The 53218-nt window shown below is 61.6% G+C and carries 40 protein-coding genes and 3 pseudogenes; 28 read left to right on the top strand and 15 right to left on the bottom strand.

Annotated elements, in window-relative coordinates; genetic code table 11:
- Positions 1-181 precede the first annotated feature (181 nt).
- The 6 genes from AC3VI7_RS02625 to AC3VI7_RS02600 all read left to right on the top strand — a co-directional run bounded on the left by AC3VI7_RS02625 (position 182) and on the right by AC3VI7_RS02600 (position 10730).
- Positions 182-2011: an N-6 DNA methylase gene (locus AC3VI7_RS02625; protein WP_489671382.1), complete on the top strand. Its 1830-nt coding sequence runs from the start codon at positions 182-184 to the stop codon at positions 2009-2011.
- Between the two features lies 1 nt (position 2012).
- Entirely contained in the window at positions 2013-3251 is a 1239-nt protein-coding gene (locus tag AC3VI7_RS02620) for a restriction endonuclease subunit S (protein ID WP_489669708.1), read from the top strand.
- Positions 3252-3267: 16 nt separating this feature from the next.
- Positions 3268-6378 carry a type I restriction endonuclease subunit R gene (locus AC3VI7_RS02615; RefSeq protein WP_489671285.1) on the top strand — a complete coding sequence of 1037 codons (3111 nt, stop codon included), beginning with the start codon at positions 3268-3270 and terminating at the stop codon, positions 6376-6378.
- A 220-nt stretch (positions 6379-6598) separates the two neighbouring features.
- Positions 6599-7246 (top strand): fibronectin type III domain-containing protein, encoded by a 648-nt coding sequence (locus tag AC3VI7_RS02610; protein ID WP_489669834.1) that lies wholly within the window; start codon positions 6599-6601, stop codon positions 7244-7246.
- 172 nt (positions 7247-7418) lie between these two features.
- Positions 7419-9689 carry a YgiQ family radical SAM protein gene (locus tag AC3VI7_RS02605; protein WP_489671349.1) on the top strand — a complete coding sequence of 757 codons (2271 nt, stop codon included), beginning with the start codon at positions 7419-7421 and terminating at the stop codon, positions 9687-9689.
- 12 nt (positions 9690-9701) lie between these two features.
- Positions 9702-10730 carry an RNA methyltransferase gene (locus AC3VI7_RS02600; protein WP_489669836.1) on the top strand — a complete coding sequence of 343 codons (1029 nt, stop codon included), beginning with the start codon at positions 9702-9704 and terminating at the stop codon, positions 10728-10730.
- A 1-nt stretch (position 10731) separates the two neighbouring features.
- Here AC3VI7_RS02600 and AC3VI7_RS02595 read toward each other — a convergent pair whose 3' ends face one another.
- Complete coding sequence (locus tag AC3VI7_RS02595) at positions 10732-11334, bottom strand: cyclic nucleotide-binding domain-containing protein (protein ID WP_489671350.1); 603 nt, start codon at positions 11332-11334, stop codon at positions 10732-10734.
- 62 nt (positions 11335-11396) lie between these two features.
- Between AC3VI7_RS02595 and lgt the strand changes: the two genes are divergently transcribed.
- The gene (lgt, locus tag AC3VI7_RS02590; protein WP_489669838.1) at positions 11397-12248 is read left to right on the top strand and encodes a prolipoprotein diacylglyceryl transferase; all 852 of its coding nucleotides are present in this window, start codon (positions 11397-11399) and stop codon (positions 12246-12248) included.
- A gap of 60 nt (positions 12249-12308) precedes the next feature.
- On the opposite strand, the gene AC3VI7_RS02585 is transcribed toward lgt, so the two are convergent.
- Positions 12309-13517: an ice-binding family protein gene (locus tag AC3VI7_RS02585; RefSeq protein WP_489669839.1), complete on the bottom strand. Its 1209-nt coding sequence runs from the start codon at positions 13515-13517 to the stop codon at positions 12309-12311.
- Between the two features lie 163 nt (positions 13518-13680).
- Positions 13681-14409, bottom strand: coding sequence for a Crp/Fnr family transcriptional regulator (locus tag AC3VI7_RS02580; protein ID WP_489669840.1), 729 nt, complete (start codon positions 14407-14409; stop codon positions 13681-13683).
- Between the two features lie 193 nt (positions 14410-14602).
- On the opposite strand from AC3VI7_RS02580, the gene AC3VI7_RS02575 reads away from it, so the two are divergent.
- Together AC3VI7_RS02575 and AC3VI7_RS02570 are read left to right on the top strand one after the other, a co-directional pair.
- Positions 14603-15070, top strand: a complete 468-nt coding sequence (locus AC3VI7_RS02575) for a hypothetical protein (RefSeq protein WP_489669841.1) — start codon at positions 14603-14605, stop codon at positions 15068-15070.
- Positions 15067-15960: a slipin family protein gene (locus AC3VI7_RS02570; protein WP_489669842.1), complete on the top strand. Its 894-nt coding sequence runs from the start codon at positions 15067-15069 to the stop codon at positions 15958-15960. The genes AC3VI7_RS02575 and AC3VI7_RS02570 overlap by 4 nt, the downstream gene beginning before the upstream one ends.
- On the opposite strand, the gene fumC is transcribed toward AC3VI7_RS02570, so the two are convergent.
- Positions 15912-17276 carry a class II fumarate hydratase gene (gene fumC / locus AC3VI7_RS02565; RefSeq protein WP_489671347.1) on the bottom strand — a complete coding sequence of 455 codons (1365 nt, stop codon included), beginning with the start codon at positions 17274-17276 and terminating at the stop codon, positions 15912-15914. The genes AC3VI7_RS02570 and fumC overlap by 49 nt on opposite strands.
- Positions 17273-19990: an aconitate hydratase AcnA gene (acnA, locus tag AC3VI7_RS02560; protein WP_489669857.1), complete on the bottom strand. Its 2718-nt coding sequence runs from the start codon at positions 19988-19990 to the stop codon at positions 17273-17275. Before acnA ends, fumC begins: the two co-directional genes overlap by 4 nt.
- A gap of 98 nt (positions 19991-20088) precedes the next feature.
- Here acnA and rraA point away from each other — a divergent pair, with 98 nt between their 5' ends.
- The 8 genes and pseudogenes from rraA to AC3VI7_RS02520 all read left to right on the top strand — a co-directional run bounded on the left by rraA (position 20089) and on the right by AC3VI7_RS02520 (position 28706).
- On the top strand, positions 20089-20586 hold the full coding sequence (gene rraA / locus AC3VI7_RS02555) for a ribonuclease E activity regulator RraA (RefSeq protein ID WP_489669856.1): 498 nt from the start codon (positions 20089-20091) through the stop codon (positions 20584-20586).
- Between the two features lie 9 nt (positions 20587-20595).
- Positions 20596-21144: pseudogene (locus AC3VI7_RS02550) on the top strand (DUF1186 domain-containing protein); the annotation flags it as partial.
- A gap of 387 nt (positions 21145-21531) precedes the next feature.
- Positions 21532-21606: pseudogene (locus AC3VI7_RS02545) on the top strand (SEC-C metal-binding domain-containing protein); the annotation flags it as partial.
- Positions 21607-21619: 13 nt separating this feature from the next.
- Positions 21620-23929: a DNA topoisomerase IV subunit A gene (gene parC, locus AC3VI7_RS02540; RefSeq protein ID WP_489671383.1), complete on the top strand. Its 2310-nt coding sequence runs from the start codon at positions 21620-21622 to the stop codon at positions 23927-23929.
- A 193-nt stretch (positions 23930-24122) separates the two neighbouring features.
- A complete protein-coding gene (bioA, locus tag AC3VI7_RS02535) occupies positions 24123-25487 on the top strand; it encodes an adenosylmethionine--8-amino-7-oxononanoate transaminase (protein WP_489669436.1) in 1365 nt (454 codons plus the stop codon).
- Positions 25484-26728, top strand: coding sequence for an 8-amino-7-oxononanoate synthase (locus AC3VI7_RS02530; protein ID WP_489669435.1), 1245 nt, complete (start codon positions 25484-25486; stop codon positions 26726-26728). Before bioA ends, AC3VI7_RS02530 begins: the two co-directional genes overlap by 4 nt.
- Positions 26725-27486: a dethiobiotin synthase gene (gene bioD / locus AC3VI7_RS02525; RefSeq protein WP_489671381.1), complete on the top strand. Its 762-nt coding sequence runs from the start codon at positions 26725-26727 to the stop codon at positions 27484-27486. The genes AC3VI7_RS02530 and bioD overlap by 4 nt, the downstream gene beginning before the upstream one ends.
- On the top strand, positions 27483-28706 hold the full coding sequence (locus AC3VI7_RS02520; protein ID WP_489669433.1) for a cytochrome P450: 1224 nt from the start codon (positions 27483-27485) through the stop codon (positions 28704-28706). The genes bioD and AC3VI7_RS02520 overlap by 4 nt, the downstream gene beginning before the upstream one ends.
- Here AC3VI7_RS02520 and AC3VI7_RS02515 read toward each other — a convergent pair.
- Positions 28670-28903, bottom strand: a complete 234-nt coding sequence (locus tag AC3VI7_RS02515; protein ID WP_489669432.1) for a hypothetical protein — start codon at positions 28901-28903, stop codon at positions 28670-28672. The genes AC3VI7_RS02520 and AC3VI7_RS02515 overlap by 37 nt on opposite strands.
- 128 nt (positions 28904-29031) lie before the next feature.
- Here AC3VI7_RS02515 and AC3VI7_RS02510 point away from each other — a divergent pair, with 128 nt between their 5' ends.
- Together AC3VI7_RS02510 and AC3VI7_RS02505 are read left to right on the top strand one after the other, a co-directional pair.
- Positions 29032-29763, top strand: coding sequence for a winged helix-turn-helix domain-containing protein (locus tag AC3VI7_RS02510; RefSeq protein ID WP_489669431.1), 732 nt, complete (start codon positions 29032-29034; stop codon positions 29761-29763).
- Positions 29763-31133 (top strand): ATP-binding protein, encoded by a 1371-nt coding sequence (locus AC3VI7_RS02505; RefSeq protein ID WP_489669430.1) that lies wholly within the window; start codon positions 29763-29765, stop codon positions 31131-31133. Before AC3VI7_RS02510 ends, AC3VI7_RS02505 begins: the two co-directional genes overlap by 1 nt.
- Here AC3VI7_RS02505 and AC3VI7_RS02500 read toward each other — a convergent pair.
- Complete coding sequence (locus AC3VI7_RS02500; protein WP_489669429.1) at positions 31130-31897, bottom strand: hypothetical protein; 768 nt, start codon at positions 31895-31897, stop codon at positions 31130-31132. The genes AC3VI7_RS02505 and AC3VI7_RS02500 overlap by 4 nt on opposite strands.
- Before the next feature lie 24 nt (positions 31898-31921).
- Positions 31922-32629 (bottom strand): lytic transglycosylase domain-containing protein, encoded by a 708-nt coding sequence (locus tag AC3VI7_RS02495; RefSeq protein ID WP_489669428.1) that lies wholly within the window; start codon positions 32627-32629, stop codon positions 31922-31924.
- A gap of 291 nt (positions 32630-32920) precedes the next feature.
- Here AC3VI7_RS02495 and AC3VI7_RS02490 point away from each other — a divergent pair, with 291 nt between their 5' ends.
- Together AC3VI7_RS02490 and AC3VI7_RS02485 are read left to right on the top strand one after the other, a co-directional pair.
- Positions 32921-33616, top strand: a complete 696-nt coding sequence (locus AC3VI7_RS02490; RefSeq protein WP_489669427.1) for a response regulator transcription factor — start codon at positions 32921-32923, stop codon at positions 33614-33616.
- A gap of 47 nt (positions 33617-33663) precedes the next feature.
- Positions 33664-35067, top strand: a complete 1404-nt coding sequence (locus tag AC3VI7_RS02485; protein WP_489669426.1) for a sensor histidine kinase — start codon at positions 33664-33666, stop codon at positions 35065-35067.
- Here the strand turns inward: AC3VI7_RS02485 and AC3VI7_RS02480 are convergent.
- Together AC3VI7_RS02480 and AC3VI7_RS02475 are read right to left on the bottom strand one after the other, a co-directional pair.
- A complete protein-coding gene (locus AC3VI7_RS02480; protein ID WP_489669425.1) occupies positions 34989-35519 on the bottom strand; it encodes a disulfide bond formation protein B in 531 nt (176 codons plus the stop codon). The genes AC3VI7_RS02485 and AC3VI7_RS02480 overlap by 79 nt on opposite strands.
- A complete protein-coding gene (locus tag AC3VI7_RS02475) occupies positions 35519-36007 on the bottom strand; it encodes a RidA family protein (RefSeq protein ID WP_489669424.1) in 489 nt (162 codons plus the stop codon). Before AC3VI7_RS02475 ends, AC3VI7_RS02480 begins: the two co-directional genes overlap by 1 nt.
- 70 nt (positions 36008-36077) lie before the next feature.
- Between AC3VI7_RS02475 and AC3VI7_RS02470 the strand changes: the two genes are divergently transcribed.
- The 7 genes from AC3VI7_RS02470 (at position 36078) to AC3VI7_RS02440 (ending at position 48239) form a co-directional block, all read left to right on the top strand.
- Positions 36078-38501 carry a DNA internalization-related competence protein ComEC/Rec2 gene (locus tag AC3VI7_RS02470; protein ID WP_489669423.1) on the top strand — a complete coding sequence of 808 codons (2424 nt, stop codon included), beginning with the start codon at positions 36078-36080 and terminating at the stop codon, positions 38499-38501.
- A 60-nt stretch (positions 38502-38561) separates the two neighbouring features.
- Positions 38562-40013, top strand: coding sequence for a circularly permuted type 2 ATP-grasp protein (locus tag AC3VI7_RS02465; protein WP_489669422.1), 1452 nt, complete (start codon positions 38562-38564; stop codon positions 40011-40013).
- 2 nt (positions 40014-40015) lie between these two features.
- Positions 40016-40972, top strand: a complete 957-nt coding sequence (locus AC3VI7_RS02460) for an alpha-E domain-containing protein (protein ID WP_489669421.1) — start codon at positions 40016-40018, stop codon at positions 40970-40972.
- Between the two features lie 17 nt (positions 40973-40989).
- Positions 40990-44442 (top strand): transglutaminase family protein, encoded by a 3453-nt coding sequence (locus tag AC3VI7_RS02455; RefSeq protein WP_489669420.1) that lies wholly within the window; start codon positions 40990-40992, stop codon positions 44440-44442.
- A 47-nt stretch (positions 44443-44489) separates the two neighbouring features.
- Positions 44490-47033: a circularly permuted type 2 ATP-grasp protein gene (locus AC3VI7_RS02450; RefSeq protein WP_489671026.1), complete on the top strand. Its 2544-nt coding sequence runs from the start codon at positions 44490-44492 to the stop codon at positions 47031-47033.
- Positions 47030-47947: a transglutaminase family protein gene (locus AC3VI7_RS02445; RefSeq protein WP_489669418.1), complete on the top strand. Its 918-nt coding sequence runs from the start codon at positions 47030-47032 to the stop codon at positions 47945-47947. The genes AC3VI7_RS02450 and AC3VI7_RS02445 overlap by 4 nt, the downstream gene beginning before the upstream one ends.
- A 100-nt stretch (positions 47948-48047) precedes the next feature.
- A complete protein-coding gene (locus AC3VI7_RS02440; RefSeq protein ID WP_489669417.1) occupies positions 48048-48239 on the top strand; it encodes a hypothetical protein in 192 nt (63 codons plus the stop codon).
- Positions 48240-48260: 21 nt separating this feature from the next.
- Here the strand turns inward: AC3VI7_RS02440 and AC3VI7_RS02435 are convergent, their stop codons facing one another.
- The 5 genes and pseudogenes from AC3VI7_RS02435 to AC3VI7_RS02415 form a co-directional block, all read right to left on the bottom strand.
- Positions 48261-49571 (bottom strand): class I SAM-dependent methyltransferase, encoded by a 1311-nt coding sequence (locus AC3VI7_RS02435; RefSeq protein ID WP_489671027.1) that lies wholly within the window; start codon positions 49569-49571, stop codon positions 48261-48263.
- A 32-nt stretch (positions 49572-49603) separates the two neighbouring features.
- Positions 49604-50182 carry a DUF4276 family protein gene (locus AC3VI7_RS02430; RefSeq protein ID WP_489671380.1) on the bottom strand — a complete coding sequence of 193 codons (579 nt, stop codon included), beginning with the start codon at positions 50180-50182 and terminating at the stop codon, positions 49604-49606.
- Entirely contained in the window at positions 50182-51366 is a 1185-nt protein-coding gene (locus AC3VI7_RS02425) for an AAA family ATPase (protein ID WP_489669414.1), read from the bottom strand. Before AC3VI7_RS02425 ends, AC3VI7_RS02430 begins: the two co-directional genes overlap by 1 nt.
- A 112-nt stretch (positions 51367-51478) precedes the next feature.
- Positions 51479-53047, bottom strand: coding sequence for a KAP family P-loop NTPase fold protein (locus tag AC3VI7_RS02420; RefSeq protein ID WP_489669413.1), 1569 nt, complete (start codon positions 53045-53047; stop codon positions 51479-51481).
- A gap of 40 nt (positions 53048-53087) precedes the next feature.
- A pseudogene (locus AC3VI7_RS02415) lies at positions 53088-53218 on the bottom strand (acyl-CoA dehydrogenase); the annotation flags it as partial.

The following is a 53218-nucleotide window of genomic DNA, read 5'->3' as shown; positions in this document are numbered from 1 at the left end:
TGTCGGAAATCATCGCGCACCACCTGAAGGACCGCGCAACCATCCAAATTTACGACTCCACCAGCGGCTCCGGCTCGCTGCTGCTCAACATCGGCCAATCCATCGCCAAGCACATGGTGGATAAAACAAAATCAAATACTTCGCCCAAGAGCTGAAGGAGAACACCTACAACCTCACGCGCATGAACCTCGTCATGCGCGGCATCCTGCCCGGCAACATCGTCACCCGCAACGCCGACACGCTGGAAGACGATTGGCCGTACTTCGACGATCAAGACCCGGTCAACAGCTACAACCCTCTGTACTTGGACACGGTGGTTTCCAACCCGCCGTACTCCCAAACATGGGAGCCGCAGCACAAGGAGGCTGACCCGCGCTACGCCCGCTTCGGTTTGGCACCCAAGTCCAAAGCGGACTATGCGTTTTTGCTGCATGACCTGTATCACCTGAAGCCGGGCGGCATCATGGCCATCGTCTTGCCGCATGGCGTGCTGTTCCGGGGCGGTGAAGAGGGTGTGATTCGCAAGGCGTTGATCGAGAACGATCACCTGGAAACCGTCATCGGTCTGCCGCCCAACATCTTTTTCGGCACGGGCATTCCCACGGTCATCTTGGTACTCCGGCAAAAGCGCGAAAGCAGCGATGTGCAGTTTGTCGATGCCTCCAAGGGCTTTGCCAAAGAGGGCAAGAACAACAAGCTGCGCGCCTGCGACATCAAGAAAATCACCGACGCGGTGATCGGCCGCACCAGCGTGCCGGGCTTCAGCCGCCTTGTGTCCAAAACCGAGCTGCAAAGCCCGGCCAATGCGTACAACCTGAACATTCCGCGCTATGTGGATTCGTCAGAGCCAGCCGAGAGCTGGGATCTGTATGCCTCGATGTTTGGTGGCACGCCTTTGAGCGAGTTGGACGCTCTGTCGAATTTTTGGCAGGCTTTTCCGAGCCTGCGCGCAGCCTTGTTCACCGAGGATGGCACGCCCTACGCCCAGCCCAAAACCGAAGACTTGGGGCAGGCCATCCGCCAGCACCCGGAAGTGACGCAGTTCAGCCAAGCCGTCACCGCTGCTTTTGCGGGTTTTAAGCCTTGGCTGCAAGAGGCGCTGATTGGCCAGATGCTCACGCTGCAAGTGCTCCGGCAAGAGGCGCTGATTTGCGGTGAATTGTTTGCGCGGCTGGCCCAAGTCGGCACGGTGCCGCTGATTGACAAATACCAGGCTTACCAAGTCCTTGATGACCACTGGCAGGCCATCGCGGTCGATCTGGAAATGCTTCAGACCGAGAAGGGCATAGCCACGGCGCGTGGGGTCGATCCTCACTATGTCACCAAGAAAAAGGGCGGCAAGGACGTGGAGGAGCAGGAGGGCTGGAAGGGCCACATCCTGCCCTTCGAGTTGGTGCAGGAAGTCCACCACACGAAGGAGCTGGCGGCGCTGCGCGAGAAGGAGGCTCGCCTAGCGGATGTGGGGGCGACGCTGGACGAGTTGCTGGAGAGTTTCAGCGAAGAGGACAAGGGCAACGACACGTTCAACGACGACGGGGACAAGTTCGTGCCTGCGGCGGTGGCGCGGGAGGCGAAGCGCTTGCTGGCGGAGGGGAAAACGGCGGGCGCTTTCGATCCTGAATCCTATGAAGCCAAGATCATCCGGGCGGCTGAGGCGCTGGCGGATGAGAAAGCGTTGAAGGCGGCGATCAAGAAGGACGCGGCGGCGTTGCATCTGAAGACCAAGGCGACGATTGAGGGCTTGAGTGACGAGCAGGTGCGGGCGCTGTTAGAAGCGAAGTGGATTGCGCCGTTGGTGGAGGCGTTGCACCGTTTGCCGGGTTTGGTGGTGGATGGGCTGACGGCCAAGCTCGAAGCGCTGGTGGAGAAATACCGCATTACCTACGCCGACAACGCCCGCAACATCCGGCAGGCCGAGCACGCTTTGGCGGGCATGTTGGAGGAATTGGACGGCAGCGAGTTTGATCTCAAGGGGCTGGCTGAGTTGAAAACCTTGCTGGGGGGAGGTTGAAATGGCAGATCAAACCGCCCGCAACGTGCCGCTGATTCGTTTTAAGCAGTTTGAAGATCAATGGCAGGAAGACCAATTAGGGCAACAGGTCGAATTCTTTAGCGGGCTAACTTATTCACCACGAAATGTTCAGAAAGGAGTCGGCACTCTCGTATTGCGCTCATCCAATGTCAAAAATGGTGAAATTGTGAGTGCCGATAATGTTTATGTTGACCCAAGCGTTGTAAATTCAAAATATATTGAAGTGGGTGACATTGCAGTCGTGGTCAGAAATGGGTCGCGTTCACTCATTGGTAAGCACGCGCAGATAAAAAACAAAATGGATGCCGCAGTCATTGGCGCATTCATGACTGGAATTCAGTCAAAAACCCCTAATTTTATCAATGCATTACTTGATACATCAAATTTTAACAAAGAGATTGGGAAAAACTTAGGCGCAACGATTAATCAAATTACAACCGGAGCGTTCAAGCAAATGATGTTTCGGTTTCCAGGTAACCCTGAAAGGGTAAAAGTTGGTGCCTATTTCTGTGAAATAGATCAGCTCATCGCACTGCATCAGCGCAAGCATGACAAGCTGGCCGCACTGAAGAAGGCGATGCTTCAGAAGATGTTCCCGAAGCCGGGGGCTGCTGCGCCGGAAATTCGATTTAAAGGTTTCGTAGGGGATTGGGCGGAGATGAAACTGGGGGATTGTGTGTTAATTCAACGCGGCGGCTCTCCGCGCCCGATAGAAAGCTTTATTACGCGAGAGGCTGATGGAATCAATTGGGTGAAAATCGGCGACGTTAAGATTGGATCAAGATACATCACAAAAACCGATGAGAAAATCAAGCCAGAGGGTGTATCTAAATCTCGGGAGGTTTTCAAGGGTGATCTAATACTTTCCAATTCGATGAGTTTCGGGAGACCATACCTTATGGCTATTGATGGATGTATCCATGATGGCTGGCTCCTGATTAGGAACAACAAGAACTTATTTGATATGGATTACCTGCTGCAACTTCTATCTTCAGAAGCCATGACGCATCAGTATCGTTCGTTGGCTGCCGGTGGAGTGGTAAACAATTTGAATAGTGCATTAGTTCAATCCACCGATGTTTCTTTTCCAGATAAAGCGGAACAACAAAAAATCGGCACCTACTTCCGCACGCTTGACGAACTGATCGCCCAACACGCCACCCAACTCCAAAAGCTCCAGCAAATCAAATCCGCCTGCCTCGAAAAAATGTTTGTTTGAGCCTGCGCCCAGCCCCATGAATACCTTCGCCAAAGAATCCGACTTTGAAGCGGCCGTCATCCACGAACTGCGCCAGCGCGGCTGGGGTGAGCTGGAAGTCATCAAAAACCCCACCGAGGTGGACTTGCTGGCGAACTGGAAGCAGATCCTCTTCGAGAACAACCGCAGCAAAGATCGCCTCAACGAAGTGCCGCTGACTGACAGCGAAATGCAGCAGGTGATGGAGCAAATCACAGGGTTGCGCACACCGCTCAAGCTTAATGGCTTCATCAACGGCAAAACGGTGGCCATCCAGCGCGACAACCCGGCCGACACGCTGCACTTCGGCAAAGAAGTCAGCCTGAAGGTCTACGACCGGCACGAAATTGCCGCCGGGCAAAGCCGCTACCAGATCGCCCAACAACCCCGCTACGCCCGCGCCTCCGCCCTGGCCCATGATCGGCGCGGCGACCTGCTGCTGCTCATCAACGGCATGCCGGTGATCCACATCGAGCTCAAGAAGAGCGGTGTGCCGGTGAGTCAGGCCTACAACCAAATCCAGAAGTACACACGCGAGGGTGTTTTCAGCGGCCTGTTTTCACTCGTTCAGATTTTTGTGGCGATGGAACCCGGCGAGGCACTCTACTTTGCCAACCCAGGGCCAGACGGCAAATTCAACAAGGATTACGCCTTCCACTGGGCCGACTTCAACAACGAGCCGATCAACGACTGGAAGAGTTTCACCGCCAGCTTGCTGTCCATCCCCATGGCGCACCAGTTGATCGGTTTCTACACCGTGGCCGACGAATCCGATGGCGTGCTGAAGGTGATGCGCAGCTACCAGTACTACGCCGCGCACGCCATCTCCGACAAAGTCGCCAAGACCGACTGGAAGAACCCGAACCGCCTGGGCGGCTACATCTGGCACACCACGGGCTCGGGCAAGACCATGACGAGCTTCAAGTCGGCCCAGCTCATCGCCAACTCCAAGGACGCGGACAAGGTGGTGTTCCTGCTGGACCGCATCGAGCTGGGCACGCAAACGCTACTTGCCTACCAAAACTTTGCTGGTGACGCCACCTCGGTGCAGGCGACGGAAAACACCGGCGTGCTCGTCAAGAAATTGAAGAGCACCAACCCGGCGGACACCCTGATCGTTTCGTCCATCCAGAAGATGAGTCGGCTCACGGATGACGCTGACGGACTGAAGGCGCACGACCTGGAGACCATGCGCGCCAAACGCATCGTGTTCATCGTGGACGAGTGCCACCGCACCACCTTCGGTGACATGCTGGCAGACATCAAGGCAAGCGTCCCGGGTGCCGTGTTCTTCGGCTTCAGCGGCACCCCGATCCACAAGGAAAACGTTCGCAAGGACAACACCACCACGGATGTTTTTGGGGACGAGCTGCACCGCTACAGCATTGCCGACGGCATCCGAGACAAGAACGTGCTGGGCTTTGACCCCTACCAGGTTCTCACCTACCGCGACCGCGACCTGCGGCAAGCGGTGGCGCTGGATAGGGCCAAGGCTTCGACCGTCGCTGAAGCACTGGCCGACGCCGCGAAGAAGAAAGTTTTCAACCGCTACATGCAGGATGTGCCGATGGCGGGGCACCGTGATGCAGCCGGCGAGTACCAACGTGGCATTGAAGACTACCTGCCGAACACCCAGTACGAACGCGACGAACACCGCAACGCGGTGCTGAAGGACATCGCCGACAACTGGGAGGTACTGAGCCAGAGCGGGAAGTTCCACGCCATCTTTGCCACCAGCAGCATCACGGAGGCGATCACCTACTACCACCTCATGAAGGTGCAGTGCCCGACGCTGAAGACCACCGCGCTGTTCGATCCGCACATCAGCGACGACGACGGTGGCAGCACCGATCCAGCCTTCAAGGCGGCCGGTCTTGAAGAGATCATCAAGGACTACAACGCCACCTATGGGCAGAAGTTCGACTTGGGCACCCATGCGAACTTCAAGAAAGACTTGGCTGCACGCCTAGCCCACAAGGCCCCCTACATCCGCATTGAAGCTGAACCGGACAAGCGTCTGGATCTGCTGATCGTGGTGAACCAGATGCTGACCGGCTTCGACTCGAAGTGGGTCAACACGCTCTACGTGGACAAGCTGCTGGAGTACGAGAACATCATCCAGGCCTTCTCACGCACCAACCGCCTGTTTGGTCCAGACAAGCCGTTTGGCACCATCCGCTACTACCGCAAGCCGCACACGATGAAGCGCAATGTGGCCGCTGCGGTGAAGCTGTATTCCGGCGACAAGCCGATTGGCCTTTTTGCCGACCCATTGCCCCGGAACCTAGAGCGTTTGAACGACTGCTTTGTCGAGATCAGCGCTATCTTCAGTGCAGCCGGTATCACCGACTTTGCGAAGTTGCCCGACGACTTGGCTGCGCGAGCAGCGTTTGCCAAGCAGTTCAACCGATTCAGCGCGATCTTGGAGGCTGCCAAGATTCAGGGCTTCACCTGGGAGCGGTCAGTCTACGAGTTCGACACCGAACCCAAGCAGGTGATTGAGCTGGTGATCACGCAGCAGCAGTATCTGACGCTGTTGCAGCGCTACAAAGAGCTGGGGGCAGGCGGTGGCGGTGGCGGCGAGAGCATCCCGTTCGACATCGACAGCCACATCACCGAGATTGATACCGGCAAGATTGACGCCGACTACATGAATTCGCGCTTCGAGAAATACCTCAAAGAGCTGCAAAGCGGCGACGCGCCGGCCAAAGAAGCGACCCTGGCCGAGTTGCATCGCTCGTTCACCTCGCTCTCACAGGAAGATCAAAAATTCGCCGAAATCTTTCTGCATGACATTCAGCGCGGCGATGTGCAGATCGATCCCACCCGAACCTTCCGTGACTACTTGGTGGACTACAAGGTTCGGGCGAAGAACAAGAACTTTGAAGCCCTCGTCGCCACGCTGGGCGTTGATGCCGGAAAGCTTTCTGCCCTGCTTGACGCGCATGTGACTGAGGCAAACTTCAACGAGTTTGGCCGCTTTGACGACCTTCGAGGTACCGTAGACTTGGCCCGGGCCAAAGCCTACTTCGAGCGCATCAAGGGCGGTTTGCTGCCGCTATTCAAGGTCAAGATCAAGGCAGACAACGTGCTCAAGGACACAGAGTAAGACGAGTTGATGGCTTGTTGGCTGGGCTATCTCCTCAGTCCCTCAAAAGGGGTTGAATCCCTCACCAGCCTCGTCATCCGAGGCGGCATCCCCCTTTAGGGGGTATCCAGCCGCCACTATTTCACGCTTTGTCCCCCCTCGGGAGGAGTGCATGTGAGCAAGTTGCTTCCGAGAATGAAGTCACCTTCAACCACTTCTCAACCCTCTCTCGGAGGTTCATATGCATCCCAGACTGATCACTCGTTTTGCCCAAACGGGCGAATCGGAGTTCCTCGCGCAAGCAGGTCGGATCGTTTCGGCGATGGCCGACAACCCGCAGTTCCCTGAGCCTTGGCCGGCTCCAGCACCGGCCATCGGGGTTTTGACGGCGACCTTTGAACGATATCGGCAGGCGTTGGATGCCAGCGCTACGCGCGATCAGATCCGCATCGCTGAGCGCGATGCCATCCGCACTGAGCTGACCACGCTGCTCCAGCGGCTGGCAAGTTATCTGGAGTTCATCACCCACGACGATGGCATACCGTTGCGCTCCACCGGCTTCGAGCTGCGGCGCAGCAATGCGCGACACGGCGGCCACAGCGGCCCGTTGGATGCTCCTAGCGGGCTCAAACTGAGTCATGGTCTGGCTACCGGGCAGGTCGAGCTCAAGCTTGACCGGCTCGAAGGCGCGGGCAGCTACGAGGTACACACCGCCCAAGGCGACCCTTTGATCGAGAGCAACTGGCATTACGCACTGGTGTCGATGTCGGTGCGGCGCATCCTGCTCGATCACCTTGCGTCCATGCAATGGGCTTGGGTGCGGGTGCGCGGTGTGGGCGGGCAGGGCGCCGGACGCTGGAGCGAGCCGGCCAGCATCGTTGTGCTGTAGATTGATCCGTGGGTCGATCTGTAGGTCGATCTGTAGGTGTATCTGGGCGGTGGCTGCGTGCGGATAGGGTGAACTGGGACAATGGCGGCCTTGCATTGATTTTGGTGCGCCGTTTGGCGCTTTGACCTTGGCCTCTACTGTTTCTGCTGGGCTTGCGAGCCCGCCTAAAGCCTTGACCAGCTACCGCCCGTATTGGGCCAAGCGCTTGGGTACGGCACCGTTTTTCCCCATGAACCGCGCCGAGATGGACAAGCTCGGGTGGGACTCGTGCGACATCATCATCGTGACGGGTGACGCCTACGTCGATCACCCCAGTTTTGGCATGGCGGTGATCGGCCGGATGCTGGAGTCGCAGGGTTTTCGGGTCGGGATCATTGCGCAGCCCGATTGGCAAAGCGCCGAGCCCTTCAAGGTGTTGGGCAAGCCGAATTTGTTCTTTGGCGTCACCGCCGGGAACATGGATTCGATGATCAACCGCTACACCGCTGATCGCAAGATTCGCTCGGACGACGCTTACACGCCCGGCAATGTCGGTGGCAAGCGGCCAGATCGGGCCTCGCTGGTCTATGCGCAGCGCTGCAAAGAAGCTTGGAGCGATGTGCCCATCATCATGGGCGGCATCGAGGCCAGCTTGCGCCGCATTGCGCATTACGACTATTGGCAAGACAAGGTGCGTCGCTCGATGGTGGTGGACGCCAAGTGCGATTTGCTGCTCTACGGCAACGCCGAGCGCGCCATCGTCGAGATTGCGCATCGCCTGAGCCGGCGCGAGCCGGTACAAAACATCACCGATGTGCGCGGCACGGCCTTTGTGCGGCGCAGCGATGATCCGACCGCCCAAGGCTGGTTTGAGATCGACTCGACCCAAGTCGATATGCCGGGCCGCATCGACGAACACATCAACCCCTACCAAACCACCGCTGAACAAGCGGCGGCCCAAGGCAGCAGTTGTGCCAAGGAAGAAGGGCAGGGGGCAGCAACGACGCCACCCAGCGACGCGCTCTACAAAACCATCACCTTTGTGCCCGCGCCGCAGCTCAGCGGCCGCATCAAGCTGCCGCCGCGTGACCAAACGGTGATCCGTTTGCCCTCCTATGAGCAAGTCAAGAGCGATCCGGTGCTCTATGCCCACGCCAGCCGCGTGCTGCACCTAGAAACCAACCCCGGCAACGCCCGCGCACTGGTGCAGCGCCACGGTGAGGGTGCCAGTGCGCGTGATGTCTGGATCACTCCGCCACCGATCCCGCTCAGCACCGCTGAGATGGATCACGTCTTCGATCTGCCCTACGCCCGCGCGCCGCATCCGGCTTACGCCGATGAGCTGGGCGGCCATGACGGCGTGACCAAAATCCCGGCGTGGGAAATGATCCGCTTCAGCGTCAACATCATGCGGGGCTGCTTTGGCGGCTGCACCTTCTGCTCGATCACTGAGCACGAGGGCCGCATCATCCAAAGCCGCTCCGAAGACTCGGTGATCCAAGAGATTGAGGCCATTCGCGACAAGGTCAAGGGCTTCACCGGCGTAATCTCGGACTTGGGCGGCCCCACGGCCAACATGTATCGCATCGGCTGCAAATCGCCGGCGATTGAGGCCGCTTGCCGCAAGCCGTCGTGCGTTTGGCCGGATGTCTGCCAAAACCTCAACACCGACCACGGCCCACTGATCAAGATGTACCGCCGCGCCCGGGCCTTGAAGGGCGTGAAGAAGATTTTGATCGGCTCGGGCCTGCGCTACGACTTGGCGATCAAATCGCCCGAGTACATCCGCGAGCTGGTGACGCACCACGTTGGCGGCTACTTGAAGATCGCCCCGGAGCACACCGAAGAAGGGCCGCTGTCCAAGATGATGAAGCCGGGCATCGGCACCTACGACCGCTTCAAGCAGCTGTTTGACAAGTTCAGCCTAGAGGCGGGCAAGAAGCAATTCTTGGTGCCGTACTTCATCGCCGCGCACCCCGGCACCAGCGACGAAGACATGATGAATTTGGCCATCTGGCTGAAGAAAAATGGCTTCCGCGCCGATCAAGTCCAGACCTTCTACCCCAGCCCGATGGCCACCGCCACCGCGATGTACCACTCGGGGCGCAACACCCTGCGCAAGGTCACGCGCAGCGGCGCGGATGCGGTGGACATCGTGCGCGGCGACAAGCGTCGCCGCTTGCACAAAGCGTTCTTGCGCTATCACGACGCCAACAACTGGCCCTTGCTGCGCGAAGCGCTCCAGGCGATGGGCCGCGCCGACTTGATCGGCAACGGCAAGCAGCACCTGATCCCAACGTGGCAGCCGGCCACCGACGGCTCGTATGAAAGTGCGCGGCGCAAAAATTCCACCCCCGCACCCCGCCCAAGCCCCGGCCGTGTTCTGACCCAACACACCGGCTTGCCGCCGCGTGCAGGCACGGGAACCGCCACCGCCACCGCCACCGCCAAGAAACGGCGCTGAAGGTTATTGGCCATGCGTATCGAAGACATCCGCCAACGGCTGCGGGCTTTGGGGGCCAAGACCTGCCACGAAGAGCGGGTCTTGCGGCGCTGGGCCCAAGCCCAGCCCCAAGAGGGCGGTCGGCGGCGGGCGGAAGACTTTTTGCCGCTGGAGCTGCGCGACGCTTGGCCCGCGCTGGCCGCTGAGCTGGCGGCTTTGGCGCGGGTGCATTCGGTGCATCCGGGCGAAGACGGCTCGGCGCGGCTGCTGATCGAGCTGGGTGACGGGCAAAGGGTTGAAAGCGTGCTCTTGCCGCGCGACGGCTTGTGCGTCTCAACCCAAGTGGGCTGTGCGGTCGGCTGTGTCTTTTGCATGACCGGCCGCAGTGGCTTGTTGCGTCAACTGGGCAGCGCCGAGATCGTGGCCCAAGTGGTGCTGGCGCGGGCGCTGCGCCCGGTCAAAAAAGTGGTTTTCATGGGCATGGGCGAGCCGGCCCACAACCTCGACAACGTGCTGGAAGCCATCGAGCTGCTTGGCACCTTGGGCGGTATCGGCCACAAGAACTTGGTGTTCTCCACTGTGGGCGACGCGCGCGTTTTTGAGCGACTGCCCCAAGGCGTGGTCAAGCCCGCGCTGGCGCTGTCCTTGCACACCACCCGGCCGGAGCTGCGCGTACAGCTGCTGCCGCGCGCGCCGCGTATGGACCCGGTCGATCTGATCGAACAAGGCGAGCGCTACGCCCGCGCCACCGGCTACCCCATCCAAGTGCAGTGGACCTTGATCGAAGGTGTCAACGACAGCGAGGCTGAACTTGATGCCTTGGTGGCGCTGCTGCGTGGCAAGTACGCCATGCTGAACTTGATCCCCTTCAACACGGTCGAGGCCGACGGCCTGGACTTCAAGCGCCCGAGTTGGGAGCGCGCGGCTGAGCTGGCGCGCAGCCTGCATCGGCGCGGGGTGCTGACCAAGCTGCGCCAGTCAGCGGGGCAGGATGTGGATGCGGGTTGCGGGCAATTGCGCGCCCGTGAGGCGGTTCAGCCGGTGGTTTTTCAGCGGCCTTGATTTATCGGCCCGGTTTTCTGAGCGGGATCTGGCGCATCATTTTTTCATCGGCTTCACGGACGCGCCGGCACAGGCTGAGCGAGATGTTCGACAGGATCAAGATGAACTGATCGACGTCGTATTCGCGGATGCTGCGCAGGCTGGTGGCGGCGATCTCGATGGCCACGCAGCTGGTTTTGGCGCAGATCGTGGCGCTGCGCGGTGCGCGCTCAATCAGGGCCAGCTCCCCGAAGGAATGCCCAGCCTCCAGCAGACCGAGATCGAAACGATCGCTTGGCCCCAAGGCATCACGCTCCAAGCCGTGGTCTTCCCAGACCTTGGTGACACTGGCCAAGCCCGATTCGAGCACGTACATATGCGCGGCTTCATCGCCTTGGCGGCAGAACAACTCACCCGCACGCAAGCTGACGATGCGTGCTTCGCTCAGCAGCTTTTGCACCGTGTCCGCCCGCAGCCCCTGAAAAAGGGCCATCTGTTGCAGCAAGCCGATCCTTGGGTCCAAGGCTGCCGCCTGTGCGGCCTGCGCTGCGGTTTGCGGTGCGGTTCGACCGCCACCCAAACTGGCCAAAACGCGCTGCAAAGGGTTGAGCTGTGCGTTGGTCATGTGATGAAACTCCGCTGTGGACATGGGTACAGATCAATTTTACGTGGGTATCATCCGCGACCATGCTGATTCATCCCCAATTCGACCCTGTGGCCCTTCATCTGGGGGTCTTCCAGATCCACTGGTATGGCCTGACCTACATGGCGGCCTTCGGGTTGTTTTACTGGCTCGGTCTGCGCCGTTTGTCGCATCCGGCGTTCGCCACCCAAGGTTCGGCGTGGACAGCGCGAGACATCGAAGACCTGCTCTTCTACGGCGTGCTCGGCGTGGTGCTGGGCGGTCGGCTGGGCTACGTGCTGTTTTATAAGTTCGACCACTACCTCGCGCACCCGCTCGATATCTTTGCCATCTGGAAGGGCGGCATGGCCTTTCATGGCGGTTTGCTGGGGGTGATTGTCGCGATGGCACTTTTTGCCCGCCAGCGCCAGCGCAGCTTTCTAGAGGTGACCGATCTGATCGCCCCGTGCGTGCCCACGGGCTTGGCGTGTGGGCGCATCGGCAACTTCATCAACGGTGAACTCTGGGGCCGGGCTGCCGACCCGGCGCTGCCGTGGGCGATGGTCTTTCCGCAGTCCGGCGTAGCGTGGCCGCGCCACCCCTCGCAGCTCTACCAGTTCGCCTTGGAAGGCATGCTGCTCTTTGTGCTGCTGTGGTTCTATGCCCGCCGCACCTTGCCGGCGCAACACACGCAGGCGAATGGTTCAAGCCGCGTCGTTTGGGGCCGAGTCTCCGCCGCCTTCTTGGTCGGCTACGGCAGTTTCCGCTTCATCGCTGAATACTTCCGCGAACCCGACGACTTCCTCGGTTTGCTGGCCTTGAGCCTCAGCATGGGTCAGTGGCTGTGCCTGCCGATGATCGCCCTGGGTTTGGGGATGTTCTGGTTCACGAGGACGACCCGCCGAGTGGGTGGTTAAGGCCTAGGCATGAAAAAGGCCGTCTTGCGACGGCCTTGGCTTGTGGACGGCGTGAGGTGTTTACGGTGCCGGTTGGGTGATGGTGTTCATCTGGAGCGCCACTTGGGTGTTGGCCAAGATGCGGCCGTTGAGGACGGCACCGGTTTGAAGGATGCCTTGCGTGTTGCTCAGGATGATGCCGTTGAAGGTCGAGTAGGTGCCCAGGGTTGCGCCGGTACCGCCGCCGACTTGCCAGAACACGTTCGAGGCCTTGGCCCCGCCAGCCAGAACCACCTTGACACCCGCAGGCAGGCTGCCTGCCGAGGCGATGCTGAGGTCACCTGTGATCTGGAAGATCCAAACGGCATTCGGGTTGCCCAGAGCATCAAGGGTGACGTCGGTATTGATGGTGACAGCGGTGCTCCACTTGTAGAGGCCCGGGGCGATGGTCAGGCCGCCGATGGCCCCGCCTGCCAGTTCGGTGGCGGTGGGCAGGGTTCTGCCAGCGGCATCAAGGTAGGCCACGCCCATATCAAGGATGGCGTTATCCACAATCGTCTTGTTGGCCCCTGGGCCGGCCTTGACGCAAGTGGTGTTGCCGTTGCCGACGTAATTGGCGTCCACCGTGTAGATGAAGCCAGTCACTTCAGGGCAGGACACCAACACCGTCGTCCCCGCAGCCGGACTCACACCGATGTTGCCGGTGATGATGGAGGCGGGCACATCCGTGATGGTGGTCTTGGCCAGAATCACGAAATTACCGGCGGTGCCGAGATTCACGGGCAGCAGACCTTGAACGACGACGCTGGCGGTGGTGAAACTCCAGACCACCGGAGAAAGCATGGCGATACCACTCAGGCTCTTGGCGGCAGTTGATACCGTGGCGGTGTAATTCATGCCGGGCGTCAGGCTGGCCACGGTGGGCTTGAACGTGGCTATCTTGTGGGTGGCATCCAAGCTCACAGTACCCGGCACATTGATATTGCCGACGGTTTCCTTGAGACTAAAAGTCAGCAGCGGGGAAAGGATGCTGGCTGGATCAATGGCTATATTGAAAGTGGCCGTTGGACTATAAACATCGACCACATTCAAGCTGTTTCTTATCGAGACAGGAATATTGGTGGCGAGATTGTTGGGGCTGGTTGAAAGTACCGATGGGATGGTGGTATCGACGGGAACAATGGGTGTGGCCACCGCGTTATTACCCCCGCCGCAGCCGCCAATGACGAGCGATGAAATAAAAGCCATCAACCACAGAATTATTCTGGAAGAGCTTGTCAATCTGGACATACATTTCTCCTTTTCATGGGGTATTGAAAGGTATCTATACCCCAGCGAGCGCCACCGATGATTGGGTGCCGTGAGCGTGAGGCCCACCATAAGCCTGCTTGGGCAGAAACTCGGTGTGTTGGCCCACACAAGGGAAAAATGTCTAAAAATGGCGATCGACGGTTCAAGACGCTGGCAGCAAGCGGTCGTATTCCTTTTTGACCACGGCGTAGCACTCGCAAGTGCGCTGCTCTAGGCCCGGGCGGTCGAGCACGGTGATCAAGCCGCGTCGGTAATGGATCAGCCCAGCGGCTTGCAGATGCCCCGCAGCTTCGGTGACGCCTTCGCGGCGCACCCCCAGCATGTTGGCGATCAACTCTTGCGTCATGGCCAGCTCGTTCGAGGGCAGTCGATCCAGACTCAGCAGCAGCCAGCGGCACAGTTGCTGATCCAGCGAGTGGTGGCGGTTGCAGACGGCGGTCTGTGCCATCTGGGTGATCAGGGCTTGGGTGTAGCGCAGCAGCAAGTGCATCGCGGGGCCGGCCCGGTTGAACTCCTGCAACATCAGGCTCGACTTGAGCCTGAAGCCTTGGCCCGCGCTTTGCACCACGGCTCGGCTCGGGGTGGATGCGCCGCCCATGAAGAGCGAGATGCCCACCAAGCCCTCGTGGCCGACCACCGCGATCTCGGCCGAGGCGCCGTCTTCCATCACATACAGCAGCGAGACGATGGCGGTGGTGGGGAAGTAGACGTGGCTCAAGGTGCTGCCGGATTCGTAGAGCACTTGGCCCAGCGGCATCTCGACCGCCTCAAGTTGGCCTTGCCAGCGCGCCCATTCGGCCTCGGGCAGGGCGGCCAGAAGTTGATTCTGGCGCGCGTTGCGGGGGTCGTTCGGGTTCGATAAATCGGTCATACGCGGCTCCAACGCTTAGGCCTTGCAGAAGTCACCCACCGCAGACCTAGCGCCTGCGGTGGATGTGGTGGACTCATCGGCCGCGAGTATAGGAGGGCGGCTTGGTCCCTGACGGTGCGCTGACGTACAGACAAAAAGCGTCGGAGCTGCGCAGACTTGGCCCGCCTACAAGACCAAATCGAGGAGCATCGACATGACCAAAATCCGCAAACTCACCAGCCAAAACCTCTATCAAATGGCGGAGGATGCTTTTACCGCTGAAGGGGGGGCGATCTTTCAGGGCGCTGTTCGGTCGGCCACAGCAGTGGCTGTTCAGTGGGAGTTGGATCGGGTGATGAGTGAGTTCTCGATTCGCCGCATCGGCCCTGGCTTTGAATGCCACGGCGAACACCATGAGTGCCTTCATGACGCAGTGAGGTATGCATGGTCGTTGCGCACCGCCGCCCCGATCAGTCCGCCCGCTCACAGCCCGGAAAAAAACATCCCGAGCGCCGCCGACCGGCAAGTCATGACTTCTATGGGGATCGAATTTGCGGCCGGGCGCTATCGCGTGGTCATGCACTGCGACCATTTGAATGAGGCCGTGGATTACGCCAGCTTGGTCATGAGGAAGGCCCCTCACGATATCGTTCAATCAACAGCCGTGAGGGTGGCCTCATGAACCCCATCACCTTATTTATCACGGCCATCTTGGCCGCACTGAGTGCGGCGATGGCCTCCATGGGGTATCCGTCCACAGCGGTGTTGCTGGGTATTGCGGCGCTGCTGGTCGCGTCGTCCTTGAAGATGGCCAACACGTGGCAGAAGTTCGTCGTGCTGCGCGCCGGCAAACTGCACAGCATCCAAGGGCCGGGGCTGTTCATGATCATTCCGGTTGTGGATAGCGTGGTGGCGGTGATTGACGAGCGCATCCAGACCACCGCGTTCAACGCCGAGCAGGCCCTGACGCGTGACACGGTGCCGGTCAATGTGGACGCGATCATCTTCTGGCATGTCTATGACGCCCAAAAAGCGGCTTTGGCGATCACCGATTACCACCAAGCCATCGACCGTGTGGCGCAGACCTCGCTGCGCGAAATGATCGGTGCGTCGATGCTGGCGGCGCTGTTGTCGGATCGCAAGGAAACCGACCGGCAGTTGTGTGAGGACATTGGCCGCAAGACCATGGCTTGGGGCGTGACGGTCAGCTCGGTCGAGATCCGTGATGTGGCGATCCCTGAAGCCTTGTACGACGCGATGTCACGCCAAGCTCAGGCTGAGCGCGAAAAGCAAGCCCGCATCATCTTGGGGGCGGCCGAGGCTGAGATCGCTGGCAAGTTTGTCGAAGCGGCCAAGATCTACGCGGGCTACCCCGCTGCCCTGCAATTGCGCGCGATGAACATCATCTATGAGACCACCAAGGAGCGCGGGGCGACGATTCTGATGCCCACCAGCATGGTCGATAGCATGAGCCCGCTCACGGTGGTGGCCGCTGCACTTGGGGTGCAAAGCGGGCTGACGCATCAGTCCTTGCCCACCATCGCGCCAGCATCCACCCAAGCGTCGAACTGAGCAGCGCTTAGCCCCCCCACGCGCAAGGCGGCTTCGCGCAGGCTCAAGCCCTCTTGATGGGCGACCTTGGCCATCTGGGCGGCGCGGTCGTAGCCGATATGCGGCGTCAGCGCCGTCACCAGCATGAGCGATTGATCCAGCAAGGCTTGGGTGCGGGCGCGGTTCACCAAGAGGCCTTCGACGCAGTGCGCAGCAAAACTGCGCATCGCATCGCTCAGCAGCCGCAGGCTGTCGAGCACGTCGTAGGCGATCAAGGGCTTGTAGACATTCAGCTCGAAGTGGCCTTGGCTGGCCGCAATGCCAATGGCCACGTCGTGGCCCATCACTTGCGCGCAGACCATCGTCAGTGCCTCGATTTGGGTCGGATTGATCTTGCCCGGCATGATCGAGCTGCCCGGCTCGTTCTCGGGCAAGTGCAATTCGCCCAAGCCCGCACGTGGGCCGCTGCCCATGAGCCGGATGTCGTTGGCGATTTTGGTCAGCGCCACCGCCAACATCCTGAGCCCGCCGTGCAGGGCCACCAAGGCTTCGTGCCCAGCCAAGGCGGCAAAGCGGTTCTCGGCCACCGTCAAGGGGGCGTTGAAGCGCGCCGCCAGCGTGGCCGCCACCCGTGTACCAAAGTCGGGGTGGGTGTTTAGGCCCGTGCCCACCGCTGTGCCGCCGATGGCCAGTTGATGCACCGCTGGCAGCGCGTGGTGCAAGGTGGCTTCGGCCAGCGCCAGTTGCGCCGCATAGCCGCCGAACTCTTGCCCCAAGGTGATCGGGGTGGCGTCTTGCAAGTGGGTGCGGCCGATCTTGAGCGTGGCGCTCCACGCTTGTGCTTTGGCTTCGAGCGCGCTGCGTAGCGTTGTTAACGCAGCCAGCAGCGGTTGCATCTGGCTGATCGCCGCGATGTGCATGGCGCTGGGAAAGACATCGTTCGACGACTGGCCCCGGTTCACATCGTCGTTCGGATGCACCGCCACGCCGTGTTGCTCGGCGCAGAGCCGGGCGATCACTTCGTTGACATTCATGTGGCTTTGGGTGCCCGAGCCGGTCTGCCAGACCGAGAGCGGAAAGGCGCTGTCCCACGTTCCTGCGGCGACTTGGGCCGCAGCGGCGGCGATGGCTTCGGCTTTGCGCGCCTCCAGCAGGCCAAGATCGCGGTTGACCTCGGCCGCAGCCCGTTTGATCTCGGCCATGGCGTGGATCAGGCCCAAGGGCATGCGCTGCTCGCCGATGGCAAAGAAGTGCCGGCTGCGTTCGGTCTGCGCGCCCCACAGCGCTTCAGCAGGCACCTCGATGGGGCCAAAGCTGTCGGTTTCGATGCGGTTCATGGCGCAGCGTTGAGCAGTTGGCGCAGCACGTAAGGCAAGATGCCGCCGTGCCGGTAGTAGCGCATCTCGACGCTCGTGTCGATGCGCAGCAGCACGCTGACGCTGCTGATGTAGCCGTCGGCGTGCTGGATACGCAACGTCAAAGACTGTCTGGGCTCAAGGAGCGCTTCGACCCCGAGCAGATCAAAGCGTTCGTCGCCGCGCAGCCCCAGACTTGCGGCGCTGTCCTCGCCCTTGAACTGCAAGGGCAGCACGCCCATGCCGACCAAGTTGGCGCGGTGGATACGCTCGAAACTGCGCGCCACGACGGCCCGGATTCCCAGCAAGCGCGTGCCCTTGGCGGCCCAGTCGCGGCTGGAGCCGGTGCCGTATTCCTCGCCCGCAAAGAGGATCGTCGGTGTGCCGGCTTGTTGGTAGGCCATGGCTGCGTCGTAGATGAAACGCTGCCGCCGTTCGGGCTGTGAGAGCGTCAAACCGCCCTCGATGGGTTGCTTATCTGGCCCCAACGGCAGCATCAGGTTGCGCAAACGCGGGTTGGCAAAGGTGCCGCGCAGCATCACTTCATGGTGACCCCGGCGCGAACCATAGCTGTTGAAATCCTTGGCCGGGATGCCCAAGCTGCGCAGATAAGCCCCTGCGGGTGAATGCTCATCAATGGCACCTGCTGGGCTGATGTGGTCGGTGGTGACCGAGTCGCCCAAGATCGCCAAGGCCCGCGCCCCGTGGAGGCTCGCCACGGGTGCCGGGGTGAGGGTGAAGTCGTCAAAGAAAGGCGGGCGGGCGATGTAGCTGGAAGGCTCCCAGTTGAAAACCCCGCCACTGGGGGCGGCAATGCGCGCCCACAAGGGGTTGGGCTGCTCATCTTGGTAGAGCCGCTGGTAGGTTGCAGGGTCGGTGGCTTGGCGCAGCGCCGTGCTGAGGTCTTTCGGGCTGGGCCAGATGTCGCGCAAGTACACCGGGCGGCCGTGGGGATCTTGTCCAAGCGGCTCACTGGTCAGATCAATCCCCACCCGTCCGGCCAAGGCGAAGGCCACCACCAGCGGCGGGCTCATGAGGAAATTGGCCTTGATGGCGGGATGGATGCGCGCTTCGAAGTTGCGGTTGCCCGAGAGCACCGCGCTACAGATCACATCCTCGCGTTGAATCAGCGCTTCGAGGTGGGCCTCCAGCGGCCCAGCATTGCCGATGCAGGTGGTGCAGCCGTAGGCCACGACCCGAAAACCCAGCGTCGCCAAGGGGGCGAGCAGACCGGCCTTGTCGAGGTAGTCCGGGACCACGCGTGAGCCCGGAGCCAGCGAGGTCTTGATGTGTCCCCCCACCCGCAGGCCGCGTGCCACCGCGTTGCGGGCCAGCAGGCCGGCGGCCAGCATCACACTGGGGTTGGAGGTGTTGGTGCAGGAGGTGATCGCCGCGATCAGCACATCGCCATCGCTCAGGAGCGTGGTCTTTGACGGCTTTTCCCCGGTTCTTGTCAGGGCTATTTTGCCGTAGCCGCCATCGCTGGCCGGTGAGGCCAAAAGCGCTGCAAAGCGCTGTTTGAGCTCGGGCAGCGGGATGCGGTCTTGGGGGCGTTTGGGGCCAGCGACGCAGGCCGAGACTTGGCCCAAGGGGATGTCGATCACGCTGCTGTAGTCGATCTCGCCCGCGCGCGGCATGCCAAAGAGCTGCTGGGCTTGGAAGTAGCTGCGAAAAGCATCCACCTCTTGGGCGCTGCGGCCGGTGGCGGCGAGGTAATGGGCGGTTTCTTCATCGGGCGGAAAAAACCCCAGCGTGGCACCGTATTCCGGGGCCATGTTGGCGATGGTCGCGCGGTCGGGCAGGCTGAGGGCTGCTGCGCCGTCGCCAAAGAATTCAACAAACTTTCCCACCACCCGTGCCTTGCGCAGCCGCTCCGTGATCAGCAACACCAAGTCGGTGGCGGTGACACCAGGGCCCAGCCGGCCTATCAAATGCACGCCCACCACGTCGGGGGTGAGAAAGGACACCGGCTGGCCCAGCATGCCGGCTTCGGCCTCGATGCCGCCCACGCCCCAGCCGACGACGCCCAAGGCGTTGATCATGGTGGTGTGCGAGTCGGTGCCCACCAAAGTGTCGGGGAAGTAGAGCGCGCCGTGTCGGTTCACGCCACGCGCCAGAGATTCCAAATTGACCTGATGGACGATGCCCACGCCCGGTGGCACGACGCGGAAGGTCTCGAAGGCCTGCATGCCCCATTTGATAAAACGGTAGCGCTCGGCGTTGCGCTGGAACTCCAGCCGCATGTTCAGATCAAGCGCGTCTCGCTCCCGGAAGTGATCGACCTGCACCGAATGGTCCACCACCAAGTCCACCGGCACACAGGGTTCGATGCGCTGGGCGTCATGGCCCATGCGCAGCGCCACGTCGCGCATGGCCGCCAAGTCGCACAGCAGCGGCACGCCCGTGAAGTCCTGCAACAAGATGCGCGCCACCACAAAGGGGATCTCTTCGGTGCGATGTCCGGTGGGCTGCCAGTGGGCCAGTTGCTGGACATGGGCGGCGGTGATGCGCTCGCCATCGACATGGCGCAGCAGCGATTCGAGCACGATGCGCAACGACACCGGCAACCGGCCGACCGCAGCGATGCCCAGCGCTTCCAGCGCCACCAGCGAGTGCATCTGTCCCACCTCTCCCGAGGCCAGCGTAAAGGGTCGCAGCGTATCTTTGGGACGCAAGGGTGTGGCGGGCAAAGACATGACGAACTCCTAGTTGTGCCGCATGCTATCCCTGCGGATCCCGCCGACCTGCAACCGGCGCTGGCAGACTGCTGCTTTTTGACCACACGATGGCCACCATGACGTCAACTTCCAACCTTTCGACTTGCGACCTCTGCGATACCCACAAGGGCGACAGCAGCGGGGTTTTTCGGGTGCTACCGCCGGTGTTCCGCTCCTTCGGCGGCTTGCGCCGCTTTGCCGGCCCGGTGGTGACGGTCAAGTGCTTTGAGGACAACACCTCCGTCAAAGCCTTGCTCGAAAGCCCCGGCTTGGGTCGGGTGCTGGTGGTCGATGGCGCGGCCTCGCTGCGCCGGGCCTTGATCGGCGGCAACATCGCCGCCGCTGCGGCCAAAAACGGCTGGGCCGGGGTGGTGGTGGATGGCTGCGTGCGGGATGTGGCCGAGCTGGCCCAAGCGCACGTCGGCATCGTGGCTTTGGCCGCCATGCCGCTGCCGACCGAGCGCCGCCAAGCCGGTCAGGTCGATGTGGCGGTGCAAATTCAAGGCGTCTGGGTGCGTCCCGGCGACCACTTGGTGGCCGACGACGATGGCATCGTCGTCATGGCTGCGGTTTAATCGCTCCCTTTGAGAAAGAGTGCTGCCTTGAATACGTCCCTTCTGAATCCCGCTGTTGCTGCGACCCCTTTGGCCGACTGGCCAGCCTTGCGGGCGCAGATCGAGACGATCACCGAGCTTTATCCCGAAGCGGCCATGGCGCAGCTCGACGCCCAGCGCGCCACCCTGGCCGAGCCCATGGTGCAAGTGCTGGTCGATGTGGCGGCCGACCCTGAGCCAGCGTGCATGCCGGACTACGCCTTGCACATGCTGGCCATGCACTGGCTGGCCGTGGGCCGCGACACCCGTGCCTATGCGCCGCTGATCGCCATCGGTCGGCTCGACGCGCACTTGGTGATGGATGAGCTGCTGGGGGACGTGGTGCATCAAAGCTACGGCCGCTGCTTGGCGGCGGTTTGCGACGGCCATCTGGAGCCGTTCAAAACGCTGATCGAAGACGATAAGGCCTCGCTTTGGGTGCGCATGGCCGCGCTCGACGGCTGGGCGGTGCGCGTGCTCGAAGGCGACGCCGAGCGCGCTGAGCTGATCGCGTATTTGCAAGATTTGGGCACGCGCGAAGCCGAGCGCCAAACCGCGCTGCGCGCTGCCGGTCAAGGCCCAGCCCCCGCCACGGATGAAGATCTGGGTGATCTAACCTTGCTCGACGCCGTGGCGACGGTGGCGGCGGACATCAGCGCCCAAGAGCTGGGCCCGCAACTCAAGGCGTGGATCGACAGTGGCGTGTTGCACGAGGAATTCGCCGACTGGGCTTACCTTGAAAAGAACCTGAACACGCCCTTTGAAGAGCATGTGCGCGAAATGCGTGACAACGGTCGGGGCTACCCCGTCGATGTGCAAACCGAAGTGGCGTGGTGGTATCACGCCACCGAAGTTGAGGACGAAGGCGTCGGTGCGGCCTATGCCCGCGAAGCCTTGAGCGCGCTGCCGCGACCCTTTGTGCGCGAAATCCCCAAGGTCGGCCGCAACGACCCATGCCCCTGCGGCAGCGGCAAAAAGTACAAAAAGTGCCATGGGGCTTGAGGGCATGAGCGTGATGGAAGACACCCCAAGCACCGACGCCCTGACCTTGGCGCATTACGCCGAGCGGGCTTACCTGGAGTACGCCTTGAGCGTGGTCAAGGGGCGGGCGTTGCCGGATGTGTGCGACGGCCAAAAGCCGGTGCAGCGGCGCATTCTTTACGCCATGCATCGCATGGGTTTGGCCACTTCACGCGGCATGGCTGGGGCTAGCGGTGCTAGGCCTGTCAAGAGTGCGCGGGTGGTGGGCGATGTGCTGGGGCGTTTTCATCCGCACGGCGACCAAGCGGCCTATGACGCCATGGTGCGCATGGCGCAGGACTTTTCGCTGCGCTATCCGCTGATTGACGGCCAAGGCAACTTTGGCAGCCGCGACGGCGACGGTGCGGCGGCGATGCGCTACACCGAGGTGCGCTTGTCCCCGATGGCGCGCTTGTTGATGGACGAGATCGACGCCGGAACGGTCGATTTCATGCCCAACTACGACGGCTCGACCGAAGAGCCGCGCCAGCTGCCAGCGCGGCTGCCTTTTGTGCTGCTCAACGGTGCCAGCGGCGTGGCGGTCGGTTTGGCGACTGAGATCCCGAGCCACAACCTGCGCGAAGTGGCCGCCTTGGCGGTGGCGTTGCTGCGTGATGCGAGCTTGTCGGATGAAGCGATGTATGCGCTCGTACCGGCCCCGGATTTTCCTGGCGGCGCGCAGATCATCGCCAGCAGCGAAGAAGTGCAAGCGGCATACCGCAGCGGGCGCGGCTCGATCAAGGTGCGGGCGCGCTGGATCATCGAAGAGCTGGCGCGCGGGCAGTGGCAATGGGTGGTGACGGAGTTGCCGCCGGGCACCAGCTCGCAAAAAATTCTGGAAGAAATCGAGGCCCTGACCAACCCCAAGATCAAGCTGGGCAAGAAAGCGCTCACGCCCGATCAGGTGCAGCTCAAGGCCTTGGTGCTGAACGTGCTCGACGCCGTGCGCGATGAGTCGGGCAAAACGGCAGCGGTGCGCTTGGTGCTGGAGCCACGCAGCCGCACCACCGACGTCCAAGAGCTGATCGCGTTGCTGTTGGCCCACACCAGCTTGGAAACCTCGGTGCCGATCAACATGACCATGATCGGTCTGGACGGTCGGCCGGTGCAAAAGGGCTTGCGCACCATCGTGCAAGAGTGGCTCGACTTCCGCCAAGTCACGCTGCGGCGGCGCAGCCAGCACCGTTTGGATCGGCTGCTGGAGCGCATCCATGTGCTTGAAGGTCGGCAGATCGTTTGGCTGAATCTGGACGCTGTGATCCGCGTGATCCGCGACAGCGACGAGCCCAAAGCCGCTTTGATGGCGCAGTTCGCCCTGAGCGAGCGCCAAGCCGACGACATCCTTGAAATCCGTCTGCGTCAACTCGCCCGCTTGGAGCATTTGAAGATCGAGCAGGAGCTGGCCCAGCTGCGCAGCGAGCAGCAGCAGTTGGAAAACCTGCTGGCGCACCCTGAGGTTTTGCAGCGTCACATGATTCGGGAGATCGAGGCCGACGCCAAGCAGTACGGTGACGAGCGCCGCACCTTGATTCAGGCCGAGAAAAAGACCGTGACTGAACTGAAAGTGCTCGACGAGCCGGTGACGGTGGTGATCAGCCAAAAGGGCTGGGTGCGCAGCCGCCAAGGCCATGGGCACGAGGCCAGCGCCTTTGCGTTCAAGGCGGGCGATGGCTTGTACGCCACCTTCGAGTGCCGCAGCGTCGATCCGCTTTTGGTGCTGGGCAGCCACGGCCGGGTCTACACCGTGGCCGTCAGCAGTTTGCCGGGCGCGCGCGGCGACGGCCAGCCGATCACCAGCTTGATCGACCTTGAGCCCGGCACCCAGCCGCTGCACTACGTGGCCGCCGCGCCCGAGACGCGCTTTTGGTTGGCCCAGAGCGGTGGCACCGGCCTGATCGCCAGCGTGGCCGACATGGTGAGCCGTCAAAAGGGCGGCAAGAGCTTCCTGAGTCTTGAGCCCGGCGAGCAGCCGCTGCGCCCCATGCGCCTCAGCGCCAGCCACACCCAAGCGGCGTGCCTGAGCCGCAGCGGTCGCTTGTTGGTCTATCCGCTGACGGAGCTGAAGCACCAACCCGGCGGCGGCCGAGGCCTGACCCTGATCGGGGCCACCGACCCGCTCACTGACCCGCTGATCGCCGTCCAACCCTTCCACCTGAGCCTGCGCCTCACCGGCCAAGGCCGAGGTGCCAAAGCGCGCGACGACGAGCTCAAAGGCGCCCGCCTCGCCACCCACACCGCCAAACGCGCCCGCCCTGGCGTGGTGGTGGCCGGGTTTGTGAAGGTGGAGGCGATGGCCGAAATCTGACCCCCCATCCAAATCCAGCCCTCACCCCTGGACCCTCTCCCGCGTTTGCGGGCGAGGGGAGTGTTTTTTACCGTTCGCCCTGAGCTCGGTCGAAGGGACCGTGTCAAGCGGGCAGGGCTTCGACAAGCTCAGCCCAAAAGGTTGGGGTGAGGGTTCCACCATAATTACGGGTTGACCCTCATGGTTTGGACCGATGGATGCTTCTTTGATTTCTGCGCCGCAAGGGCTTGTGGCGAGCGACTTGGTGGCGCGCAGTTTGCGTCATGTGTGGCATCCGTGTACCCAGATGAAGCGGGCGTCGGAGCACAGTCCGCCGTTGCCGATCGTGCGCGGCACGGGGCCGTGGTTGATGGATGCTGATGGGCGGCGCTACTTTGATGCCATCAGTTCGTGGTGGGTCAATTTGTTTGGGCACGCCGATGCGCGGCTGAACGCGGCGTTGAAGGATCAGCTCGATACGCTCTCGCACGTCATGCTGGCCGGGTGTACCCACGCGCCGGCGGTGGATCTGGCCGAGGCGTTGTCGAACCGCACCGGCGGGGTGTTGGGCCATGCTTTTTATGGCAGCGACGGGGCCTCAGCCATCGAGATCGCGCTCAAGATGAGTTTTCACGCTTGGCGCAATCTGGGCCAAGGCGCGCGGCGCGAGTTTGTGTGCTTGCGCCAGAGCTATCACGGCGAAACCTTGGGCGCGTTGGCGGTGACGGATGTGGCGATTTTTCGCGATGCTTATGACCCGTTGCTCATGCGCGCGCATCTGGTCGATAGCCCCGATGCGCGCCAGGTCGAGCCGGGCGAGCGCCCTGAGGACGTGGAAGCCCGGGCGTTGGCCGATCTGGAGCGCTTGCTGCAAGCACGCGGGCCGCACATTGCGGCCGTGATCATCGAGCCCTTGGTGCAGTGCGCCGCAGGTATGGCGATGCATGCGCCGAGCTATGTGCGCGGCGTGCGGGCACTGTGCGATGCCTTTGGGGTGCATTTGATCGCCGATGAAATCGCGGTGGGTTGTGGGCGCAGCGGCACCTTTTTTGCCTGCGAGCAAGCGGGCATCTGGCCGGACTTCATCACCTTGTCCAAAGGCATCACCGGCGGCTATTTGCCGTTGTCGGTGGTGCTGACGCGCGACGCTGTGTACCAAGCGTTTTGGGACGACAGCATGGCGCGGGGGTTTTTGCATTCGCATTCCTACACCGGCAACCCGCTGGCGTGCCGGGCCGCGACCACCGTGCTGCAACGCTTTGCCGACGACGACGTGCTGGCACGCAACGCGCTGCTCAGCCAAGGGGTGATGCCCACGTGGTCGGCCGCTTTGGCCGGGGACGAGCGCGTTACGGCCTTGCGTCAGCGCGGCATGATCTGGGCCTTTGATGTCAGCCCTGAGCGCGCCGGCGTGGATTTTTCGGAGCGTTTCCACCAAGCGGGTCGGCGTCATGAACTGATGATCCGGCCCATCGGTCGCACGGTGTACGTCATGCCGCCGTATCTGCAAGCGGCTGAGGTCTACGTTGATATGGCCGAGCGCGTGCTGGCGACCCTTGACGAGGTGGTGCCGCGATGAGTGTTTTGAGGGGTGGCTTGCTCGGCACGCTGGCCGAGCAGCTCCAAGCCCGGCGCGATCAGCATGCCTACCGCAGCCTGCGCGTGGCCGAGAGCCCGTGCGGGCCGCATCAGCGCTTGCGCGCCGAGAACGGCTTGGTGGTTGAACGCTTGGCTTTTTGCAGCAACGACTATCTGGGCTTGGCCCATCACCCGGCGCTTATCGACGCTTTGGCTGAAGGTGCTCGGCGCTTTGGTGCGGGCAGCGGGGCGTCGCACCTGATCAACGGTCACAGCCGTGCCCATGCGGATCTGGAGGATCAGCTGGCGCAGCTGATGTCGCCGTGGGTGCCCGGCGCGCGCGCGCTGTTTTTCTGCACCGGCTACATGGCCAACTTGGCGCTGCTGACGGGCCTGGCCAGCGCCGGGGATCGCAGCACGACGCTGTTTTGCGAAAAGCTCAATCACGCTTCGCTGATCGACGGGGCCAAGCTTTCGGGCGCGCAGGTGCAGCGTTATCCGCACGCTGACACAGTGCGGCTGGGCGCTTTGCTGGCGCAGAGCACGGCGGGGTTGAAGATCATCGTCACCGACGCGGTCTTCAGCATGGACGGCTGCCTAGCGCCCTTGGCTGAACTGCTGGCGCTGGCCGAGACGCACGACGCTTGGCTGGTGGTGGACGACGCCCACGGCTTTGGCGTGCTCGGGCCGCAGGGGCAGGGCAGTTTGGCTGAGTTGGGTTTGCGCAGCGAGCGGCTGATCTACATGGGCACCTTGGGCAAGGCGGCTGGTGTAGGCGGCGCGTTTGTGGCGGCGCATCCGCTGTTGATCGAATGGCTCATCAACAGCGCTCGGCCCTACATCTACACCACCGCTGCGCCGCCAGCGGTGGCCTTTGCGCTTCAAACCAGCCTGGATCTGATCACTGGGCCCGAAGGGGCTGCCCGCCGCACCGCGTTGCGCGCGCGCATCACGCAGCTGCGCAGCCACTTGCCGGCAGCTGTGGCGGGCCGGGGTTGGCGACTGCTGGATTCCCCAACCGCGATTCAACCCTTGGTGGTGGGCGACAACGCCACTGCGCTGGCCTTGACGGCGGCTTTGGAGGCTCACGGCCTGTGGGTGCCGGCGATTCGGCCGCCCACCGTGCCGGTGGGGGCGGCGCGGCTGCGCATCGCCCTGAGCGCCGCGCACACCGAAGCGGATGTGGCGCACTTGGTGCAAGTTCTGCATGCCCTGCATGTCTTGCAGGAGGGCGCTCCATGAACCGCCCCATGAGTCGTCCCATAAACCCCACCTTGCGCGGCTGTTTTGTCGCGGGCACCGACACCGACGTGGGCAAGACCTGCATCAGCGCCGCCTTGTTGCATCTGCTGGGCCGCCAAGGCTGGCGCTGCGCCGGGCTCAAGCCCATTTCCGCTGGACAAGACGAGCGTGATGGCGCGTGGAGCAACGAGGATGTGCGCCTGTTGCAAGCCGCCTCCACCATGCCCTTGTCGAGCGCTCAAGTCGGGCCGGTGCAGTTTCGCCAGCCTTGCGCGCCACATATCGCCGCTGCCTTGTCCGGCCAAAACATCGCGCCGCATATCGGCCTCACGGCCGCCCAAGCCTTGATGGCCGCTGGGGCCGAGGTTTTGGTGGTCGAAGGGGTGGGCGGTTTTGCCGTGCCTTTGGCGGCTGACTTGTCTTGGGGCATGGACGATCTGGCCGCTGAATTGGCTTTGCCGGTCATCTTGGTGGTGGGCCTGCGTCTGGGCTGCCTGAACCACGCGCTGCTCACCGCGCAAGCGGTTGCCGCCCGGGGTTTGAAGCTGGTGGGCTGGGTGGCCAACACGGTCGATCCCGCCATGGCGCATCGCCAAAGCAACATCGAAGCACTCAAAGCGGGCTTGCAACGGCGTTATGGCAGCGTTTTTCTGGGTGAAGTGCCGCGTTTGACCGAGGTCACCCCCGTAGCGGTGGCAGCTTATTTGGATGGCGTCGCGCTGCGCCAAGCGTTGGATTTTGAAAAGGTAAGGCCATGACGACGAGCAGTAGTCCTTTGAGTAGTCCCTTGGTATGGAGTGAGGACTACTTTGGTGGGGCCTGGCTGGTGCGGGGTTTTGACGATGTGGAGCAGGGCTTGCGCGATGCGCGCCTGTCGGCACGGCGCACCGGCGGTTGGCTGCACAAGAACCAAGTCGAGGCGACCGAGCCCGCTGAGACGACCCAAGCGACCCAGGCGACCCAGGCGACCATTCGGCCCTTCCAAGGCATGTTGGCGCGGGCGCTGCTGTTTGTGGACGCGCCCGATCATGGGCGCTTGCGCGGCGTGATGATGGGCGCTTTCCAGCCCCATGCGTTGCAGGCGCTGGGTGAGCGTTTGCGCGCACAAGTGCGCCGCTTGCTTGACGAGATTGATACGAACGCACCGTTTGACTTTATCCAGCGCATTGCCCAGCCGGTGCCCGCCCAAGTGGTCTCACAGATGCTCGGGCTGGACTACACCCAAGCCGAAGCCGCTCTGCGGTCCGCGACCGATCTGGCCGCGTTCATCGAACACCCTGATCCTTCGCCCGAGATGATTCAGCGGGCACAGCGCTCGGCGCTTGCCATGGCGGGGCTTTGGCGGCAGTGGTTAACGGTGGATGCGGATGCTCCCGTCCAAGTGATGGATCCAAACGCCCCGGACGCTTTGCTGAGCCGCTTGCTGGCGGCCTACCGCGAGGGCCGGATCGAGAGCCGCGAAGAATTGTTGGCGCAGTGCGTGACGCTGCTCTTTGCCGGCCACGAGACCACGCGCCACTTGCTTGGGCTGGCGCTGGATGCCCTGCTGGCTGACCCGGCCTTGCGAGCTCAAGCGCAGCGCGACTCCGCCACGATGCGGCGTGCGGTGCGCGAGGTGTTGCGCCACAGCAGCCCGGTCAAGTACACCGCTCGGCGTGTGGGCGTGCCCTTCACGTGGCATGGCCAAGCACTGCGGCGCGGCGAGCTGGTGTTGTTGATGGTGGCGCAGGCCAATCGGGATGCCACGCATTTTCGCGCGCCCGATCAGCTTGATCTGCGCCGCGACGAAGGGATGCATCTGGCTTTTGGCGTCGGGCCGCACGTGTGCATCGGTGCGGCTTTGACGCAACTCGAAGCCGAGATTGTCTTGACCGAAGTTTTGACCCGCTGGCCGAACCTGCACCGCGTGGCGGGTGCTGTTCGGATCGAGAGCGGGCTGTATCAGGGCTGGCGGTCTTTGCCGGTGTCAGCTTCCTGATGATGGGCTGCCGGGGTTCCCGGCAGCGGCGGCAAGGTGGACATCCACCATGAGAGCCAGATTTGATTGGCTTCGGTCAACTCGGTGAGCAAGCGTTGTTGGTGCTGCATCAACGCCATCACGTCCCAGGGCGCAGCGCCCAGCGGAGTGTCTTCGTTGTCCAGCTTCAACGGCCAAGGGGTCCACCACGGGTTCATGTTCATCTCCTTGATGACAGGTCACACGGTTCGGAGTGATTCAGTGCGTGCGCATCATCGCTGAGGTTGCCAGTGCCCGCTAAACTTTTTCAAAGCTCCCTTAAGCCGACACAGGTGACAATCACATCATGAGAATCTTGCTTGCTGAAGACGATCCGCTCTTGGGCGATGGCCTGCGCGCTGGTTTACGCGCCCAAGGTTTCTTGGTGGACTGGGTGCGCGATGGCATCGCTGCGGAGCATGAGTTGCTGGGTAACCCCTACGCGGCGGTGGTGCTTGACTTGGGCCTGCCACGCATGGACGGCATGTCGGTGCTTGAGACCGTGCGGGCTCGGGGGGTGCAGGTGCCGGTGTTGGTCCTGACCGCCCGCGACGATGTGCGTGATCGGGTCGGTGCGCTGGATCTGGGCGCGGATGATTACGTCGTCAAGCCGGTCGATCTGCATGAGCTGGCTGCGCGCCTGCGGGCCTTGATCCGGCGCTCCAACGGCCAGACCCAAGACCGCTTGCAATGCAACGGGGTTGATTTGCATCTGGCCTCGCGCGAGGTTTGGGTCGATAACGAGTCGGTCAAACTCTCGACGCGTGAATTCAACCTCCTGCACGCCCTGATGCTGCGTCCCGGTCGGGTGCTGACCCGCGAGCAGCTAGAGAATCATCTCTACAGCTGGGGCGAAGAGGTCGGCAGCAACACCATCGAAGTTCACGTGCATCACCTGCGGCGCAAATTGGGCTCGCAGCGGATTCGCACGGTGCGCGGTGTGGGCTACGCCATCACCGTGGGGCCGGTGACCACGGCGGCGGATGACGACGAGTCTGATCCGGCCTCGTCCTCAGAGTCTGATCCGACGGTGCCCTGATGGTTTGGCGACCCAGGCTGCGTGCTGAGTCTTTGCAGGGGCAGTTGCTGCTTTGGGTGCTGACAGCGGTCACGCTGCTGTGGGCCACCGCGACGTTTTTCGCTTGGCGCGACGCGCGCTATCAAACCGATGAACTGCTTGACGGGCATTTGGCCCAAGCAGCGGCCATGTGGATCGTGCATTTTGGTGATGACGACGAGGTTCATCTGCATGGCGAGTTGCGCGTCGCCCCCACCTTGCATCGCTTTGCCCCCCGTATGGCCTTTCAGCTTTGGCACGACAACCTCTTGTTGCTTCGTTCCGCCAACGCCCCCACCGCATCATTGGGCTCCTTGAGCCGCGCCGGCTTTTCGGATGTTCAGATTGAACAGCAGCACTGGCGCGTGTTTGTGGCGCAGGCACCGGGGCATGAGACGGCCATCATGGTGGGCGAGTTGCGTGACGCTCGCCAAGAAATTGTCCAGACCATGCTGCGTGGCACCTTGCTGCCTTTGGCAGTGGTGTTGCCTTTGTTGGCGTTGGTGATCTGGTTGGCGGTGCGGCGTGCTTTGCTGCCGCTGCGTCGTTTGGGCTTGGTGGTGGCGGGTCGGCGAGCTGATCGCTTTGATCCGGTTGAGTTGAAAGACGCGCCCATCGAAATCCGCCCGCTGGTGGTGGCACTCAATGACTTGTTCGAACGCATCGAGCAATTGCTCGAATCTGAGCGTCGCTTTACCGCCGATGCGGCCCATGAGTTGCGCACGCCCATCGCGGCCATTCGAGCCCAAGCCCAAGCGGCGTTGACGGTTCAAGATGGGATGCAGCGGCGGCGTGCTTTGCAGTCCACCCTGGCCGGTTGTGACCGAGCCACTCGGGTGATCGAACAGCTGCTGACCTTGGCCCGCTTAGAGGCCAGCGTGGCTTTAGAAGGCAAGCGCTGTGATTTGACCGCCTTGGTGCGCGAAGAAATGGCGGAGTTGGCCGGGTTGGAACGGGCCGATCAGCATGATTTGCAGCTCGATGCGCCTGACCAAGCTTGGGTGCTGACGCAGCCGGGTTTGATGTCGATCTTGGTCCGCAACCTGACCGACAACGCCTTGCGCTACAGCCCGGCGGGCTCGGTGGTGCGTGTGCTGATCGAGGCCGTGGGGCCGGAGAAGGTGCAGCTTGTGGTCGAGGACAGCGGCCCGGGCATGACGGCCGAACAACGGCAACGCTTGGGGGAACGCTTTTTCCGGGTGACGGGCAACCAAGCCAGTGGCAGCGGCTTGGGCTGGTCGATCGTGCGCCGCATCAGCACCGCCGTGGATGCGCAGGTCAGCGTCGATGCTTCAGCCGATTTGGGCGGACTGAAGGTAAGCGTGTTGTTGACGGCGCAGCGGACGGCTTAGCGAATTTCGAGCTGATCCAGCTCGGCTTGCTGGCCGGTGTAGTGCAGCACGCAGGTGTAAAAAAGCCGTGTGCGGGCCGCATGAGGGTTGATACGGGTGATCTCACCGTCCACCAGCCATTGCGCATCGGTGCTGCTGACATGCAGCTCGCGGTCCGCATCGAAGCTGGCTCCAGCGGGGAACTGATCAGATTGACGCGCGAACTTTTGACAGTCAGCCACCGCTTGCTGGCGCGTGATGGTGATCGTGTCGTCGCCGCCATTGAGCCAAACGGATAACTTGGGGAACACCACCGTCCACGTCAAGACGCCCAAAGTGACGAAGAGTGCGCTGGTACCCAAGACCCAGCCCAGTACTCGGCGGCGGCGTCCTAGACTGCCAATCACTTGGGCATCGGGGTGATGGCGTTGCAGGGATCGAAGGCCTTCTTCTGAGCCCGCTGGTACCAAGTCGATGCGGTGACACACCGTACAGAGTTTGCCGCTGCCACCCGCAATGCCCAGCACACTGACCCAATGGGGTAACAAGTAGCGCAGGCTGGCCATGTAGTTGCGGTGGATGGTTTGAGCGTCGATGGTGCCGCAATGTTTGCAGACCAGCGAGGACGCATCCAAGCGCAGAAAATGGCGACGCACCCGACGCATACGCGGTTCAGCCTCGCGCCGTCCGTCCAACGGCCCACCGCATTCGGGGCAAGTGTCAGGGATGACGCCTTCGACCAAGGCCACGTTGTGATCGCAGTGAGGGCAAGGGTTGGAACTCATGGGCAGAAGGTAGCGAAGAAAGAATCAGTGGCTCAGCCGCCAAGGCTGATGTTTACGGCCCGAATAGGCCGAACGCAAGGCCAACACACGCGGCACGTAGCGTTGAGTTTCGTCAATATCAGGCACCTTGCCTGCGCGTAAAACCCGGTTCTCTCCAGCGTTATACGCGGCCAAGGCCAAGCTGAGGTCACCGGAGAACCGATTGAGCAGCCAACGCAGGTAAGCCGCACCGCCGCGCAGGTTTTCTTCGGTCGCGTGGATGTCACGCACGCCAAAACGCTTGGCGGTTTCGGGCATCAGCTGCATCAGGCCCACAGCACCGCGCGGGGAGATCGCACCGGGGTTAAAACCCGACTCGGTGGCGACCACTGCGGCGACAAGGTGGGTGTCGAGAGAAAACTCACGGGCGACGCGCTGAATCATCGGCAGCAGCTTGTCGGGAATGGGTTTGGCATCGATGGCCGCAGCAGGTGCGGGGGGCAGGGCACGACTGGGCGCTGCGGAAGCGGTCAACGAGGTCTGTGGGCTCGGTGCAGCCTGGATCGGCAGCTCGGCAATCAGGGTTTGCGGGGTGGCTTCTGATTGGAAGTCTGACAAGATGACCGTGGTCGTGTGGGTACTCGGTCCATGGACCGGGGTGTGGTTGGTGAAAATGTCGGCTTCAGCGCTCATGGGATGCGCCAAGCTCGTACACAGTGCAGCACCCATCAGGGCACGGGACGTACGGGGCATGGACCAGCGTCGGTATCGTCGGCTGTCGCGTTGGGGGAGCGTGTTGTTGCTGTACATGGGCAAGTCCGTTCGTGGCTTAAGAGGTGGAACCGGGCTGCGCCACAACCTTTGGCGCGAGTTTTGCCAAGGATCTGCGCAAACTGCCCGTCTGTCGTCCAAAAACTACCGCTTGCTCATGATCCAATCGCACACCCGTCGTACACATTTGCACAGAGTGTTGAATATGCAACATATAAAGCGGACCCCTGTGCTGGGCGGATCTGGGTTCAATAGGAATACAAGAGGGTAAAAATGCGCGTCTTGTTGGCTGAGGACGATTCCATGTTGGGCCGGGCCATGTGCCTCGGGCTGATGCAAAACGGCTACGCCGTGGATTGGGTGACCGATGGTGAAGCCGCTCTGGCGGCCTTGAAATCGCATCGCTATGACTGTGTCTTGCTGGACTTGGGCCTGCCCAAGCTCAGTGGCGAGGAGTTCTTGCGTTTGGTGCGTTCATCGGGGGATAACTACCAGCCCATCATCGTCATCACGGCCCGGGGGCAGGTGGAAGATCGCATCCTCATGCTCGATCAAGGGGCCGATGATTACTTGGTCAAACCTTTTGATCTCGAAGAGATGAGTGCGCGTATGCGTGCGGTGGTGCGGCGCAGTCAGGGTGCGGAGCAAGAAACGGGTCAGTTGATGCATGGTCCTCTCACCATGTCACCGTCGAGTCGCACCGTGACGTGGCAAGGTCAACCTGTGGCGCTCACCACCAAGGAGTTCTGGATCCTTGAGCTGTTGATGCGACGGCGCAACCGGGCGGTTTCCCGTCAACAAATCGAAGATGCGTTGTACGGCTGGGGCGAAGAAGTCGAGAGCAACGCGGTGCAAGTGCATGTGCATCACCTGCGCCGCAAGCTGGATGCGCGCGTGATTCTGACCGTGCGAGGGGTCGGCTATCAGTTGTGCCCTGAGAACGAAATTCGGCCCTCTGGGGCCCTCTGAAGAGATCACCCACTTTGATATCTCGGCGTTTTTTGCGGCGCTGGTCGATGCGTAATCGGCTCTTGTCCATCGTGGTCAGTTCGACCTTTGTGGCGGGGTTGGTCGGGGTGTTGGCCATGTACTGGGCCGCCACGGCCGAGAACGAGCGCATGCACGACGAGCATTTGGCCGAGTTGGCCCAGACCGTGATGCGATTTGCCGAGCATGAGTTGCTCGAAAGCATGCCGGCCAGTGGCCCGCCCTCGGGCGGGGTGGTGGACGACGAGACCACGACCACCTTGGGTACACGGTTCATGTACCAAATCTGGTCGCAAGACGGCCGTTTGATGCTGCGCAGTCACAACGCCCCGAGCACGCCTTTGGCCGCGCTGGGCCGCATGGGCTATGGCACGCAGCAATTCGCCGATGGCTCGGCCGTGACCTTCGTGGCACGCGGCCTCTCTGAGGCCTTGGAAGTGCATGTGGCCGACTTGGTCGAGCAGCGCAACGCCGTGGTGCTGAGTAGTTTGGCGGCCCCCGTGGGGGGGTTTGCACTGGCGGTGTTGATCGTGTTGGGCTTGGCTTGGCGGGCTATGTCCCAAGCGGTGGGGCCGATGACCGAAACGGCGGCGCAACTCGTGAGCCGTAGCCCCGCCGATCTCACGCCGCTCGAAGTGGCCAACATGCCCATCGAGTTGCAGCCCATCGTGGAGGCCATCAACGCGCTCTTCACCCGCATCTTGGGGGCCTTGATCCACGAGCGCGATTTCAGTGCCATGGCTGCGCATGAATTGCGCACCCCCTTGGCGGCCTTGCGCCTTTATGCCCAAGTGGCCCAATCGGCCTCACGGGGCAGTGATGACGCCATCCTCAAGGAGTCGCTGGGCAATTTGTTGGTCAATGTGGATCGGTGTTCCCATGTCGTCGATCAAATGCTGGCTTTAGCGCGCGCTGAGGGTGCGCCTGAGCTGGCCTCGACCGGGGCGATGGATCTGGAGCGCGTGGTGATGGATGTGTTCGATGACATGGCTTTCGAGGCGGATCGGCGCAACATCGGTTTGAGCTCCTACGTCGAGGCGCTGAGCATGCATGGCCGGCGCGTCGGGGTGCAGACCTTGCTGCGTAACTTGGTCGCCAACGCCATCCGCTACAGCCCCGAAGGCGGTGAGGTCGAAGTCCGCACCTTCGAAACCGACGATGCCGTGGTGCTGATGGTCGATGACAACGGTCCCGGTATCCCGGTGGCGGATCGTGACAAGGTGTTTGACCGCTTCCGCCGGCTCAGTGACGATGGTCGCGGCTTTGGGTTGGGTTTGGCGATTGTGCGGGCGGTGGCCGACACCCATCGCGCCACCATCGAGCTGTCTCAAGCCCCGCTGGGGGGCCTGCGGGTTCAGGTGCGTTTCCCACGTCCTGACGCCGATACAGCGCCCAAGGCCACGCTCACGGCGGTCACGCCCAAGACGACATAAAGCGCCAAGCTCCAGAGCTCAAAAGGCACGCCGAGCAAGCGCACGGCCGCTTCAGCGCAAGATGCCCGCACCTCGAAGACTTCGGGGAGCAGGGCGTCCACCCCCAGACCCGAAATGACGCGGTCGGCCAGGGTCAGGTCACAAGAGGGTAGATAAGCGGCCACCCGGTTTTGATAGATCGCGGCGGCGGCTCCGGCGGCGCACAGCATGCTGATGCCGATAAGCACCGTCCGCCGACCCAACCTTGGCAAGGCGGCTCCGATCCCAGCGGTCAGGGCGATCAGCACAAAGATCAGGCGTTGCAAGATGCACCAAGGGCAAGGTTGCATGTCAAAGCGGTGCTGACCCACCAAGGCGGCAGCGACCACCCCCGCACTGACCAGCGCGATCCCGCCCAAGATCAGGCGCTGCTTCTTGACGCCACGCGCCTTGCGTTGATCGCCCCAAGCCATCACACCCCCTCGGCAATCAGTTCGGCGATCAGCTCGATCTCGACACATGCCCCCAGCGGAATCTGCGCCACGCCAAAGGCGCTGCGGGCATGGGCACCGCGCTCAGACCCAAGCACTTCGACCAGCAGGTTCGACGCACCGTTGGTCACCAAATGCTGTTCGGTGAAGCTGGGTGTGCTGTTGACCAAGCTCATCACCTTGACGATGCGCTTGACGTTTTCCAAGTTGCCCACCGCCGCTTGCAAGGTGCCCAGCAGATCAATGGCGACCAAGCGGGCCGCTGCTTGGCCCTCAGCGGTGCTGAGGTCTTTGCCCAGTTGACCGGCCCAAACTTGGCCGTCGCGTTTGGCGATATGGCCGGAGAGGAACACCAGCGAGCCGCTGCGCACAAAAGGCACATAGGCGGCAGCAGGGGTGGCCACGGCGGGCAGGGTGATGCCGAGGGCTTGCAGGCGTTGGGCAATGGTGCTGGTGGAGGACGTGCTCATGGGCAATACGGGGTGAAAGTCGCAAAAGATCGCCAGATCCTACACTGCACCGACAAGATGGGAGGCGAGCATGCATGCTTGGATCTTGGGTGCGGCCCTTGTGGCGGGGACGGCGCTGCAACTCCAACAAGCCACGTTGTGGGACGTGCATGGGGCGCAGGGTGCGGTGGCTTTGGGCGTGCTCAGTTTGTGGGTCGCGTGGTGGCTCCGCGCTTCGCCATGGCGCTTCATGGCGGTTTTTGTTGCCGGTATTTTGCTCGGATGGGGACAAACCGCATGGCGCGCGCAGACCCGCTTGGTGGAAGGCGCGCTGGCCCCGGCGTGGATCGGGCGCGACATCGAGATCACCGGGGTGGTGGCCTCCTTGCCGGTGTGGCGCTCGGATGGGGTGCGTTTTGTCTTTGAGGTGGAGTCAGCCAGTGTTCCGACCCAAGACATCCCAAAAATGCTCTCGCTGGGCTGGTGGCGTGGTTGGCACGAGGGCGATTTGAACGCCCTGCATGCGTCCGGCGTGCGCGTGGGTGAGCGCTGGCAGTTGCAAGTGCGGCTCAAACCCCTGCGCGGTGCTTTCAATCCGCACGGTTTTGATGTGGAACTTTGGGGCTTTGAGCAAGGCTTGCGCGTGCAGGGCAGCGTGCGCGCTTCGGGCTCGGCCAAGGTGCCGATCAAGCTGGCCGAAGGCGTGGGTTATCCGGTCGAGCGTTTGCGCCAACACGTGCGTGATCGCATCGAAGCCACCCTGGGTGCTGACCATGTATCGACTGCCGGAGTGGTGGCGGCCTTGGTGGTGGGCGATCAGGCCGCGATTGAGCGCGAGGACTGGCGCATTTTTCGGCTCACCGGCGTGGCCCATTTGATGTCGATCAGCGGCTTGCACATCACGATGCTGGCTTGGCTGGCTGCGATAGGGATTCGCTGGCTGTGGTGTCAAAGCGAGCGCTTGGTGCTGCTTTGGCCGGCCGCCAAAGCGATGGCGTTGGGGGGTGTGCTGGTGGCTGTGGCGTATGCGATGTTGGCCGGTTGGGGCGTGCCGGCGCAGCGCACGGTGGGCATGTTGGCCATCGCAGCAGCGTTGCGTTTGAGTGGCTGGCTTTGGCCCATGCCGGCTGTGCTGGCGCTGGCTTTTGTGAGCATCGTGATCTTCGACCCATGGGCCTTGTTGCAGGCGGGGTTTTGGTTGTCCTTCATGGCGGTGGCGCTGCTGCTGAGTGCATCCGAGGCGGTAACGGAGAGCGCTTCGGCGGGGTTCATGGGGTGGCGCAGTTTCCTGCGCACCCAAGCGGTGGCCACGGTGGGGCTGGCACCCTTGAGCTTGCTGTTCTTTCAGCAAGTGTCGCTGCTGGGTTTTGTCGCCAATGGGGTGGCGATTCCTTGGGTAACGCTGCTGGTGACCCCTGTGGCTTTGCTTGGCATGCTGTGGTCCGAGCTGTGGTGGCTGGCGGCATGGGCGATCGAAGCCTTGATGACGTTGCTGCGGCCGATGGCGAGCTGGGCCTGGGCCAGTCCGAGCGTGGCGGTCGCGCCGGTGTGGGCTCAAGGCTTGGGGCTGCTTGGGGGGTGGTTGCTGATCGCGCCTTTGCCGTGGCGGGTGCGCTGCATGGGCTTAGCGCTCTTGGTGCCGTTGTTCAATCCGCCCATGGCGCGTCCCGATGACGGCCAAGTTGTGCTGCTGGCCGCTGACATCGGTCAAGGCAACGCCGTGCTGGTGCAGACCGCCAAGCACACCTTGCTCTACGACACGGGCCCCATGATCGGCCGCGATAGCGACGCGGGTGAGCGCGTGCTGTTGCCCCTGTTGCAGGCTCTGGGGCAGACCGAACTGGACGCTTTGATGCTTTCACACCGCGACAGCGATCACGTGGGTGGGGCAGCCACCTTGAGTCGCAGCCTGCGTATCCAGCAGGTGATGTCATCGCTGGAAGCCGAGCACCCGCTGCATGCCTTGTGGACGGAGAAAAAGATCGCGCATACCCCTTGCGAAAAAGGCCAGCATTGGTCGTGGGATGGGGTGGATTTTCGGGTGTTGCATCCCCGCCCCCAAGACTACGAGCGTGCTCTTCAAGGGCGTTTAAAGCCCAATGGCTTGTCGTGTGTGCTGGAGATTCGTACCGCCAGCCAGCAACGCATTCTCTTGGTGGGTGATATCGAACGTGAGCAGGAGTTGGCGCTGGTGGAAGCCGGTGTTCTGGCCCCAGGAACGGCGGTGTTGCTTGCACCGCATCACGGCAGCCGCACGTCTTCGACGCCTGCATTCCTCCATATGGTGCATCCGCGCCTTGTTTTGGTGCAGGCGGGGTATCTCAATCGCTATGGGCATCCGGCCGCCGATGTGATGGCCCGTTACAAAGCGTTGGGTTCCCACGTTTTACGCAGTGATCGTTGTGGTGCAATGCACTGGCACAGTGCGGACGCCGCACCGTGGGCCGCACCGTGGTGCGAGCGTGAACGACGTCAACGCTACTGGCATGCAGCAATGCAGGGTGAACCCGAATAAAGTGGCCCCGAACTTGCTAGTTAAAGCGCACGTTGAGGGTGTCCATTCAAATCGAAAACCATGAAACCGATGTTCGATGAAATGTATGCGGGCCCAGCGGCCGCTCAGGACCTGCGGGCTGCACGGGATCATTACGTGGCCTATGCCCGCTGGCTCGATCAACAGCCCCAAGAAGTCATGCGTGACCGCCGGGAGGAGGCGGAGATGATCTTCCGCCGGGTCGGCATCACCTTTGCGGTGTATGGCGACAAAGACTCAGGTGAGGGGACCGAACGTCTTATTCCCTTTGATCTCATCCCACGCGTCATCCCGGCGCACGAGTGGCGTGAGATGGAAAAAGGCTTGCGCCAGCGTGTCACGGCCTTGAACCGCTTTGTCCACGATGTCTACCACGACCAAGAGATCATCAAGGCCGGCTTGGTGCCGGCCGAGCAGATCCTGAACAACGCCCAGTTCCGGCCCGAAATGATCGGCGTGAACGTGCCAGGCGGGGTGTATTCGCACATCTCCGGCATCGACATCGTGCGCGCTGCCAATGCTGATGGCAGCGGCAGCTACTACGTGCTGGAGGACAACTTGCGGGTGCCTTCGGGCGTGAGCTACATGCTTGAAAACCGCAAGATGATGATGCGGCTCTTTCCGGACTTGTTTGCCGCGCACCGTGTGGCCCCGGTGGCGCATTACCCCGATTTGCTGCTCGAAACCCTGCGCAGCGTCGCTCCCGGTGGCGTCAACGAGCCCACCGTGGTGGTGTTGACGCCGGGGATGTACAACTCGGCCTACTTTGAGCACGCCTTCTTGGCGCAGCAAATGGGGATCGAGTTGGTCGAGGGCCAAGATTTGTTCGTCAAGGACGACTTTGTCTTTATGCGCACCACGCGCGGCCCCAAGCGGGTCGATGTGATTTACCGCCGCTTGGATGACGACTTTCTCGATCCAGATGTGTTCCGCAAAGGCTCGACGCTGGGTTGCCCGGGCTTGCTGACGGTGGTGCGCAAGGGCAACGTCACGCTCTCGAACGCCATTGGCACCGGCGTGGCCGACGACAAGTCGATCTACGCCTACGTGCCCAAGATGATCGAGTTTTATCTGGGTGAAAAACCGATCCTGAACAACGTGCCGACCTATTTGTGCCGCGAGAAGGACGACTTTAAGTACGTCCTCGACCATCTGCCCGAGCTGGTGGTCAAGGAAGTCCACGGTGCAGGTGGCTACGGCATGTTGGTGGGCCCTGCGGCCAGCAAGCAAGAGATTGCTGATTTCCGCATGCACTTGCTGGCCAACCCGAGCAATTACATCGCCCAGCCGACCTTGAGCCTCTCGACGTGTCCGACCTTTGTGGAGTCGGGCATCGCGCCGCGCCATATCGACTTGCGGCCTTTTGTGCTCTCGGGCAAGGAAGTGCAGATGGTGCCGGGGGGCTTGACCCGCGTGGCCCTCAAAGAGGGCTCGCTGGTCGTCAATTCGTCACAAGGCGGTGGTACCAAGGACACTTGGGTTTTGGAGGACTGAACATGCTGTCAAGAACGGCGGACCATTTGTTTTGGATGGCGCGCTACATGGAGCGCGCTGAGAACACGGCACGGATGCTGGATGTGAACTACCAGACCTCCCTGTTGCCGCAGTCGGCTGCGGTGTCGGAGCAGGGCTGGCGCGGGCTGCTGAGCATCTCCGAGCTGAGCGAGATCTTCTATGAGCGCTACGGGGCCATTGAGGCGCGCAAGGTGATGCAGTTCATGGTGCGCGACGAGAGCAATCCGTCCAGCATCGTGTCGTGCTTGCGTGCGGCGCGTGAAAACGCCCGTGCGGTGCGCGGTGCGCTGACCACGGAGGTCTGGGAAACCACCAACCAAACTTGGCTGGAGTTCAACCGCATGGTGCGCGAGGGCTGCTTCGAGCGCGATCCGGCCAACTTCTTCGAGTGGGTCAAGTTCCGCTCGCACCTCTCACGCGGGGTGCAGGTCGGCACCATGCTGCAAGACGAAGCCCTGCATTTCGTGCGCATCGGCACCTTTTTGGAGCGCGCTGACAATACCGCCCGCTTGCTGGATGTGAAGTTCCATGCGGTCGAGAGCGACTTCTACGGCGCGGCGGATGCCAAGGATCAGGAGTACGACTTCTATCACTGGAGCGCCATTTTGCGTTCGGTCTCGGGCTTCGAGGTCTACCGCAAGGTCTACCGCAACGTCATCCAGCCCGAGAAAGTGGCTGAACTCTTGATCCTGCGCCCCGACATGCCGCGCTCATTGGCCGCGTCCATCAACGAGGTGGTGGTCAATCTGGCCTTGGTGGCCAACGACCACTCGGCCGAGACGCAGCGCCGTGCTGGACGCCTGCGCGCCGATCTTGAGTTCAACCGCATTGATGAAATCTTGACCACCGGCCTGCACGCCTATCTGACTCAGTTCCTCGACCGTGTGAGCGATCTGGGCGGGGGCATCAGCCGCGATTTTCTGGTTTCGGCCCGTTGATTTTTTAGGAATTACTTGTGTCTATCCACGTTGCACTGAGTCACGTCACGCACTACAGCTACGACCGTGCGGTCGGGCTGTCGCCGCAGATCGTGCGTTTGCGCCCGGCCCCACATTGCCGCACGCCCATCCTGTCTTACTCGCTCAAGGTCGAGCCCGAAGGCCATTTCGTCAACTGGCAGCAAGATCCGTTCGCCAACTACCAAGCCCGGCTGGTCTTCCCGGAGACCACCACCGAGTTCAAAGTCAGCGTCGATCTGGTGGCCGAGATGTCGGTCTACAACCCCTTTGACTTCTTCTTGGAGCCCGGTGCTGAGACCTTCCCCTTCAGCTACGAGACCGATCTCAAGCAGGAGTTGGCACCTTACCTTGTGGCTGAGCCCGCCACGCCGGTGGTGCAAGCGTTTCTTGACAGCATCGACCTCAAGGAAGTGCGCACCATCGACTTCCTCGTGGGCATCAATCAGCGCTTGCAGCAGCAGATCAAGTACACCATCCGCATGGAACCCGGGGTGCAAACCCCCGAGGAAACGCTGGTCAAGGCTTCCGGTTCGTGCCGCGATACCGGCTGGCTGCTGGTCGAAACCCTGCGCCATCTGGGCTTGGCAGCGCGCTTTGTCTCCGGCTACCTGATTCAGCTCAAGAGCGATGTCTTGGCGCTGGACGGCCCGAGCGGGACTGAAGTTGATTTCACCGATTTGCACGCTTGGTGCGAGGTTTACTTGCCGGGCGCAGGCTGGGTCGGTCTGGACCCAACCTCGGGCCTGATGGCGGGCGAAGGCCACATTCCGGTGGCTTGTACGCCGCAGCCGTCGAGCGCAGCGCCGATCAGCGGGGCGGTGGATGAGTGCGAAGTCAGCTTCGCCCACACGATGCAAGTCACCCGCATCCTGGAGTCGCCGCGCGTCACCAAGCCCTACACCGAGGCCCAATGGGCCGAGATGCTGGCGCTGGGCGAGGCGGTCGATGAAGAGCTGGTGGCGGGCGATGTGCGCCTGACCATGGGCGGCGAGCCGACCTTTGTCTCGGTCGATGACCGCGATGGCGATGAATGGAACACCGAAGCCCTTGGGCCGACCAAGCGGCTCTTTGCCCAAGATCTGGTGCAGCGTCTGCGCGACCATTACGGCGCGAGCGGCTTCTTGCATTACGGCCAAGGCAAGTGGTATCCGGGTGAGCAGTTGCCGCGCTGGGCGCTGTCGATCTTTTGGCGCGCCGACGGTCAACCTTGCTGGCACGATCCCAGCTTGTTTGCTGACGAGCGCGAGCCGCATGCCTACACCGCTGCGGATGCCAAGCGCTTCATCAGCCTCCTCAGCACCAAGCTGGGCGTGGGTGACAAGACGCTGCAAACCGCCTATGAAGACACGTGGTACTACCTGTGGCGCGAACGCCGCTTGCCGGTCAACGTCGATCCCTTCCACAGCAAGCTCGACGACGAAATGGAGCGTCAGCGCCTGCGCCGGGTCTTCGATCAAGGCCTAGAGGCTGAAGTTGGCTATGTCTTGCCCTTGAAGCGCGATGGCGACCCGGGTCAAGGCGGTGTGCGGAGTTGGCGCACCGGGCCATGGTTCTTCCGCGACGAGCGCATGTACCTGATCCCGGGCGATTCACCGATGGGCTACCGCCTGCCGCTCGACTCCCTGCCGTGGGTCAAGTCGGGGGACTACCCCTACCACTTTGAGCACGACCCGTTCGCCCCGCGCGACACGTTGCCCACGTCCGCTGCCTTGCGCAGCCAGTACGCCCCGCATGCCTTGGGTGGCGGCTTTGCTGAAGGCGGGACGGTGGGCGTGCAAGGTCAGCAGCTCTCTTCCCAAGGGGGAGAGGGGGAAAGCTCAGCCGCCTTCCTGAGCACCGAAGAGCTGGCACGCTCACCCGCGCGGTTCGAATCAGCGCATTGGATCAGCCGCACCGCCTTGTGCGTTGAGGTGCGTGATCCGCGCCGGGCCAATGGTCCCAAGGCTGAAGCCGTCGGCAGCCCCAGCGGCGTGCTGTACGTCTTTATGCCGCCCTTGAAGTATCTGGAGGATTACCTCGATTTGCTGGCCGCTTTGGAAGCCACGGCGGCTGAGTTGGGTATGAAGGTGGTGCTTGAAGGCTACCCGCCGCCGCGCGACCCGCGCTTGAAGATGCTCCAAGTCACCCCGGATCCGGGCGTGATCGAGGTCAACATCCACCCTGCGCACAACTGGACCGAACTGGTTGAGCACACCGAATTCCTCTACGACGCGGCTTGGAAAACCCGCCTCTCGACCGAGAAGTTCATGCTCGACGGCCGCCACACCGGCACCGGCGGCGGCAATCACATGGTGTTGGGCGGCGCTACGCCAGCCGATTCGCCTTTCCTGCGTCGGCCCGACTTGCTGGCCAGCTTGCTGCGTTTTTGGCACAACCATCCTTCCTTGAGCTACTTGTTCAGCGGCTTATTCATCGGCCCGACCAGCCAAGCGCCTCGGGTGGACGAAGCGCGCAACGATCAGCTCTATGAGCTGGAAATCGCACTCGAACAGATCGAGCGCAACAAAAAGGCCTATCGCCAAGACATGCCGCCATGGCTGGTGGACCGCACGTTGCGCAATATCTTGATTGACGTGACCGGCAACACGCACCGCAGCGAGTTCTGCATCGACAAGCTCTATTCGCCCGATAGCTCAACCGGCCGCTTGGGCTTGCTGGAGCTGCGTGCGTTTGAAATGCCGCCGCATGCCCGCATGTCGATCGTGCAGCAACTGCTGCTGCGCTCCTTGATCGCGCGCTTCTGGAAAACGCCCTACACCACGCCGCTGGTGCGTTGGGGCACCGAGTTGCACGACCGCTTCTTGTTGCCGACCTTCATCCAGATGGATTTCGACGACGTGATGGAAGAGATGAACCAGTCGGGCTACGCCTTTGACAAGGCGTGGTTTGCCCCGCACTTTGAGTTCCGCTTCCCCAAGGTCGGCGAGGTCACGGCGCGTGGCGTCCACATGACGCTGCGCAACGCCTTGGAGCCTTGGCACGTGATGGGCGAAGAGGGCGCGGCCGGCACCACGGTGCGCTACGTCGATTCCTCGCTGGAGCGCATCGAGATCAAGGTCACGGGCCTCATCAACCCACGCCACGTGGTCACGGTCAACGGCGTGCCGGTGCCGCTGCAACCCACCGGGCGGGTGGGCGAGTTTGTCGGCGGGGTGCGTTACCGCGCTTGGGAAGCGCCTTCGGCCTTGCACCCGAGCATCAAGGTGCATGCACCGCTGACGTTCGACTTGGTGGACAGCTGGATGCATCGTTCCTTGGGCGGTTGCCAGTACTTCGTGGCGCATCCGGGTGGGCGTAACTACGACACCTTCCCGGTCAACTCCTTCGAAGCCGAAAGCCGTCGTTTGGGCCGCTTCTTTGCGATGGGTCACAGCATCGGTCGCATCGACGTCAGCCCCCCCGAGCAGAGCCAGGAGTTTCCTTTCTCGCTGGATTTGCGCCGCATCTAAAGCTGGGCCGGTGGGTTCTTGGGCGCGGCCTCGGGCATCATGACGCTATGCATGCACGCCCGATTGCCCCGCCCACGTCCAGTCCTGCCGCTGATCCGCTGGCCAACGCTTGCGCTGGGCCGCTTTGGCAACGCTTCCTGAGCGTCCTCGGTCCGGCCGGCTGGTCGGACCTCAGCGCCCGCCACGCCCGGGTCCAGCGCCGGGTGCGCGAAGACGGAGCCACCTACAACGTCTACGCCCAAGAAGGCGATCAGGCCCGCGCTTGGCCGCTGGAGCTGCTGCCTTTCCTGATCGGGGCCGAGGAATGGTGCCAGATTGAGCGCGGCGTGGCCCAACGGGCGAGGCTGCTCAACGCCACCTTGGCCGATGTCTACGGGCCGCAAAAGCTGCTGACTGAGGGGCTGCTGCCGGCCTCGCTGATCTGTGCCCATCCCCAATACCTGCGCCCGCTGGCGGGCATCAAGCCCCACCATGATCAGTGGCTGCATGTGGTGGCGGTCGATTTGGCTCGGGGGCCGGATGAGAAATGGCGGGTGGTGGGGCAACGCAGCCAAGCGCCTTCGGGCTTGGGCTATTTGCTTGAAAACCGTTTGATCGTCGCCCAGCAGTTCATTGAGGCTTTTCGGGAGCTCAAGGTGCAGCGGGTGGCCTCGGCGTTCCAAGCTTTTATGGAAGGCTTGATGCGCGCCAGCCCGGCGGGCGAGCGTTCGCGCATCGCTTTGCTGACGCCGGGGCCACGCAACGAAACCTATTTTGAGCACATTTTTTTGGCGCGCTACCTCGGTTTGACCTTGGTCGAAGGCAGTGATCTGACGGTGCGCAACCAGCGGCTCTACCTCAAGACCCTGCATGGCCTAGAGCGCGTCCATGTGCTGCTGCGCCGCGTCGATGACGAATGGCTCGACCCGCTGGAGCTGCGCGCTGATTCGGCCTTGGGCGTGCCCGGCTTGGTTCAAGCTTTGCGCGCTGGGGAGGTGGTGGTGGCCAACATGCCAGGCGCGGGGGTGCTGGAAAGCCCGGGGCTCACCGCCTTCTGGCCGGCCGTCTCGCGCCGCTTGTTGGGCGAAGAGCTGCTGCTGCCCGCCACCACCAGTTGGTGGTGCGGTGAGGCGGCGGTCTGGCGGCAGCACCGCGAGCGGCTGGCGGAATTCGTCGTCTTGCCGACCTTCCCCGCCACGGAGGTCACGGGGCGTTTTGAGCCGCGCATTGCTGCCTTGCTCTCGCCCCTTGAGCTCAAGGCCTTGCAAGCTGCCATCGACGCCAACCCGGCGGCTTACACCTTGCAAGCACCGGCACGGCTGTCGCAGCATCCCGTCTGGTCTGAAGGGCAGATCGAAAGCCGGCCCGCTGTGGTGCGCTGCTATGCCGTGGCCGACGGCCAAGGCGGCTGGCGGGTGCTGCCTGGCGGCTTGACACGGGTGGGCACGGGGCAAGGCGGCAGCGCCGACGCTTTTCTCTCCATCCAGCGCGGCAGTGCCAGCACCGACACGTGGGCGCTGACCGATGGCCCGGTCGATCCGACCTCGCTTTTGCCCAAGCCCTTGGCCCCTGAAGACTTGGTGGGCTGGCATCGACCCATCACCAGCCGGGCGGCCGAGAACCTCTTCTGGATCGGCCGCTACACCGAGCGCGCTGAAAACACCCTGCGTCTAGCGCGCTTGCTGTTTGACGCTTTGGCCGGGGCCAGCGCGCCGGTGCTGGCGGTGTTGCACACCTTGGCGGTGCGCAACAGCATGGTGATCGCCACGGTGCCGGGGCCGCTGGACGCCAAGGGTCAGGTTTCGGTGGCCACGTCACGGGCCTTTGAGCACGCCTTGCTCCAAGCCATGCTGCAAGCGCCCGGCTCCGGTCCGGTGGCCAGCGTGGGCTACAACCTCAAAGCCTTGCGCGGCTGTGCCGAGGCCCTGCGTGAGCGGCTCTCGCCCGAGCACTGGACCTTGATCCATGAAATCGCGGATCGGTTCGATGCTGACTTGCGCACTGTCATGGGCAGCGAAGAGGGCGAGCCGGTCAGCGAGGTGCTGGGCGTGCTCGATCAAGTCGGCACCTACTTGGCGGCGATCACTGGGGCGCAGACCGACCGCATGACGCGCGACGATGGCTGGCGTTTGCTGAGCGTGGGCCGCCAGATCGAACGCCTTGATATGTTGGCCGATGCGCTGGCCACCGGCTTTGAGCACGGCTTGCATCGCATCGAAGACGGTTTTGCCCTGTTGCTGGGCTTGTTTGACAGCACCATCACCTACCGGGCGCAGTTCCAAGCGCGCCGCGAGGTGCCGCCGCTGCTGCATCTGTTGGTGCTCGATACCGACAATCCGCGCTCTTTGGCGTGGGTGGCGCGCACCTTGCGCGACCGACTGCGCAAGCTGGCGCGCCACGATGCCACTTGGGCCGAAGCGGTGACCGAATCCCTGCCCCAGCCTGAAGAATGGTCGCTGGCCGTGCTGGCCACTCCAGACGAGTTGGGCCAGTACAGCGCGCTCATCGCGGCCTTGCGCACCTGTAGCCAAAGTGCGCAAAGCTTGTCGAGCGAGGTGAGTCGGCGGCTCTTTTCCCATGTGGCAGCCGAAGAAAAGGCGGTCTGGCAATGAATCTGGTTCCTTCGGACGCTTTGCTGTCGCGGCAGTTGCGCGTGCGTCACGAGACGCGCTATGTCTACGGTGCCCCCGTTGAGTTGGCGCATCACATGGCGCACCTGCGCCCGCGCAACACCCCTTGGCAAACGGTGCATGACTGGCGCTTGCTGATCAGCCCCGAGCCCGAAGGCGCGGCCCAAGGCATCCAAGAGAGCGAGGACACGTGGGGCAACTGGCGCGCGGTGTTCTCGCATGCACGGGTGCATGCGCAGTTGGTGGTTTCGGCCTCGTTCCGGGTGGTGGTGCAACCCATCGACCCTTGGGTGGCCGACAAAAGCCCAGCGTGGGAAGCGGTGGCCGAGCGCCTGCGCTATCACGCCAAAGCCCGGCTCGACGAAGCTGCCGAGTTCGTGTTGCCGTCCTCTTACGCGCCGTTGCACGCCGAGCTGGCCGCTTTTGCGGCCCCGCTTTTTACGCCCGGCCGGCCCTTGCTCGAAGCGGCTGACGCGCTCATGCGCCACATCCACAGCGACTTCGCCTACCGCCCCCAAGCCACCTCGGTTTCGACCGAAGCGCTTGAAGCGCTGCGCCGGCGCGAAGGCGTTTGTCAAGACTTCGCCCACGTCATGATCGGCGCGCTGCGCTCGCTGGGCTTGGCGGCGCGCTACGTCAGCGGCTACCTCCTGACCCAGCCGCCCGAGGGCCAAGAGCGCTTGATCGGTGCCGATGCCTCGCACGCTTGGGTGGCGGTTTGGTGCCCAGTGCATGGCTGGATCGCCTTCGATCCGACCAACGCCGTCACCCCGGGCCTCGATCACGTCACCGTCGGCTGGGGCCGCGACTACACCGATGTCGCCCCCCTGCGTGGCGTCATCCGAGGCGGTGGCCGCCCCGTCCCCCAAGTCGCCGTGACGGTCGAGCCGGTGTGAGGGCTCGCCTGGAAGGCTCGGGGTGTTGTTTCCGACCCTCTCGTTGCCGCCCGGTTACAGGGCTGTCGCACAATGGGCACCCAAATCAGGAGCACTAACTTTGGCAACACCCAACTATTCCTACGAAAAACGGCAACGTGAATTGGCCAAGAAGCGCAAGACGGAGGAGAAGAAGCAGCGCAAGCTCCATAAGCCCGACGGCAGCCCCGCCGATGAGTCGGTCGAACAAGACCCCAGCAACACCTCTACCGATGGCAGCACCGGCGATCCCGCTGTTGCGAGCAACGTCTGACCCCGCTCGGGGTGAGGGTGATCACCCCTCACTTCGGACCAACATCTCCAAGCACTGCTCTTTCAACCCATAAAACTGTTTGATCGCGTCGATCTGGCTGTGAATGTGGGCGCGGTGTTGTGGGGATGACGGATTCTGGCGGCGCACGGCCAGAATCATCTTGTTCTTGAGCGTGTGCTCCAGCGTCGTGAACTCGAAGACTTGCGTGTCATAGCCCTCGGCGTCCAACAGCAGGGCGCGCAGGCCGTCGGTGATCATTTCCGCTTCCTGCCCCAAGTGAATCCCATGGTTGAGCAGCGGGCGCAGCAGCGCCGGGCTTTGCATCTGCGGGCGCAGTTCCTTGTGGCAGCACGGGGCGCACAGGATGATGCTGGCGCGGGCGCGCAGGCCCAAATGGATGGCGAAATCGGTAGCGATGTCGCAAGCGTGCAGCGCCACCATCACATCAAGCCCCAGCGGCGTGTAGGTGCGCACGTCACCCGCATCAAAGTGCAGACCGTTCATCGCATGGGCTTGGGCTGCCGCGTTGCAGAGTTTGACCAGCTCGGGGCGCAGCTCCACGCCGGTCACATCGGGCTTGCGGCCCATGCTATGCAGCGCGTCGTGCATGGCAAAGGTCAAGTAGCCCTTGCCGCAGCCAAAGTCCACCACCCGCACCGTTTCTTGGTCCAAGGCCGAAGCCTTGAGGGCGCTTTGGAAAATCTCGACAAATTTGTTGATCTGCTTCCACTTGCGCGCCATGGCCGGCACCAACTGCGGCGCATCCACCGCGCCATGGCTCAGGCCCAGATCACGCCAGAAGGGGCTTTGCAGCGTCAGGGGCCGCACTTTTTCGCGGTTGTGCCCGCTGGCCAGCATTGAAGCCTCGTCGCCTTCGGCTTTGCCTCCCTCTTGCCCATCTTCCACGCTGTCCTCGGCCACCGCCTTCATGCTCAGATGGCTCTTATCCCGCCCGCCCTTGGCTTTGAGCGTGAGCTGCACCTCGTGGCTGCGGCTGAGCAAATGAGCGCTCTCAAAGCCCTTCAGCGCCACCAGGGCGTCAATCACCGCCAGCGCTTCAGCGGTCGGCACGTTGTGCGTGATGTCTTGGGTGCTGTGCCGATACACCAACTGCACATGCGCCACCCCACGCAACATCACCGGCCGCCCCAGCACCCGCTCCAAACTCTTGTCCTCGCCCCGAAAGCGCCCCAAGCTCAACTTACGCCACTGCCCACTGGCCAGCGCACTGCCCAACACCGCCAAAAACCGCTCCCTCGCCGGCCTCTCCCCCGAAGTCTCTTGAGTCGCGGCAGTGGGTTCAATAAGTTGCGTGAACATGGAAGCGGTCATGGTCTGAGTCTTTAAGGGGCTGGATTGTGGGGCTAGCTCCATCCCATCTCTTGAGCGATACGGGCAACGCCGGTCAAAAAGACTTGGTAGCTGACGGATCGGTTGGCGGTGGTGCTGAGGTGTTCGCCCATCAGGCGTGCGCCACTGCCTTTTTGGAAGCCGGGGACGATGCGTGCCAGCTCGACGGATGGCTTTTGCCAAGTGTCGGGATCGGCAAATCGTTTGTGCAGAGCGGGTGAGGCCAGTTTGGGGTTGCGATAAGCCTGTGCCAGCGCGGTTGGGTCGCCCAGATACCAGCCTTCCAATTCTTGGCAAACCAGTCGGATCAGCGTGTCCTCGCGCCCGCTGCGCACGCACATTTGTTTCAGTTGGGTTTTGATGTTCAAACAGTCGGCGTTGTCGTTGTCGCGCACGATCACGAAGCGGTCGCCGGGGATACGCCAAGCACCAAGTTTGCGGCTGATGCTGGTATCCAGATCACTTTTGCCTTGATGTGGGATGCAGAGAAAGTGTGTGCCGACCACCCAGCCCGGAAACATTCGGGGCAGCAAGCCTTCAAGCAGCAGCTTCATCGAAGGTTCTTCCAACAGGAAGATCAGTCGCCCCTGCATCAGTTCAACCCTTCCAAAAGGCCTTGCTTCCACAGATAGCCCGGCAAGTCGCCGGCGTCGTACAGGGCGCGGAGATTCTCAGATTCGCTGGCCCGGCGGACTTGGGTGAAACCGCCGGTTTTGCCTAAGCAGTAGATCTCGTCGAGCGTGAGTGCGTTGAGAAAATCGGGTGAGTGGGAGGAGATAAACACCTGTCCACCCCGACGCGCATAGTCGCGGAATTCTTCGGCCAGTTCGGGCAGAAGATCGGGGTAGAGCTGGTTTTCTGGCTCTTCGACGGCCAGCAGGGGGTAGGGCTTGGGGTCGTTGAGCAGGACCAAGTAGGCAAACATCTTGATCGTGCCGTCCGAGACATGGCGCGCAATAAATGGGTCTTTGAAGCTGCCGTCTTGGAAGCGCAGCACCAGTCGCCCGTCTTCGGTTTGGCGCGGCTCGATCATCGAAATACCCGGCACTCGGCGGCGCATGGCAACCAAGATGCGATCAAAGTCGGCCCGGTGGTTTTCAAACAAATGGTTTGCCACCAGATGCAGGTTTTCACCCCGAGTTGAGAGATGTTCAGCAAAGCCGTCTTCTTGACTCGGACGGGCCTCCGAGACGTGAAAGTCCGAGATGTGCCAGTTCTCGATCATGGTGCGGAACGCGCTGGCTGCTTTGAATCGGTCAAACTGCCCCAAGCCCTTGATGGCCAAGATATCTGGCGCCTCAAGAACTTCGTCCACCCGATCTAGGCTTTCCTCGACCTTGGAAAAGTCATCTTCGTTGCTGATGGCATAGCCTCGGCCAAACTCAAAATCGAGGAAGTGATAAGGCTTGCCGCTGGCACCGCGCTTGTAGCGCAACACTTCCCGCGCGACGACCACGCGGCCGGTCACTTCGGGTTGAATCTTGAGCATGTACGTCACCAGCCGTTCATGGCCGGTGATGTCGAGGCGGAACTTCAAAGTGAGTTCGATGGGTTCATGCGTAAACCCCCGACTCGCCAGCTCCCGATAGCCTCCGCGCTTGGAAACCGCCTTGCCGACATTCATCGTCAGCGCGTCTTTCAAGAAGGAGAACACGTCAAACAACGTCGACTTGCCCGTCCCATTGGCCCCCACCAGCACGCACAGCTTGGGAATGTTGTCCAACCGTGCATGCCGAAACAGCCGGTAGTTCTTGATCTCAATCGACTCAATTTGCATGCTTACGCTCCAAGCTACCGCAGCTATTGTTATCTGCTTCCAGTACCCTCAAAAATACCGATATTAGTTTTGGTAATGATGGTCGAAGGCATTCGATTTTTGAGGCCATTTGTCAATTTCTTTTGTTGATTAGTTGTCCTGCCATATTGATATGTTTGGCATAATTTGATATCGGGTGATACTTGGGGCCGTGCATGGTGCTTCTATAATTCAAAATATCAAATGCTAGATCTGTTGGTAAATATTCTTCAAATGATGCGGCGTATCTGTCTATGTGGGTATCTTGCGTTTTTACAAGATTTAGGTCTAGTGTGCTATGTTTTTGAAATGCTGTAAATATAGAGTGAAGTGTTATCTTTATTGGGTTATTTGATTCTTGGCTGTGAGCCATCCGCGAAACGTCGTTTTTCATGAGCGCGCCTATCGACGTAAATGGTGGCGACAAGCGTGTGCCTGTTAGTATTTCATCAAAATCGCGTGGCGAGACAAATCGTATGCAGCATAGCGAAATAAGGTAAACAATATATATATTGTGTTTCTTTTCTGTTGAATTTATGGAGGTGATGGCTGCTGAGGTTATTTCTATAATTTTTGGAATGGATCGCATATCTATGGTGAAGACGCGCGTAACCCATTCGACGGCTATCGTTAACAAGTCTTGATGTGTGTTGTGTGTTTCAATATATCCTTGTGGTGGCTCGCTTGTGTCAATATTGTTTGGGTTGAAATTGCTGGAGTATTTATCCAATTCAAGACGAATGAGTCCACAGGCATTCGCAGAGGGTAGTAGAACTTCCGAATCAAAGAACCTCTTCAAATACATGTGTCCATTGAACCCAGAGCCATATACAGCTTTGACAGATTCCGATAGCTGATCGAGGTTCACGGAGAACACGAAGCAGACGCCTTCGATGCCGAAGATGTGCTTGATGCCTTCGAGTAGTTCGATGGCAAAGTTTGGGCGACAGCGGTCTAGTTCATCCACAAAGATAAATAAAGGTGCTTTCCGTTTGTTGGTGTCATGGATGATTTTGAGGGTTGCAGAAAAAGATGCTTTGAAATCATCAATGACGGACTCTCGGTTGGTTTGGTCCTTGAGGTACTCTTTGAAGAATAAGTCAAGGCCCTTCTTTGATTCTTCGATGCCTATTTCTCTTGTTTCATCCGCGTTGCTTGTTATTGGATCTATGGTGCGGGTTTCATATGCCTCCTTGATTTCATCAAGGTTTGCACCAAAGTACCTTGCTGCAAAGCCATAACCAACTTGTTTTAACACTGGCCATAAAGCTCGCCGGGCCTTTTTTAGCGTTTCTGAAAGTTGTTTTTCTGCTTTGGCTTGGAGGCCCAAGGCATTAATTTCTTTTTCAAGACATTTATTGATTGCCGCCAAAATTGCAATCAACGGATCAGCGGCATAGTCGGCTTTCCATGCGTCAAAATGGATAACATTGAATGGCACTTCTTTCGCCTGAAGATCTTTCATCCAGCGTTCGATGAAGAACGTTTTACCTTGCCCCCATGGGGCATCTAGCGCGATATTGAATGGCTTTAAATCTTCGCCTTCTGGTGCGGTTCGACTGACCACGTAATTGGTCAGAAAATTGGCAAATTCTTCTCGTCCGCCGAGAAGGTCATCTTTCCAGATCGAATCCTTGTCCGATCCTTGTGCTGGATGATTCATGTGATTTCCGCTGTTTCCAAAGACTAATTCCAAAGACCATTCACCCAAACGCCTGAATCCCCGTCTGTGCGCGGCCTAGGATGAGGGCGTGGATGTCGTGGGTGCCTTCGTAGGTGTTGACGACTTCGAGGTTGACGAGGTGGCGGGCGATGGGGAAGGTGTCGCTGATGC

The sequence above is a fragment of the Leptothrix toolikensis (SeqCode) genome (assembly GCF_057922285.1).
Note: the sequence above shows the minus strand (reverse complement) of the source record. Positions and strands in the feature narration are given on the sequence as shown.

Coding starts and splice junctions, on each gene's coding strand:
- AC3VI7_RS02625 (WP_489671382.1), top strand. CDS start 182: ATGAACCTCGTCATGCGCGGCATCCTGCCCGGCAACATCGTCACCCGC.
- AC3VI7_RS02620 (WP_489669708.1), top strand. CDS start 2,013: ATGGCAGATCAAACCGCCCGCAACGTGCCGCTGATTCGTTTTAAGCAG.
- AC3VI7_RS02615 (WP_489671285.1), top strand. CDS start 3,268: ATGAATACCTTCGCCAAAGAATCCGACTTTGAAGCGGCCGTCATCCAC.
- AC3VI7_RS02610 (WP_489669834.1), top strand. CDS start 6,599: ATGCATCCCAGACTGATCACTCGTTTTGCCCAAACGGGCGAATCGGAG.
- AC3VI7_RS02600 (WP_489669836.1), top strand. CDS start 9,702: ATGCGTATCGAAGACATCCGCCAACGGCTGCGGGCTTTGGGGGCCAAG.
- AC3VI7_RS02595 (WP_489671350.1), bottom strand. CDS start 11,334: ATGACCAACGCACAGCTCAACCCTTTGCAGCGCGTTTTGGCCAGTTTG.
- lgt (WP_489669838.1), top strand. CDS start 11,397: ATGCTGATTCATCCCCAATTCGACCCTGTGGCCCTTCATCTGGGGGTC.
- AC3VI7_RS02585 (WP_489669839.1), bottom strand. CDS start 13,517: ATGTCCAGATTGACAAGCTCTTCCAGAATAATTCTGTGGTTGATGGCT.
- AC3VI7_RS02580 (WP_489669840.1), bottom strand. CDS start 14,409: ATGACCGATTTATCGAACCCGAACGACCCCCGCAACGCGCGCCAGAAT.
- AC3VI7_RS02575 (WP_489669841.1), top strand. CDS start 14,603: ATGACCAAAATCCGCAAACTCACCAGCCAAAACCTCTATCAAATGGCG.
- AC3VI7_RS02570 (WP_489669842.1), top strand. CDS start 15,067: ATGAACCCCATCACCTTATTTATCACGGCCATCTTGGCCGCACTGAGT.
- fumC (WP_489671347.1), bottom strand. CDS start 17,276: ATGAACCGCATCGAAACCGACAGCTTTGGCCCCATCGAGGTGCCTGCT.
- acnA (WP_489669857.1), bottom strand. CDS start 19,990: ATGTCTTTGCCCGCCACACCCTTGCGTCCCAAAGATACGCTGCGACCC.
- rraA (WP_489669856.1), top strand. CDS start 20,089: ATGACGTCAACTTCCAACCTTTCGACTTGCGACCTCTGCGATACCCAC.
- parC (WP_489671383.1), top strand. CDS start 21,620: ATGGAAGACACCCCAAGCACCGACGCCCTGACCTTGGCGCATTACGCC.
- bioA (WP_489669436.1), top strand. CDS start 24,123: ATGGATGCTTCTTTGATTTCTGCGCCGCAAGGGCTTGTGGCGAGCGAC.
- AC3VI7_RS02530 (WP_489669435.1), top strand. CDS start 25,484: ATGAGTGTTTTGAGGGGTGGCTTGCTCGGCACGCTGGCCGAGCAGCTC.
- bioD (WP_489671381.1), top strand. CDS start 26,725: ATGAACCGCCCCATGAGTCGTCCCATAAACCCCACCTTGCGCGGCTGT.
- AC3VI7_RS02520 (WP_489669433.1), top strand. CDS start 27,483: ATGACGACGAGCAGTAGTCCTTTGAGTAGTCCCTTGGTATGGAGTGAG.
- AC3VI7_RS02515 (WP_489669432.1), bottom strand. CDS start 28,903: ATGAACCCGTGGTGGACCCCTTGGCCGTTGAAGCTGGACAACGAAGAC.
- AC3VI7_RS02510 (WP_489669431.1), top strand. CDS start 29,032: ATGAGAATCTTGCTTGCTGAAGACGATCCGCTCTTGGGCGATGGCCTG.
- AC3VI7_RS02505 (WP_489669430.1), top strand. CDS start 29,763: ATGGTTTGGCGACCCAGGCTGCGTGCTGAGTCTTTGCAGGGGCAGTTG.
- AC3VI7_RS02500 (WP_489669429.1), bottom strand. CDS start 31,897: ATGAGTTCCAACCCTTGCCCTCACTGCGATCACAACGTGGCCTTGGTC.
- AC3VI7_RS02495 (WP_489669428.1), bottom strand. CDS start 32,629: ATGCCCCGTACGTCCCGTGCCCTGATGGGTGCTGCACTGTGTACGAGC.
- AC3VI7_RS02490 (WP_489669427.1), top strand. CDS start 32,921: ATGCGCGTCTTGTTGGCTGAGGACGATTCCATGTTGGGCCGGGCCATG.
- AC3VI7_RS02485 (WP_489669426.1), top strand. CDS start 33,664: ATGCGTAATCGGCTCTTGTCCATCGTGGTCAGTTCGACCTTTGTGGCG.
- AC3VI7_RS02480 (WP_489669425.1), bottom strand. CDS start 35,519: ATGGCTTGGGGCGATCAACGCAAGGCGCGTGGCGTCAAGAAGCAGCGC.
- AC3VI7_RS02475 (WP_489669424.1), bottom strand. CDS start 36,007: ATGAGCACGTCCTCCACCAGCACCATTGCCCAACGCCTGCAAGCCCTC.
- AC3VI7_RS02470 (WP_489669423.1), top strand. CDS start 36,078: ATGCATGCTTGGATCTTGGGTGCGGCCCTTGTGGCGGGGACGGCGCTG.
- AC3VI7_RS02465 (WP_489669422.1), top strand. CDS start 38,562: ATGAAACCGATGTTCGATGAAATGTATGCGGGCCCAGCGGCCGCTCAG.
- AC3VI7_RS02460 (WP_489669421.1), top strand. CDS start 40,016: ATGCTGTCAAGAACGGCGGACCATTTGTTTTGGATGGCGCGCTACATG.
- AC3VI7_RS02450 (WP_489671026.1), top strand. CDS start 44,490: ATGCATGCACGCCCGATTGCCCCGCCCACGTCCAGTCCTGCCGCTGAT.
- AC3VI7_RS02445 (WP_489669418.1), top strand. CDS start 47,030: ATGAATCTGGTTCCTTCGGACGCTTTGCTGTCGCGGCAGTTGCGCGTG.
- AC3VI7_RS02435 (WP_489671027.1), bottom strand. CDS start 49,571: ATGACCGCTTCCATGTTCACGCAACTTATTGAACCCACTGCCGCGACT.
- AC3VI7_RS02430 (WP_489671380.1), bottom strand. CDS start 50,182: ATGCAGGGGCGACTGATCTTCCTGTTGGAAGAACCTTCGATGAAGCTG.
- AC3VI7_RS02425 (WP_489669414.1), bottom strand. CDS start 51,366: ATGCAAATTGAGTCGATTGAGATCAAGAACTACCGGCTGTTTCGGCAT.
- AC3VI7_RS02420 (WP_489669413.1), bottom strand. CDS start 53,047: ATGAATCATCCAGCACAAGGATCGGACAAGGATTCGATCTGGAAAGAT.